Here is a 56,269-nt window from a genome sequence, read left to right as displayed (position 1 = left end):
GGACGATTGGTTCCGGGCGAGCGATCTCGCTGTGCCGCACTTGTCGCCCATCATGACCAGCAACAATTATCCGCTCCTCGTGAATGCAGCGATCAAGGGCGAGGGAATCGTTCTGGGGTGGCATCACCTGGTACGATCGCTTCTGGACGAAGGCGCGCTCCGCACATTGTTCGACCCCCCTCTTCGCGTCGATCGCGGATATTATTTGAAGGTGAACCGAGCATCGTTGGACAAGTCGCACGTGCAGGAATTCATCGATTTCGTTCTGGCGGATGTTGCCGCTTCGGAACAAGGACACCCCCCTCGCGGAGCCGCGATGGGAGATGTCTTCTGAGCTGGTTTGCCAATGGAAGGTATCGCTCCGCGCTCATCTGGACGGCCGGTAAGAGGTGCGATGGCATTTCGAGATTGTCGTGAAGCGGAAAGCGCGTCACCGAGGACGGACCTGAATTTATCACCGACAGAGGACGGCCTACGCAGGTTCCCCTATCATTCGACGAGTACAAGCAGCTGACAGGTAAAAGGCGGACGACCGGCGACATGCTGGCAGCGCCTGCGGCGGAAGATGTCGACCTGCCGCCACCGAATAGCAACGAACATGCCCAGCCCGTCGACCTATCCTGCTGCTGTTGCTCGATACCAATGTCGTGTCCGAACTGCGCAAGCGGCGCAGCGCCGGAATGAGGGGCGTCCCGTGGCGCCATAACCCCGCTGACGACATCGGGCCTTAAGGCGCAGGATCTCTTCGCCCTTGAACGGGAGCGACCTGTCCGGGCTTACGCCAGCCCGCCGCTGCTCGACGCTCATTCGGTCGCCAAGGCGCGTGCGCTGACTGCAAACKATTTGCAAAAAGCACCGGTGGGCGACATCATCGCACGCGCGTATGCGGCCCTTCCGTTGCGTTTCTTGCCGCTGACGCCGGAACTGACGGTGACCTATTGCCTCATGGGCCGCCTGATGTTGTCAATGCGGCCCTTGATGTATTTCTTTGCAACTTGAAAAAGGATTTGTTTACCATGACCGCAGCTTCGTTCCCGTCGTGAATAGACGTTCACCCCAGGATAACTTCGCTGCAGCAGAGTGATCTTTCACATCTGTTTCGAGGAATTCCCTTGACTAAAGGCGCCACTGCGGGCGGCAAACTGCCAGTCCMGATCCCCGCGGCGGAGCAGGCTCCGAACACAGCCATGTTGGGCAGACCGTCGGAGGATTTTCGTCACGAAGCTGACTTGGCTGGACGCCAGGGTTGGCTCGAGAACATGATCAACCAGATCCCTGATTATCTGTATGCGAAGGATTTGCAAGGACGCTTTCTGTTTGCGAACCAAGCGGTCGTCTTCAACAACGGGCTGTCCCATCTGAAGGATCTGGTCGGGCGGACCGATTTCGACTTTCTGCCGAGCCACATCGTACAAATAGCCGCCGATGTTGAACGCCATGTGGCCGAGACTGGGCAGCCCCATTTCGGCAGCGAGGAGCTGGCCTTTCGCGGCGATCGAGAACGATGGCTGATGATCACGCGTGTCCCGTTGCGAGACGCGTCGGGGAAAATCGTGGGCACTATCGGGGCTTCCCGTGACATCACCGAGCAGAAATCGGCAGAACGACGGATGCGCTCTCAGTCTTATCTGCTCGAAATGATTGCACGCGGAACGCCCCTCTCCGATTTTCTCGAAAACCTTGCCCGGATGATTGAGGGATTCGCAGACGGTGTGCACGCCGCGCTCCTTGCGATCGCGCCAGATACAGGGGAGCTGCGTCTGGCGGCTGCGCCCAGCTTGAATGAAGAATATCGCAGGCATGTCAATGCGACACTCATTCGTACCGTTCCCACAGATCTCACAGCCACCGCCGCAGCGCTCAAGCTCGTCTTTGATCAGGCGGGTATCTCTGAACTTGACCATCAGTGCCACTGTTCGGCAATTTCCGATGTCGACGGCCAGGTCGAAGGTGTGCTGGCTGTCTACTCGTCAGCGGGCACACGGTATCAGCCTGGTTTTTCCGATTTTGTTTCGATCGCCGTGCACATGGCCGGGATCGCAATCAGCCGCCATCGCGCGGAGGCGCGGATTGGATTTCTCGCTGATCATGATCCTCTGACGGGGATGGCCAATCGTGCGTTGCTAGATCGAAAACTCACCCTTGCAATGCAGACGGCGGATTCGCTTGGGAGTGAAGTCGCACTGGCATTCCTTGATCTCGATAATTTCAAGCTTGTCAACGACAGCCTCGGTCACTCGGTCGGCGACCAACTGCTGAAGACCGTGGCTGAGAGGATCTGCGAGCTGATAATTGACCAAGGGTCTCTCGCGAGAATCGGGGGAGACGAGTTCGTGATCATCCTTGAGCAAACGGATATCAACGGCTGCTTAGGTCGTTTGTCTGCAATAAAAGAAGCGGTTGCGCGCCCGATCGCACTCAACGGTATCGAACTCAGGGCGACCTGTAGCATCGGTGTCGCCAGTTATCCGAGCCACGGCAAGACTGCAGAAGACTTGCTCGCTTCCGCCGATATGGCCATGTATCGGGCGAAGGAGCTGGGTCGGGACGGGATCGCAATATTCACGCCGGAAATGACGGCCACCGTCCGAAGGAAGCTCTCCCGGACCGACGAACTCCGGCAGGCGCTTCTCCGCGACGAGTTTGTGCTGCACTACCAGCCGCAGGTGGACGTCCAAACGGGCAGCATCGTTGCGGCCGAGGCGTTGGTCCGCTGGAACCATCCGGGCGAAGGTCTTGTCTATCCGGGAGATTTCATTGCGCTTGCCGAAGAGACGGGCCACATCGTGCCCATTGGCGAGTGGGTACTCCAGAGGGCGTGCAAGCAAGCCAAGGCATGGCAGGATCATGGTCTTCCACCAATTAGGATCTGCGTCAATGTCTCCGCCAGACAGTTCCAGGAAAAGCGTTTGATCGAGACTGTGGCGAATGCTTTGAGCGAGAGCGGGCTCGATCCAACATGGCTCGAACTTGAGATCACCGAGAGCCTGATCATGAAGGATCTCGCCAGCTCGATTGCCAGAATGCACGAATTGGAGCAGTTGGGCGTAAAGCTCGCGGTCGATGATTTCGGAACAGGCTATTCGAGCCTCAGTGCGCTTAAGAGATTTCCATTGTCACGCCTCAAGATCGACCGGTCATTTATCGCTGATATTCCACACGACGCCGACGATATGGCTATAACCGCGGCAATCATCTCGCTGGCCCAGAAGCTGGATTTGGAAGTGATTGCCGAAGGTGTTGAGACGAAGGAGCAGGCTCGGTTCCTCGTCGATAGTGGTTGCAATGAGATCCAGGGGTACCTCTATAGCCGACCCGTTGAAGAGGAGCGCTTCCATTGCATGCTTGAAAACAACGGCCGCATCCATCCGCTGTTACCACTTTAACCCCCGTGATCAGCTCAATACTCCCACGGCATTGTGGATCACGCACGGTACCGCACAATCAAGAAAACGATTTATTTTCAATAACCTAGTTAATAAGCGCTCCGATCCGAGTGGGACGGCACCGAGTGCCAACTACTGCGGAGCATAGCCTGCAGATCGTCGTCTTGTTCCTTTTCACTTCGGCGTTCCCGATACGTCCTCCGTATCTCATGTCGTGAGCACCCGCCTGAGACCAGACAACAGCTTTTCGCGTCGGCCCTCCGAAAGTTTGGCCAAGTTGTCTCCCTTCCAGCGCACGCGGACCCGCGCGCGACAGGCTTCAGACGCCGGCATCGAGTGTCTCCGGCACCGTGATCTGATACTTGCTGTCCAGCCGTCCGCCGACCACGATCTGGCGCTTGCCACGACCGAGGTCGATACGCTTGAGATCGAGTCGCCGGAACCATGGATGGGCATGCCGCTCGGCGAACCAGAGAAACAGCCGCTTCACCTTCACGCTGTGGCACGCTTCCAGCACGGCCTGAACCCGATTCGGGCTTAGAGTGCGAACCGACTCCATTAGGACGTCCGCCTGATGGAACGTCTCCCGGGACGGGAGCAGGTCGAGAAGCTCGCAAAGCGCGCGCTCCGGCGCGGAGACATCAAGCTCCCACCCCCAGTGTCCCCATGCCAGGCGCGTCCTTCCAGGTGCGTCGGCATCGAAGAGCTTATCTGCCTTGTGTTCGACGAACTGAGCGTCGGTCGGTATCCGCTCGACCCAGCCAGGCAGACTGCCATAGGCATAAAGATGGATTTCTGGCTTGCCCGAAAAGCGGAGGTGGTGCGTCAGGCCTTGTAGCTCGAGGGCACTGCGACCACCGACATGCACGGATTTATCCAGAAGTCGTTGGAGCGAGATGATCACGCGCTGCCAGGCTATCGCCTGATCAGCGTTACCGGTTGGCCGCTGATAGACCCCACGAACGACACCTTCGAGCCAGCCCTGCGCCACGTATTTTTCGCGCCACTGCCKACGGTAGCCGCGCGTTTCCAGCCAAGTGGTATCAACCACCAGCCCTTCGGGGAGCAGGCGATGCAGTTGGTTTATCTTTTCGTTTTTTTGACCTACCATTAGTAGGCGAAAATAGCACGAGTCCAAACCGCGGGGCAAGTTCGAGAATTCGTATTTTCGACCCATCAATGGTAGGCATAAAAGTGTAACGTTCAAACCGCCAAGACACATCGCACCTCGAGGTGGAAATGGCCAAGCTGCCGAAATTCACGCTACGCATAACGAGAAGAAAGATCGCTGGGATTTGACCAAAGACGGCGCGAGTCGTCCTACGGCGAGCTTCGACACCAAATCTAATGCGACCTAAGGCAGGGCCCTCGAGAAGGCTGTCGGCAAGGATGGAGGATCGGTCAAGATCCAGAAAGTCGACGGTCAATGCAGCCGGCAAAAGCACTGTTGGCCAGCCAGCGAGAAGGTAAGAGAGGGAGAGGAGGGAAGGGTACGCTGTGACGGATTGAGAGGTTTGGAGAGAGGCTCTGACCGATCCGTCATGGAGAAATCACATGGCACTGGCCAGCGAAAAAATCACCCTCAGTACAGCTCGCAACATCCCCTTCGACAAACTGGTGCTCAGTCAGCAGAACGTCCGCGAGATCAAGGTGAGCGTATCGATCGAGGCTCTGGCGGAAGATATAGCCACCGCGGTCTGTTGACGAGCCTTAACGTCCGTCCTGAACTCGATGCCGAAGGCAATGAAACCGGCATCTACCGCATCCCGGTAGGCGAGCGCCGCGATCGTGCTCTTGAGCGGCTCGTGTCGCAGAAGCGGCTTGCCAAAACCGCTGGCGTTCCTTGCATCGTCAGCAGCAGTGAGACGCTGGTGGTCGAAGATTGCCTTGCCGAAAACGCCCAGCGCGTCCTGCATCCGCTCGATCAGTTCCGCGCCTTCCAAACGCGGAGGCCGGCGCCGCCATCGAGAGTGAGCCCGCCCTTGATATCCCTCAACCAGCCCCGGCCATAGCGCCGGGCGCTTGCTTTTCAGGAGATAGTCCGATGAACATCCCCAGCACTACCATCTTGCCTACCACTTCCGGGTTCAAAGTCGATATTTCCCGCGGCGAGCGGATCGGCCGCGTTTCGTCGGAATGGTTTTCTCGCCCCGACGACGAAAGGTTCCTGTCGCTGACGGATCTCTACGATACTGTCCGATCCCGTGCAGATCGCGCTCATGCACGAACGATCGAGAGCGCAGCCATCCGCGTCGAAGCAACTCGCGATAACGCCGAGCGGCTCGAACTCCTCGTTCCCGGCCAGCGCCAGCCGATAGCGCCGACCCATTGGAGCTATGGTCAGCTTTGCAGCCTGGTCGGCACGCCAGCCACCTACATGCGCCAATTGCCGGCGCTGCTCGCCGCCATCAACCTCCAGCATGGCTTGCTCAATCACCGCGCCGAACTGCTAAAGACACTTGAGATGGACGATGGGCGGCTCGAACTCCGGGCTGTCACCGGGCCGGAATACGGTCGCATCTGGGACCACGAACTCGTCTCGGCAGTGATGAAGATCGCCGGCAATGGCACCGGCGATACGATGTGGAAGGTGCCCGGTGTTCTCGACTGGGCGACGATGACGCACAACCCGTTTGTCGACATCACCAAGGACACGACGACACTCTACGCCAGCGACCGCGACGTGTTCCTGTTTCTGGTCGATGATACCCATCCGATCGAAGCCGGTCGGCTGCCGAGTGGCGAACCGGATCTTTATTTCCGGGGCTTTTATGCCTGGAATAGCGAGGTTGGATCGAAGACGCTCGGCATTGCCTCCTTCTACCTGCGCGCCGTTTGCGCCAACCGGCATCTTTGGGGCACGGAAAACTTCGAAGAGATCACCATTCGACACTCGAAGTTCGCCGCGCAGCGTTTCGCGCATGAGGCGGCGCCCGCGCTGACCAGCTTTGCCAATTCCTCACCGGCGCCGTTCGTGGCGGGCATCAAATCGGCGCGTGAGCGGATCGTCGCCCGCAAGGACGAAGATCGCGAAACGTTCCTGCGTCGCCGCGGATTCTCGAAAGGCGAAACCGTCAAGGTGATCGAAATGGTCTTGTCGGAAGAAGGCCGGCCGCCGGAATCGATCTTCGACTTCGTCCAGGGCATCACCGCCTTGGCGCGCACAAGGACCAATCAGGACACCCGCCTCGAACTCGAAGGCAAGGCGAAGAAGCTGCTTGAACGCGTCTCCTAAGTGCAGCCAAACTCCGATCCCGTCATCCCCGCGCCCAGTTGGGGGAGGGCATTGTCAAACCGTTTGGCTCTAGTGGCGGCCCGTCAATCTGTGCCGGCAGCCAAATCTGAGGGTGGGTCCAGCGTGATATAATAGCTGTGGCCCGCCCCATCTATCTCCCGCATCAGCATGATCTTGTCAGCACGCAGGGCCAACGATTAGAACCACTGGCGTATCCGAAAGGGCGTCCGTCCTTTGCCCAAAGTTCCACGAACCGTTTGTACATGCTCGTCCCGATTTCCCTGCAAATCGGAACTATCGCTCATGACAATTGGAAGTCCAAGATTTGTTGATTGGGTCTTTGTGGCGTGAACTTCGGAACCCGGTAGTCGTTCAAGTTGCGCTTCCGGCTGCTGACCGTGGCCGGCACGCATGCGTCCTCCAAGACTATTGGAGAGTGAGAGAGGGGCTGGAAAGGTTGAGCTGACCGGCTTTGAGAGCGCCCAGGCAGGCTGGAGCTTTCCTCGCTCTCGACAAGGTTCTCCTGACGCGACCCTACTCGATTGTTTTCACACGGGCCAGCCGAGGGGACTGCGTTCTCGATGCCCAATACGCCGCTTCCTTTTCTTGACTATCGCAGGCCCGTCTCGGCTTAGGCACGGGGATCGCCGCCCATTCTAGAGCGCCGTAGTCGCCCCTCGCGATGCTGGCGAAGTGGCAAGGCTCGTGCCGACCCGCAGCCGGCGATCAGACGAAAGCCAGGCGCTGCAGCACCTTTCTACCCCGCTTCGCGACTGGCTGAAAACCATCGGACTTTTCTCCGAAATCATTGCCGGGAAAACGCTTTTTCTGTCGCAGGAGGCACCGGCGATCCTCGAGGGGCTGACGCTGCGTCATCGTTTGCTMGAGCTTTCAAGCCCAGATTGACGGAGGTTTAACATGTCAGTATCCGAACTGGCTGCCCGTCTTGCGCGCCAAGCCGAGGCGGTGTGCCGCCATTATCTCTCGGCCGGCCGGCGATACGGCAACTACTGGATCGTCGGCGATACGACAAATAGCAAGGGCCGATCGCTCTATGTTTATCTGGCCGGCCCGCGGGCTGGCCGCTGGACCGATGCGGCAACCGGCCAATACGGCGATCTCCTTGATCTTATCCGTGAGAGCTGTGGCCTGATCGATTTCTGCGATGTCGTGAGCGAGGCGCGGCAGTTCCTCAGCCTGCCGAAAACAGCGCGCGCGCCGAGAGATCGACCAAACGGCCCCATGGGCCGAACAAATCGCCCAACATCCGAGCGGGCACAACGGCTGTTTGCGATGGGGCAGCCGCTTGGCAACACACTCGCTGACAACTATCTGCGACAACGCGGGATCCTACGAGGAGCGGACCACGCCGCGCTCCGTTTCCACCCCACCTGCTACTACCGCGATTTGCTCACGGGCGACACCACGCGCTATCCGGCCCTGATTGCTGCCGTCACAGACCCGAGCGGTACGATCACCGGCGTGCATCGGACCTGGCTCGATCCGGACGGTGACGGCAAGGCGAAGGTCGAGGATCCCAGGCGGGCGTTAGGCTGCCTGCTCGGCAATGCGGTGCGCTTCAATATGCCAGTCGATGCGCCGGTTAAGGTGATGGCGGCGGGCGAAGGCATTGAGACAATGCTGTCACTGTCGTATGTCATGCCTGCAATGCCGATGGCGGCGGCGCTCAGCGCCAATCACCTTGCCGCCTTCAACGCGCCCGCAGGGTGCTTGCACCTCTATATCGCTGCGGACGTGGATGCCGCTGGACGGCATGGGAGCGAGAGGCTGAGCCAGGCGGCTCGTTTACGCGGCATCCTGCCGCTCGTGCTCACCCCGGAACTCGGCGATTTCAACGAGGATCTTCGCAGACTGGGACCGGACCGACTAACGCTTAGCCTTCGTCGGCAGCTCGTCCCAGACGACATGGCTGCGTTTCTGCCCGCTTCGTGAAGCCTCGGCCAGACGGCGCGAAATGGCGTTTAGTGGCAGCTCTGCACGGAAACGGGGTCATGGATCCCCATGTTTGTCCGCGCCCGCTGGCCTGCCGAGACGCGACCCATCCCACGCGGTGCCCTGACCTTCAGCGGGTCGGTCGGGTTTCTTCCCCGCAGCGGCTTTGCCGCTGCTCCTCGCGCCGCCCAAGAAACCTTCCCTCCGCCGCCCGGCGCTTTGCTGGGCCGCGGCGCGATCCGCCGCGGTTCCGGTCCGGACCCTGCGTGGACGGGGATCGCCGTCAGGCCGCGAGAGGCGCGGCTCACAAAACCGATGGAGATCATGATGGACCTGTTTTCGATCCTTGACGAGAGACCCGAGCCGCTGCACGCATCCTCCCCGACCGACCGTTTCATCTACGAGATGCAGGTACATGGCTATCGTCCTTTTCAGGACGAGCCCGATCCCCGCCCGCTCCCAGAAGAGCCGGTMGTCCAGGCGTCGCTKACCGCCATCTTCGGCGCCCTCTTCGAGATGCTCGGCGACACCCGGCTCGAACCCGATCTCGAGGACCTCTTCTGGTCGACCGTCAATCTCTTCCACCGTGCCGGCGAGCGCATCCAGCGCGAGCTCGACCGCAATGAGGACGCGCAGCGGACCGGCCAACGCGAGCAAGACGGTTCCGAAGTCAAAAGCGTCGAACTCGAGCGTCTGATTGCCGAAGGCATCACGATGCTGGAACGCCGCAACGCCTTCGAATTCATGCGCGATAGCGCCGCCGATTTGTTTGAGGCTCAAACCGGCTCCTCTTGGCGCCCTCGTACCGGCTCGAAAGTCAGCCACACCAACCTGACGGCGGCGATGATCGATAGTCGCGACTTCCTGTCTGCCCGGCGGCGCGCCGAGACCGAAGTGTTGATCCCGGCAGGCACTAAGATCGCTTTTGCAGGCGGGATGGACTACAACGATCACGATCGCATCTGGGCGAAGCTCGATCAGGTCCATGCCAAGCATCCCGACATGGTTCTGCTGCACGGCGGCTCGCCGAAGGGCGCCGAGCGCATAGCCGCCTGCTGGGCAGAGGCCCGAAAGGTGACACAGATCTCCTTCAAGCCGAATTGGACGAAACACGCCAAGGCCGCTCCGTTTCGCCGCAATGACGAGATGCTGTCCGTCATGCCGGTCGGTCTGATCGTCTTCCCGGGTAATGGCATTACCGGCAATCTTGCCAATAAGGCGCGTGGGTTAGGCATCCCGGTTTGGCAATTGCCATGAGGCAGTACATGAGCGCTTTCTCGAAAAAATGGAAAATATGGAGATTATGGATTTCAACCAAAAGGAGGATGGTCATGCGACAGTTTACGACGGGTGATCTCAACAAACGGGTCGGCGACGTCACAGACGCGGCCAGCCGTGAACCCGTCGTTCTCACCAAGCATCGGAAACCCCGCTTCGTGTTGACGAGCTACGAGCACTATGAGCGGATGCGGACCGGTGGCGATCCGCGCCGCGCCCATCGTACATCCGAAATGTCCGACGAACACGTCGAGCTGTTTGGCGAGGCGATCGAGCGTCTGGCGCGCGGCGACGGTTGCGACGATGGGCGTTAAGTTTCGTCCAGGGGAGGTCATCACTTACCCTTCCCTTTGGGCCTGGCAGCCGCAGTGTGGCGAAACCGAAGGACGCAAACCGCTTCCCGTCTGTGTCATCATTGCGATCGGCAGCAGTGCCGGAGACAAGCACCTTGCCCTGCTCGCTATTACGACGCAGCCACCTCAGGCAGATCGAATCGGGGACCTGAAGCAGAGCTCGGATCGTGATCGACGAATACAATTACGATATCGTCGAGCGTTCATGGTACATCGGGTCGGATCAGGACGTCCTTGGCCGTTTCAGCAAATCATTCCTTATGAAGATCGCTGCCGCGTTTGCGCAGGCAAGAGGCCCGTCAGGTCGCGTCAGTCGCATCGACTGAGCCGTGGGTTCGCGCCGCGGCTCCCTCCTCTTGCGCTCTTGTGTTCCGCTACCCCAAAAATGTTGTTGGTGATTGGCCGATAGCCGAAGGTGCGCTCGCCCGTACGGCAGCAACGTACGAGACGCGCGCAGGAACTTCTGCAAAGTCGTGAACGGGTAACCGATCGCAGGCGTCTCCCCTCACGTTGCGATCGGACACCAATCCCGTTTTTTATGCCGCCTTTCTAAGGGACCGGCCGTCATCAGCGTCAACCCGCACGGGGTTCCCCTGCGCTGACGCTTCGGTGACGCCTGCAGCGCGGTCCCTTCTTCGGGCGCCATCGGGAATGGTCCCGAGCAACCGAAGGAGAACTACTATGGCTACCACGATCGCAACCCTGACGCAGAAGGCCGACGGCACTCTCGAAGGCGTCTTCGCCACCATCCGGGTCAATGCCCCGATCGCCATCATCCCCAATGCCAACAAGGCAAGCGAAGAAGCTCCGGACTACCGCATCATCCACCGCAAGACCGGCTTTGAGATCGGCGCAGCCTGGAACCGAACCGCCCGCCATACCGGCGAGGAATATCTCTCCGTCAAGCTCGAAGCGCCCGAGATCGGCGTCATCTTCGGCAATCTCGCTCCCGCCCCTGGCGGCGAAGCCAATCGCAAGGTCATCCTCTGGAACAACCCGGCCTGAACCGAAATGGCCGATCCCGAAAGGGATCGGCCTCTCTCCGAGCTGATCGAAGGAAATGCCGTCTGCTTGGTGATGACGCTCGAGACGCGATCTGCACGATCCCTGATAAGCATCCAGGATTTGCAGCCTCAGACGCCATCAATCAAAAAGCGTTAAAGCCCGACCTCTTGTGGAAGCCGGGCTTTTGGTTTTGTTCGTACAGACGGCTTACTTGTTCAGCGCGTCCTTAAGGGCCTTTGCCGGCGTGAAAGCCAGCTTCTTTGCCGCTGCGACCTTGATCGTTGCGCCGGTCGCAGGATTGCGCGCCTCACGCTCCGGTGTGTCCTTGACTTTGAATTTGCCGAAGCCTGGCAGGGACGTTTCGCTCCCAGCAACAGCAGCTTCGGTGATCGAGGCGATCACGGCCTCGACGATCGCCTTGCCCTGCGCCTTTGTCAGGCTGTGCTCAGCGGCGATCTTGTCAGCAATTTCATTGGTGGTGGTCATGTCCGTCTCCGCATCGTGAATGATAGGGAATCCGTGACAGACGGTCTTCCTTCTGTCATCGCTTGAAGATCGAGATTGCGGCCTAAAACCCAAATTTCCACAGCTTGTCGTGGCCAAGACGCGCTTGGCGAAGTCGAAAGCCCAAAGGCCCACAGTTCTCCTCGGAACGCATCGGGCAGCGTAGTTCGGCCACTCAGCTGTTTGCGCCGACCTGATCCTTGTAGCGACGCCGACGCTGAACGCGCTCCAGCCGCTCATATGCGGCTTCTGCCGCTTGAGGTTCATCATAGGTCTCGATCTTCTCCTGCCCATTGCTGCCGAACCGGCCCCAGTGGCGTACGAGCGAGACCCCGTTAAGGTCGGCTGGATCGCCAGCGTGTAGAAGCGCCGTATGTTCTGAGCGGCATCGATCCGGCGAAGGTGAAGCTCACCTTTTTCTCCGTGTGGACATGGAATGGATCGTCTTCTCCATGCAAGGCGCCGTCCAACGACAGTTTTGAAACAATCCGCATTCACCGATTGACGTCGGTGGTGAATGCTGTGTGGATTGGTGATATCGGGGGCATCGCGCTTATCATCGGCGGAGAAAGCAACTAGAACTCAGCGCCAGCAATAAAATGGAATGGGCAATGCTAGAAACAATGGAAATCGATAGCCGAGGCGACTTTGCGCTTTGGGCTATCGAAGCGGCGAAGCAGATCGTCAGCGAACAAGGCTTCGATCTCGCGAAGGCCGCCCGCGACGGCAGTGAAGAGGATCTACGCTCGGCGGGCAACGCTCTCGGACAAGCGATTACCAGCGTGCTGCTGGAAGTCTACGATGGTTTGCTTGAAGGCGTGCCTGCAGCATAGGTCGATCTAAAAGGTCAAGGGCGGCATCTCTTCTTTACCGGCGCGCCAAACCCAGGCAGACATGTCCTGGCGCGCGTCGATCATCTCCCGCAAGGCAGTCTCGAAACTCTCATCGGCGCCTTGCGGCACGATATAGAGTGCAAGGGTCAATGGCCGATGTTCCGGCAGGATCACGTTCGCAAAAGGCTGCGTCCGTGAAAGCTCGAAGCGCAAACCCTTCACCATTTTCTCACGCATCCGCGTCAATCGATCCAGCAGCCGCTCCTCGTGGGTATTTTCGATTGGCAGCCATTGTTCCGTAACCACCATCAGCGCGATCTCGTTGACCGTGACGACGCCGGAAGGATTCCCACCCATTGTCGCGATGGCAATGAGATGGGAGGTCTCGTTGCTCCCCCAGAGCGTCAGTTCAGTATCGAAGCGGCGCTGCAAACGCCGCCATGCCGTTTCCTCAAGATAGAGACGAAATCCCGGCATGTGTTTGATGACCACGAGCTGACCATTCCTCGCCGACGAAAACTCTTTTACCTCTCCCAGCAGAAGCATCAACGCTTTTGGACCKGGAGAGGTTTGAAACAAAAGCGAAAACGCCTGTGTCCTTCGTTGCTCGATGGCTGCCTTCTCCTCGGCCCGGAACGGCTCGGGAACAAAGAGGCGCTCGGCGAGGCTTTGCTGCCGCACCGACATCGTCCGGGCCGCCTCCTGAAGATGATGATAGACCTGCCACCAATGCCGCTTGCCTGCCCAATGCGCCGTCCATTCCGTCAGGCCGCTTTCGTGCCAGAGGAAATGCAGCAGGCCGCGCAAGGAGAGTTTCTTGCTGTCGTTCTTGACGCTGTCGGCGGGCTCGGAATCCCGAGCACCACCACCGGATGAGCCGCGCTTCGACAACGAGAAATCGAGTTTGAGCGCTGCCGTTCCAGCCGCCGTGTCGAGTTTGATTGCGCCTCCCATCAGTGGGCCGAGACCCGACAGATCATAGGGAGGCTCGTAGGACGGACACGTGGTGTCGTGGTCCACGCCGGTGAGCGGCATTCTCTTGATCACCAGCTGGTCGCCGATTTTGGCGACGTACATCGGCACGCCCACGCCCTTGCAAAGGCAGAGGGGGCGGGCCTTGTCGCGATAGGCCTGCGTCAGCCTGGGATGGAAATCATCGGTGTCATCAGCGCTGGCTTCCCCATTGATTAGAAACCGTCTCATCGCTCCGGCCACCGTCGAGCAAGCGGCGCGCTTGAAATGGGGTGCCACAAGAGAGGAAAACATGTCTGCTCAGACCGGCCGATTGTGCCGGACGGGCAAAGCCAACTCAAGGCCGCGCGGCCCCTCCAATTTTCTCTGCGCTCCGTTTCACTCCGCTCCGACAAAATCGGTTCCTCCGCGCGCCGGCTCCGCCGGTCGTGTTCCACGAGCCTTGACCTGACTTTTCCCGCCCTGCGTGCCGCCGTCATCTCTCACATTTCTCAAGGAGACGACGATGACCAACGAACAACACATCGAAGAACTGCGCGCCGAAGCCCGGGCTGCCGCGACGCTGGAAGAACGCCGCCAGATCGAAGCCGAACTCGAGCTGGCGATCGCCGAGCGCGAGGTGATCTCAGCCGAGCTCGACGGCCGCATCAGCGCCGAACCGCCCTTCTGAGGCGGCAATCGCGCTGGCGCCAGCCGTAGCGCTTATTTGGATGAAGCGGCTGCATCCCGCCTCCTGGCGTTTCCAGCCGCGATTGCTGCCTCCATCCTGTCATTCCCCGGCTTCAATTTCCGAGCTCTTTGCATGGCTTCTTCCGCGTGAGCGTCAATCCAATCGGAGCTCTTGAAAAGCAGAATGACGATGGCGCAAACTAAAATCAAAGCGAAGAGAACCAGCATTTCCATCGGTTTTTATCCCCTTCGTGGAATGTCAGTTGGCGTGCTAAAAAGATGTCTTTGCGGTTGTTAATAGCCGTTGTCCTTCAAATAGGTATCGATCGCTGTCTGCATGATGACCGTCATATTGACGTCGTTCTCGTGGGCGGCCTTTTTCAGTCGTGCCTTGGTGTMGTAATCCAAGGCGACGTTGACGTAGAATTTGGCTTCGCGCTCTTTCGTCCGCTTGAGGTTCTTCAGCGCGAGGCGGGCATCTTCCCGCACGATCGCGCGCGACGTCGCCTTCTCACGGCGAGCTTGCCCCGAAAGCCCTGGCAGGATTTTTGTTTCGCCCCTCTCTGCCGCAGGTATCGTCGCCGGCGAGGTCGTCGGTTTCCGCTCCATCGGCTCCTGCCGGCTGCGCTCCCTCTGCTCTGTCCGCGGCGCGATGATGAAGTCGCCGAGCCCCAAGCCCGCCCTGCTCATGCAGCAATCCCCCGATCATGCGCGGACCGCTTTTCCTCGATCTCGGAAACGAGAGCCTGCACCTCCGAGCGCGCCTTGCGAACCCTGTCGGTCAATTCCTGCATCTGCAGGGTTCCGAGACCATTCTGGATCTCGCGATAGACATTGCGCTCGAAGAGTTCGGTTTCGAGAAGCGCGGTCCGATAGTCCGCTTCCCGCAGGCCGGCGACGAAGGGCCTGATATAGCGGTAGGCCTCCAGATTGCGGCCGGGTATCGTCACGCGGGTGCGAACACTGAGATGCTGAATTCTCGATCCGAACTGGTCGTTGATCTGGCTGACCATTGCCACGGCCTGGCCGGCAGCTTCGATCTCCTTGATTGCAGGCTGGATCGGGGAGATGACGAGCTCGGCTGCGCGAATGATGCCGGTCTGCAACGAGCTGTCTACGCCCGGCGCATCGATGATGATGAGATCGAACGCGCCGGCGAACCGCTCGACGGCCGATTGAAGGGTCCGCGACGCAGAGGCGGTGGTCACTTCGATATTCGCGGGGATGTTCGTCTTGTTTTGGCAGAGGCGCCACCATCCCGAAAGGTTCTGGCGGCTGTCGGCGTCGATCAAAAGCACGCGCTCGCCACGCAAGGCGTACTCGCCAGCCATCAAGGTTACGAGCGTCGTTTTGCCGGCGCCGCCCTTGTTGCTCACTGCCGCATAAATTCGACCCATGCTCCAGAACCTCCTGCTGCCAGAACCGTCGACAAAGATGGAATATAACGTAGATGGTTTAGCGCCTGTCAACCCGAAATGTTGGTAATCGGAAACATTCTATAGGCGATCGCCCATAAAATGGAGGTCCAGTCCATAGGTGTGGCGAGGGGGCGAGCAGTGTTGTTGCACTGCATATCACCATTGAAATGTTGTAGAAATAATCAAAACGCTTGCGATCCACGCCTCAACGGTCGTGCGGTAGCTATTCACGCTTGATGGGCGATTTCTCGAAGGTTTGATTTCGGAGGATGTTGGCTTGTGGTTGTAACGTGATGAGTATAGTTTTGGTTTGGCAGGATACGCAAATTTGTGATACAAATTTGCTGACGATCGACGGACACGCCGTCGATGGCGCCTGTGGCGGGTCTTCTGACGGAGGATGCGATGGCAGTGACCGATGGAAGGTCGCAAAGCTTGGGGCCGGCGGAGGCGCGCAAGGAGCGCGTCATTCATGTCCGGCTCGCTGTCTCGGAACACGCTGCCGTCGAACATGCGGCCGCCGCGGCCGACATGACGGTTTCTGGCTTCATGCGCTCGCTGGCGCTGGAAGGAGCGGGCATTCAGCCGTTCCTGACGGAGGACGACAGGACCATTCTCGATATTCTTGCTTCGCAGATGCGTGCCATCGGCGTGAACCTAAATCAGCTTACGCGCACGGCCAACAGGGCAGGGCAGATCGACGCGGATGGGGTGTCCTCTGCTTTGATCGACATCCAGCAAATCGTCGTAGCGGTCGCCATGGAATTGCGCTGTTACAGCGTCCGTGCGGCTCGTCGGCGCGGAGCGGCATGATGGAGTTCTTTCTCGGCGCCTTTGAGAAGGAATGGGAGAGCCGACGGGCGGCGTTGTTGCACGAGCGGTCGCTTGGACGCGGAAAGGCCGACGCCGAAGAAGAGCGCTGGCGCCGCCGCGGCGGTGGCGCGAATGCACTATCGCCGGTGCGCGGCTTTCCAGGCAATTCCGATCGACGCACAGGAACGCTGGCGCGCGCAACTGAACGCGACGGCGAGCCTTCCATGCGAAGTCGCTTTGCCGCGCTCGCGTCGGGCAGCCAACCGGCAGTAGTCAAGATGGCATCGTTTGGCGGTGGCGGCCGGCTCGGCGCAATGATCACCTATGTGTCGCGCAATGGAGGAGTGGTCGTCGAAAACGAGCGCGGCGAGCAACTTCGCGGTCGCGATGAACTCTCTGGTGTCAGGGGCGAATGGGGCCACCTGATGAAGAACCGGGCCGAGAGCCGCGACATCGCCACCTTCACGGTGGAAGTGAACGGGACATTCGGTGAAGGGGGCGATGTTTACGAGCAGTCATTGGCATTATTGAAGCGCGGTCTTGGGGATCGGAGTTTTGCCTATGCAATCGGACCAAGGCGTGAAGGGACCGGTCGCACGATCGAAGGCGTCGCGGTGTTGCGGGACAGCAATGGTGAGCGGCTCACAGCCGACAAGAAGGCGTCGGAGATCGTTCAGGATCGGTTTGATGGCGGCGCCGAGCGTGGTGAGACGGCAACGTTCCGATTTACCGGCTACGGCAATGGGACAGACTACGGGACGAGCCGGCTGCGTGGTCTCGTCGAACGGCACGGTGGCGCGGTTTACGATGAAACGGGCAGGGCAATCTCCGACGAAAAGCAAGCCGGAGACCTTGTACAGCAGGAGTGGCGAGAACAGTTGCATAGCCGCAAGCCGCGCGATGTCATGCATCTTGTCCTGTCTGCGCGGGCAGGCACGGATAGCGAGGCCTTCCATGCCGCCGCCCGGGATTTCCTGGCGGAGGAATTTGTCGGTTTTCGCTACGTCTTTTCTCTGCATGATCCGTCCTGGGATCCAAAAGCGGAGGAGGCTGGCGGCAAGCGGCCGCATGTCCACGTGCATGCCATCATCGCGATGCGGTCAGACATGGGAGACCGGATCGAGACGACGATCCGGACATTTCGTCATTGGCGAGTAACGATGGCCGAGAAGGCGCGCGCCCACGGTATCAACATGGAAATGACGGACCGGCGTGACCGCGCCAGTCCCGCAGCTTATGGAAGGAACCAGGTGCGTCCGACAAGCCGGCTTGGGCGCACGGAGCATGAGGGCACCAGCCAGTCAGCGCAGCGCCGGTATGACGCGAAGCGCTCGGATCACCGTAGGTTTGCGCGAACGGGGATAAGCCGGAACTATACTGATATTGCTAAGCGTGAATGGGAGGTGTTGGCCTCGCAGGATAGCGATGAGCGCTCGGCGAACTTCGCAAAAGATCAGGTTTTGCGCCTGGAATTGGCGCGAATCGAGGATTCACCAGACGTGATTGCCGCGAGCGAAGCGGAAAAATCGCTCTCGCAATTTGAAACGTATCTGGTTACATTGTCGAATATCGTTTCGGAGGATGAGCAGATGCGCCATATGAGCCGGTCCGAGTTCGAGGCCTATGAGAAGCGCGTGGAAGCGGCTTTGTTTCAGGCAGAACGCGTAATGCCTCCGGAGCAGAAGGCCAGTTACGAGGAAATCGCCGTAGCTGCCCGCGAACATGTCGATATCCGCCGCGAACTGATGAAACAGGCCGAGCAGAGCGAGGCGAGATCCGAGCGGGTCGGCGCAGATCAAATTGCAACCGGCGATGAAGTGAACCAGCTTTGGGACGATGCGGTGGCGCGCCATGGCCTCCGGACTGTCGAAATGGCAAACGAGATCTTGCTCGAAGTGGAGCATTTTCGTGAAGCGATCGATCTTGCCGACGCCGGCGAATTCAAAAGCGACAGGGAAACTCTGCAGGCCAGTCTCGATGTAGCACTGGCGCGAGCTGGTGAGCTTGGCGCTTCCGGCAATCGTCTGATCCGTGAAATCGCCGAAGTCGACGAAGAATTGCGAACCGCGATCGAGAGCGCCGAGCGGGCGCGCCAGCAACGCAGCGAAAAGGGTAGAGGCCCTGATAGCGCTGCAGCAGAAGTTCAGGTTCGCGCCGACAATGACGATCCTTCAGATCGCGAAGAGGCGCCGGATCGCAGTCACCGAGACCAGCCCCAAGAGCACTCAGCTAACGCCTTCCCTCAGCGGCGGGCTGAGGCAACAGTGGACCGCAATGCGGGAGATACCACAGGGATGGATCCCGCTCAGCAGCATATTCCGAGACTTGAGCAGTTGCAGCGCGAGGCCGACGAACGGCGGGAACGCGATCAGGACGACCATGAGCGATAGGAGATAAGCATGCGGGACGAGAGACGGATCATCATCAATCCCGAGACCGACCAGAAGGCTGAAGAGGGATTGGCAAAGGTGTTTGGCATTGTGTTCTGGGTGGTCATGATAATAGGCATTGTCGATCATGCCCTGACCGTCGCCTGGCGTTGGGGCTTGTCTTGGTGGGATTGGCTGCTTGCGCAGTCGCCATTTTGATCAATTCTCTACCAAATCTGCTATAAGGATAGTTGTCGCGATGTTGAATTCTGTGCTTCGCTCACCAATGACAATTTGGTCGATGGCTGCTCCGGCTGTGGTCTTTCTGGCCGGAGCGATCCTCGGTGCCTGGATGGGACCGCTTCCGCCGTTMGTCATAACAGTTGAATTTGCCTTGCTAGCTCTAACGTTGGCGCTCTCTGCGCTGGCTGCCCTGCTCAGCGCTGCTCCACCATCCATCACCAGGCGCGAGGTGAAATGGGCGAACGAAAACGCCGCCGTCCTTTACACCGTCCCCGTGACCTTCGAGGAAGTGGATTTTATCCCGCCTCTACTGAGCAGGGTTGCCGCTTACCGAGATGACGGCGGCTCGCGCCGGCGGGTGCCGTCTTACGAATTGCGGGCATTGCGTGCTTGAGCCGGTTCCTCCAACATGGAAATAGCTCAGGACCGACGCTCGTTAGTCCAAGTGCGTGGCCTTCTGGCGCAGGATGGCAGAAAACTTCTTCAGCCCTTGATGATCCAGTGCGTCGATGAATTCTTCAGCCGATGGTGTCGTCTTGCGCAGATTTTGCCGAGCGCTCTTGACGCTGTCGATCAACGCGCTCGAGAAAGTGGAATAGAGACCCGCGAGGAAGTCGTCGGGTGACGTGCAGGTTACGCCATAGGGCCGAAGGTCCGCAGCCGGAAAATCTTTAAGATTCCACGTGACGATCACGCATGCTTTTGCCGCGACGGCAGCGGCCAAGACATGCCGGTCATCGGGATCGGGTAGGGAGAGGTTGGGGATAAGAGCCCGATAGTTGGCGACATCGGCGTCGGGCAAAACGTCCTTCATCCGATCGCGGGTCGCTTCAAGACGTGAGACGGGCGTTTCGGGTGAGTTGGCGGCCAGGTTGCGTATCCATTCGGCATGAATGTCGTCTGTCCAGTGCGCTTCGATTAGACCGTCGAAGGCACACTGGACCAGGACATTTCGCAGATGGAAGGGATAGAGGATGCAGGCATCATAGACCGCGACGGGCGGCTTAGAGGCCATGATTAACGATCAGATCCTCTGTGTCTTCGGCCAGTGCATCGAGAGCTTTTTGGTGTGCGTCGAGCTTGGCTTTGAGCTCAAGAACATCTCTCAGCTTGGCTCGGCGGTGCTTGCCAACATAGCGGAACGGCAAATCGCCGCGATCCATGCGCACCACAACGAGGGGGCGTGAGATGCCGAGAATCGTCGAAGCGTCGGACGGGCTTAATTCCTGATCTTCGGTGAGCAGGGCGACGCGCTCGCCGCGCCGCAAATGGTCGAGGAGCGCTTCGACAGGTGCGACAGCAGAGGCCGGGAGACAAAGGGTCTGAAGCTGCCCCCCATCGCGGTGAATCCGCAATTCGACATGGTCGCCTTCTGCCAGCTTCGGCATAGGCGCAACGGCCTTGCGGTCGAGATCCGGCAGTTTGGTAAACTGAAGAACATGGCTGGTCATGGCGGTTACTCCTTGCCCATCTATATAGGGCATGAAATTCTTAACTGCAATAACTGAAATCCTTTCCAGTTGCGTCCAGGAGGGGTTTAAAGACTGCGTTGCGGACTATTGGCATACCCAAAGTCTTCGTCGTAGCGGCGCTAGGCACCCTAGTGTGCTAACGTGTACACAACCGAACACGGAGCTTGTTTCATGACCGCCAGCACCACTATGACCATCCGGATTAGGCCCGATGTAAAAGAGAAGCTGGACCGGATCGCGGCCGACACGCAGCGCAGCAAGTCTTTTCTCGCTGGCGAGGCCGTCGCGGCCTATGTCGAGCGTGAGCTTGAAATCATCGAGGGTATCAAGCGCGGCATGGCCGATGCGGCGGCGGGGCGTGTTGTCCCTCATGACGATGCTATGGGCGAAATCTATGCCGTAATCGACGCAGCGGAACCCAAGCGCGCAGGCAAAGCGTGAGACGACCGGTTGCTTGGTCCCGCGAAGCGCTGGACGATCTCAAGGAACAAGTCGCGTTGATTGCCAAAAATAACCCGGCGGCTGCAAGACGGGTCGCGGATCGAATTAGAGACGCAGGTAATGCCCTTGAGGACATGGCGACCGGACGACCTGGCCGGGTGACAGGCACCTATGAGAAGTCTATCTCCCGCTTGCCCTATATTGTCGCTTACGGGTTGCGGCCGATCGCAGGCCGGGAAAGCGTGGTGGTCGTGCGTGTCATTCACGCGTTACGAGAATGGCCGGCGGAAGAATGGCCACAGCAGCCGTAAAACGCTTTGAGGTCGCGGGTGCCGTGAACTGACGACAGAAACCGCTCAGTCCAATCCGATTTCTTCCGGATCTGGAATAGTTTGCGCCAAAATCTCGAAAATACTTCGTCGTTGTCGTGCTGGCATGTTCGGCGAGCCGGCAAGTGCCGAACTGACGGCCGACTTCAACCGTTTGGCTGAGGCAGTGAGGCGTGTTTCAGGAGTATCCTTGCTTGATGGAATTGACTTTGCTCGCTTCCGGTGTGGCTCGGCAACGGATTTTCGACCAATCATCCGAGCCATCTTCTCCGGCGCCTTTGCGGCGGTCATTTGCGCGTCTGCCTTCTCCCTCGCGTTCTCCGTTCCGCCGCTCTCGCTATCGGCGGCCGGCGTTGCGCCGTAGCCTCGCATGGCCGCAGGAACAGTCATGCCTTGAAGAAATTCGACGTCGTGAACCTCCTCTCGACGCGAACTGGCGATTGCGGCGGCGCTCTTGAAAGGCTCCGTGGCGAAGTACCTCAGCTTGTTGCCGAAGATCGGCCGCTGTCCCTCGATGAGCAGGATCATCCTGTCCTCAGGCATTTGCCTGACCTCCTGCGGCATCATTAGGTCACGTTCGCGGATTTGCTCCACCTTGGTACGGCGGGGGAGGCCGACCAGTTCGAACGTGCGGGATTCGGATTGATAATGGATCGTTCTCTTGCCAAGGGCGCGAGAAGCATATTCGGCGGTGGCCTGATCATTGGCGCCGAGGATGAGCTGCAGGCCGCAATTTCCAAGCAGCGAATGGCGGGCAGTCTCGCCGTAAATCTCGTCAAGACTCTTCAGGTCCTGGATGATGAAGGCCATCTTGATGTTGTAGCCGGCGACATAGGGCAGCTTATTGAGGATCTCGTCCATCTTTTTCAACTGACGGAATTCGTCGAGTAGGAAATAGACGGGCAAGGCAGCCGGTTTATGCTCGCGCGTTAGCAGATCCATTACCTGCTGTACGAAAAGCGTCAGCAGCGGCCGGAGAATGGTCATGTCGGTGATGTTCGGGGCCAGGTAGATCGTCACCGGCCGCCGCTGCAACGAGGCAAGATCCATGTCGGTTATGGCCGTCGCGGCGGTCACACGTTCATTCCGGAATGGTGCCAATGCTTTCTGGATGTCGAGCAGGGCGGAGCGGGCCGCACGTTCGTTCAGGGAGATGTAGGCGTTAAAGCTGTCCATCGTGAACTTCGACAGATCAGGCTCGTTCTCCCTGATCAACTTCATGAGGATCTGCAGGTCGATGCCGGCATTGAAGAAGCTGTTCACCTCGCCGAGATTGCGGCGGTTCCTGTAATGCTGGCTCTCCAGGACATAGCTGATCACCCCGGCGATGACCTGCTGCGCCGTGCCCTGCCAGACGGCGTTCTCGGAACCGACTGTTTCCGGGATCAGGATTGCCGCGATGTTCTGAACGTCGATGGTGCGGCTGCCGCGGTCGGTGCGTACGAAGTCGAGCGGATTCCAGCGATGTGTCTTCTGGGATCCCGGGGAAAACAGGAAGACCTGGTGTCCCTTTGCTTTCCGATAACCGGCTGTCAGTTCAAAAATCTCGCCCTTGAGGTCGGTGACAATCATCGAGCCTGGAAACATCAGGGCATTCGGAATGACATAACCCACGCCTTTGCCGGATCGGGTCGGGCCGATGACCAGATGATGGCGATCGTCCTTTCGGCGGAGGATGCTGCGGCCGATCCGCCCAAAGACCAGCCCCTCTTTGCGAAACCAGCCGCCGCGACGAAGGGAGCCCGCATCCTGAAACGCTGCATCGCCCAAGGGGCTCGCCGCTTGCCGCAATCCGAACGCGGCGGTGCCGGCGGAAACGAGGACGCTAGGGACTAGGGCTGCCAGTGCTACGAACTGCAATGGCCGGTTATGGGAATAGGCAAGGAATTGCTGGATTGGTGCAAGCGGATTACTCGTGCTCATTAGATGCAGGATGCGACCGTCTTTCCAGACGAGCAGTAAGATCAGGCTGTAGCTCAGCATCCAGACAGCGAGGGCAATCAGTGCGCAAAACATGAAATAGAACGTCAGATATGACCGGCTCATGGTGCGCGCCGGGCGTAGTAGATCTCAGAGACGCCGCGGCGACCACCATAGCGCCGTAGCTGGATGACAATGGGGATGACCATGCGAATGTAAGACATGAGATCCTGCTTGGAATAGCCGGACGACATGCCGGCCTGCATCATCATCATGGCGAGTTGCTCGTAGGCTCCCATCGGCGTGTCGGCATGCACGGTCGACATGCTGCCGGGATGACCGGTGTTGATGGCGCGTAGAAAAGCAAAGGCTTCTCCGCCGCGGATCTCGCCGACGAAGAGCCGGTCCGGCCGCATGCGCAGTGACGCCTCAAGCAGTGACTGGATTGTGACATGGGCGGTGCCCTGATCGCCGCGCGAGGCCAGGAGATGGAGGCTGTTGCGATGTGGAGGAAAGAGCTCGCGCGTATCCTCCAGTGTCAGGATACGCTCGTGATCATCAATGCTCTTCAGGCAGGCATTGAGGAAGGTGGTCTTGCCGGTCGACGTTCCGCCACTGATGAGCATCGACACCCTTTCGCGGATAGCCATCTCGATGAAGTCGTGGACGTGGCCTGCTTCGAGAAGCGCAATCAGCCTCTGGTCCATTGCGTTTAGACCGCCGAGGGTCACCGACACTTTGTCGAGGCCGCCGGTATCGCGATACTGGGCCAGCGTAAAATCGCTGATGACCTGCTTGCGGATTGATAGGGAGCCGCCGTCGGCTGCTGCCGGTGGAAGGATGATCTGTATACGTTCCCCGGAGGGAAGAGCGGCACTCAGGAGCGGGTTTGTGCGACTGATGAACTGGTTGCTGGCGGCCGCGACACGTTCGCCGATGTGCTCAATCTCAGCAGAGGTCAGCTCAGGGATCGAATGAAATTCCATATGGCCGGCACCCAGCCGTTCGACAAAGACTTCACCCGGCCTGTTGACGGAAATCTCCACAACAGTTGGATCTGCCAGAAACCGCGTCAGAGGCGACAGCGCGCGCTTCAGGAAGTAATGCGGATCATTGCCTGTGGGAACGACCMGCATCGAGGCCTCGCTCATGCTTGATCTCCTTCAGTGCTTCTTCAACCGGATCCGGGTACATGGCGGAGAAATCGAGGTCCTGGCGAACATAGACGAAGATGCGTTCGCCCTGATGGACACTGATTGTCGGAGGAATGCGCAGATTTTCTCCGAGTGCCTGGTTGGCCAGATCGGAGAAGGTCTGGGCGATGGTCTCGCGCGCAAGATCCGCCGCGCGGGGGGAATCGGATTCACCGTTGCCAGTGCTGGTGCCGTACTGATTGCTGCCATAGCCAGTAAGGTAGGAAGAGCCGGCGCCGACGATGGAGAGCAGGACCGCCGAGCCAAACCGTTCGCGCCATTTGTTGTCGATGGTGCCGGTCAGACCGGACCGACCGAGGCTGTCGGTTCCAATGCTGTTCAGCCGGACCGAAACGCCGTCGTCGCGCAACAGTCGTGTCCAGATGACAAAAATTCGTTTCTGCCCGCGGGTGATATCAGACTGATATTCGCCAATCAGCCGCGTTCCCGTCGGGATGAGAATCCGGCGACCGTCAAATGAATAGACGTCTTGCGACGTAATGGCACGAACCTGGCCGGGCAGGTCGCTGTTGATTGCTGTCTCCAGGATTCCGGGAATGAGAGTGCCTTCCGGGATCATCGCGTCGATGCGGCTGATCTGCCGCGCCTTGGCCGACCGGTCACCGATCGCGGAGGCGCTCGCGAGAAATTTGCTGCTTCGATCCTCGCCGGCAACGGTTGGACCACCTTCCGAACCGTTTCCTGACAGCGCCCCGCTTCCGGGATCCGCTTTGGCGGAATCGACGATGATCTGCTTCGAAAGATATCGCTTGGGGAACGCCTCGACCGGTTGTTGTTTTTCTTCCGCCGTCTGGACCGCCACTGGAGGCGGCGGCACGTCGAACTCGATCGTATCGGTTGGTTCTTGCCTCTTCTCCTCAGGCGGCTCGGGAAGCTGGATAATGTTGTCGGCCGGCTTCTGCTCGGGCTTTTGCTCATCGCGCAGGAAGGAGGGCGGTCGAAACGTCGTGGTCGAGAACTCCTCGTCGCCGTGCAGTGCATCCTGGTGCTGCTTCTGTGGCACGAAGACGGTGAGGTATGCGAGGACCGCCCCACCGAGCAACAAGGCGGCGCCTCCAAGCAATTGATTGCGCTTGCCGCGGCGGTCGCGCACCTCGATTTCATCACCGGCAAGCATCGCTTCGAGTTCAGGCGATCTGTTCATCCGTTGCCGCTCCTTCTGCGCATCGTTGCCTTGTTATCCGGCGCGGGACCCATGATGGCTGGATCCGGCTGGCCGAAGTCCGGCTTCCTGAGATTGAAGATGCAGGTCCATCGATTGCCGTCGCGCAGCGTGTATTGTGTTTCAGTCCCGTCAACGACGATGTAGTCGCCCTCGCGGCGGACGTTGCGCAGCGTCTCGCTGAAATCGCTATTGACCGCAAAGATCGCCGGCACCTTCGGACCGAACTTGAAGAAGGTCTTTTTGCCGTCGTCGAAAATCATCAGTGGCTTCAGGGTGCCGTCTCCCGAAAACGAGTAGTCGATGTTGACATTGGCCTTGTCGATGCCGGAGATGTTCGGATATCCGACACGCGCCTCGGCCTCTTTGCGAAGCGTGGCGTTCAGATCCTTGTCCGGATAGACGAAACGAATGCCGAAGGTCTTCTTGTTGTCTTCCGGTGCATAGTCGTTGAGCTCGAGATAATAGATGCGCTTCGACGTCACGACGTTCATGTTGGTCGAGACGTTCTTCGCCTTCGGTTTGACGAAGAGGATGTTGCCCTTGTCAGTCGGCACGACGTCCCAGCTTTCGCTGTCACCGACGGCGATGGTTTCGAACTTCTCGTCCTCATCGAAGATGATCATGGTCGATATGCCGTAGGTCGCAAAGACACGTACGACATTGTTCGGTTGGTAGACGACGCTCGTCACGCGCGGGTCGAGACGTCCGGCTGACGGCGTCTCTGCCGCGAAGGCACCTGTGGTAAAGGTAACGGCGACCGCCAAAATAAAGGAGCAACGGAACCGGCGCATGCTCACGGGTCGCTCCCCGAGACCGTTTCCTGATCACGACGGTAGTCGTAGACCTGGAAGCCTAGCGGGTTCTCGAACCGCCATTCGTTGGTCGCAGGCGTGTCGGTGTAGCGATAACGCACCACCGCGATCCAATGGCTGGTGATCGAATCCGTGTCGGAAAGTTCCGTCGTTGAGAAGCGAACGATACCTGTCGAGCCGTTCGGGAAGGTGACCGAGGCGATCTCCGTCGTCACCCGTTTGGTTTTGCCGTAGACCTTGGCGGGATTTTTCGCATTGGCGGCGCTATAGAGTTCCTGAAGCTCGCGTGCCGCATTGCCGGTCGACAGCAGGGCGGCGATCCCGAAATTCTGTTCGATCGCGTAAGGGTCATACCCTTCGCGAGCGCGGATATAGCGGACAATATTGGCCTGGGTAATCGCCTGCTGGTCGGTGAGACTGGCCGGCCGCGTCAGGCCGGTCTTCACCTCGACATAGCCGGTGCTCTTGTCGACCTCGACGATATAGGGCTCGAAGCTCTTCAGCGGCACGAGCATGACGAGCGCAAGCAGGCTCAGAAGAGTGATGCCGCCAAAAATCGTGGTGACAAACCAGGCAAGGGTCCGTGATCGCTTGGCTCTTTTAACGACCTCCTGCTCCCAGATGTCGCCACTTTGGTAATAGGTMGTCAAATTGTTGTTGTTGGAATTTGCCATCGTCAATCAACTGCCCGAAGGTTTGAGGTCATGTCGGCGTGCCGTTTTTGGAGATTTTGTCCTGCATCGCCGAGCGGGCGCCGGAGGGATCGTCGTCACCGCCATCTCGGCGGAACCGCTCGCGAAGATTGCTGCCCGCGCGCGCAGCCCCTCGGCCGGCCGAAACGCCCGCGCGCCCCACCGCGCGTGGCGTTCTGACGCCGGCAAAGTGCGTTATATGTTTTGCCGCATTGCCGACGCCGGCCGCTAGGCCGCCGGCAATTCCCTGCCCGAGCGACTGGATGTGGAGCATTACGAAGCCACCCGCGATACACAGCAGCAGGAACCCGGCAATGTCGGCCAGAGTGAGAGTGCGGGACCCGCTGGCTGCATCGATCTTCGACAGCTCGGGGTTCATCGCAGCGATAAGGAACGCGGCAATCACATAGATGAACAGCGGGATGAGCGCATAGGTGAGAACCTGGTTGAACCATCCGACACCGTAGCCACGTGTCCGTTCAAACAGCATGCAGGCGATGAATAGCGGCGCGGTCCCAATCAGGGCCCAGAGCATGACTTTAGCAAGGATCAGGATCGCAAGTGCGATCGCGATGAAGACGCCGGCGCCGACCATGATGACGATGCCGATCATGCTCGGCAGGATCGAGAAATAGCCGGACTGCTCGGCGAAGGCGGACGCCGCCTCACTTGCGGTTTTCCAGATCTGCGACATGCCGTTGGTCGGTTCGCTGATGCCGGTTCCTGACGCCGCCAGAATGGCGCGGCCGACATCCTCGGGCGTATCGTTGATCCAATGATAGAACAGATTGTTGAAATTGCCCCATGAGCTGACGAGCGCAAGGACGATCATCATACGGGCGATGCGACCGATGATCTCGCCGACGCCGATACGCGCTGTTCCCATGACCAGTTGCAGGCCGTACCAGGCGACATAGGCGACGAACATGATTTTCAGCAGCGGCATCAGCTCGTTGCCGACGATTGTATAGGCCTGCTCCGAGAAGTTGGTTCCGGAGTTTTCGATGCGGTTGAGAAGGTCGCCGAGGAAGTCCTGCATTGCTGAGCCCTATTACTGATCGGCGACACCGAGTGCGGCGAAGGCGGCGACCGGATCGTTGACGGGACGTAAGGGACCGCAGTCTTTCTCTGCGGCCTCCGCAAATGAGGTGAGATTGGCCGGCCGCTTGCATGGCGCCGTCTTCTCCTTGACAGTCCCACAGGCCACCAGGAGGAGGCAGACGGTAAGTACGACGCCGAGGCCTTGATGTTTTGCCATCTCAGTTTCCGTAGGTGAGAGCCTTCTTCGTGTTGGAGATATCGGTGAGCCGGCGCTGGTTTTCCGCTTGCAGCGAGATGACGGCGCCGTTCAGGACGCCGATCATCTCGTTCAGCGTCAGTCCCGACTGCACCTGAAGCTGGGTGTTCTGGTCGATMGAGCCTTTGATGTCCTGGGCCGACCCGATCTCAGAACCGGCCTGCTGGAAGGCGCTTCGACGTGTCTCGATGGCCTGCTGCGATCCGTTGATCAAGGCCGAGACGCCAAGCACGGTGTTGACCAATTGCTCGTAGGATTTGTCGCCGGAAAACGTGCTGTTTTCCTTGCCGGACAAGGACTTCACCAACTGCAGGCTGTTGATGAATGCGGTTGCCGTCTTGGCGATATCTCCGCTCATCGCCCCGAAATTCGGAACACCTTCCTTCAGGATGCTGTCGAAGGAAGGCACGGCCGAGACGCTGAAGCCATTGCCGACAGCCAGGTCCTTCAAGGGCGCGGCGGTACTGCCGCGGTCGCCGGTTACCGCTTTCAACGTATCCTGCACGGTCGACAGGATATTCTTGTTGGTATCGAGGATATGGTCAGTGGTCTCAGCCGTCTTCCTGGCGACCTCGTAGTTCGTCTTGTCGATGACGGGCACGTCGGCGAGCGCAGCTGATGGCAACACCAGGTGCACGGAGAGTGTGAGCACTTTTAATTTCATTTCGCTTCTCCCGTTATTGCGGCTGCAGCAATAGCTGCACCTGATCTGCGGTTGGGCGCTTCTCGATGCAGGCCTTGTCCGCATCGCTCCAGACAAGGCTCTGGTGGGGATTGCAGAGACCGGTGGTCTCGCGCGGCGTCTCTCTATCGGGATCGTGATCGGTGCCGCGCGACGAGCCGGAGAGGTTGGCCGAGGTGACGGCATTGCGGGAATTCACGAGGTCGGCCATCGTGGTCCCGAGCTTGATGGCATTGTTCATCATCGCGAGATTGGCGTTGCGGACCGTCGAATTTTGGTCCCAACTGTCCTGAATGGTTCCCGTCTGGACCTGCCCCAACTGTTGATACCAGCTTGCGACGTTTGCGAGGCTATCGGAGGTGGCGGCCGACGTCCCCATGGCGTTCAAAGTCGATGACCGAATGCCGGTATAGGCGGTTTCTCCGCCCCCGAAATTTAAGGGTATTTGCGATTTGTCGGAACCGCCGAAGGCCGGTAGCCAGTCTTGGGTGATCGAAGCGACATAGCCTTGCGTCTCCTTGAACGGCGGGATGCCGCCATATTTGCTGACATTGCCCGGTCCGGAATTATAGGCTGCCAGCGCCAGTGAAACGTCGCCGTTGAAGCGGCAGAGTTGCTGCTTGTAATAACGAGCACCGCCGCGCAGGTTCTCTTCGATATTGTTCTCGTTGACACCGAACTCAGCCGCCGTTCCCGGCATCAGCTGTGCGAGGCCGGTCGCACCGACGCCGGACTTGGCACAAGGGTTGAACCGGCTTTCTTGGTAGACGAGGGCCAGAAACTGGTTCTCGTCTATGCCTTCCTCGCGCGCAACCCGTCGCACCAGACCCGAAATTTCGGGATTGGCCTCGGCCGCCCCGACCGGATCGTTGCGGCGACCTGGCCGATACATCGAGCAGGTGACCGAGGCATGGATCTCATAGCGATCGTGGTCAGTATCCTCGATGTTGCTTACCGCCTCATTGCGCTGCTTATGTTTGCCGAAATTGATATCGTCGAGGACGGGGACGTCCGCAAAGAGGGGGCCTGCGTCGAACACAAGCAGCAATACCGCGGCAAGGGGAAGGCAAGCAGCTCTCACGTGCGCGCCCACCCGCAAAATTCGGCGAGCCAGCCGGCCGGGTCATCGCCATGCTGATCGCGGAGCCGCGCGCATTCCTCGACCGTTTCCTTGCGGCCGGAGAGCACTTTGATCAGATCGGGCATCGAGGAAAGATCGAGCCGGGCGATCACGCTGTCATTGCCGTGCTTGATCAGGAAGGTGCGCTTCTCAGGCGCCGTGTTGCGGATGAAGTCGAACTCCTTCCTCGTCAGCCCGAAGCGCCCGATATAGCTATCTTCGTCGGCTCGAGGATTGGGGAAATGAATATGGGTCGCGGATTGCTCGATGAGGGTATGCGATATCGGTGATTTGGCGATGTCGGCCGCTGACTGCGTGCCGAACCCAATGATGCCATTGAGCTTGCGGATGGTTCTGGTCTTATCGACGATGAAGTCGCTGGTGGTCGGATCACGTTCCAGGTGCCAGCCTTCATCCATGAAGAACATCACGGGCGTGCCGTCCAGCAGTTCGTCCATGCGATGGAACAGATACATCAGCGCTGGCGTGCGGACGTCCGGATTGCCGAGGATGTTGGTCATGTCGAAGCCGAACACCCGATGGCCGGAGAATGAGAGGACATCGTGCCGCGCATTGAATAACCACGCCTTCTCGCCTTCGATCCAGGGCCTGAGGCGGGCATGTAGATCGTTCGGATCGGCACGGGACCGGCCGATCAGCAGGCCCGCAAGATTGGCGAGATTGCGCTCGGCGGTGGGTTCCTGCATCAGGCGCGCGATGGCGCGTTCAAGCGTGTCTTCCTCCTCCTGATCGAAGGCTGCTTGCCTGTCCTTGCGCAGCATCGCCTTCAGCAGGCGGAGCAGAAACTCGCGGTTCTCGCCGGTGTTTTCGAGCTGCAAGGGATTGAATCCCGTCGGCATGCCGGGAGAGAGGATCTCGTAAGCGCCGTTCATCGCACGGATGAAGATTTCGGCACCGCGGTCCTTGTCGAAGAAGACTGCCTTGGGCGTCGGCCGAACCCGAAAAGCCTGGGCAAGGAGAAAGGTGAGCGCCACCGTCTTTCCTGATCCGGTCGGACCGGTTACGAGGAAATGGCCGATATCGCGCTGGTGGAAATTGAACCAATAGGGCGTCTGGCTCGTGGTTTCGAGGATGGAGATCGGTGTTCCCCAATGCATCCCGTCCTGCTGACCGGAGGCGAAATTATGCATCGACGACAGGCCGGAGAAATTGGCGCTCGACAGCATCGCCTTGCGGGCGATGTAGGCGTGATTGCCCGGCAACTGCGCCCAGAACGAGGCTTCCATGTTGAGGTCCTCGCGCAGCCAATTGATGTTCATGTCCGTGAGGCAGGCGCCGAGATCGGAGACCGCCTTGTTGACGCCATCGAGGTCCCGAGACAGGCAGAGCAGAGATAGGTGGTGGTACCCGAAAACGGCCTCCTGATTGAGCAAGCTGTTCAACGCAAAATCGATGTCTCCCTCGACGTCGCTGCCAGCCTCGTCGGAGGCCGCGATCTGTCGCTTGAGCCGCGAAATGCGCTCTTGGGCGATCGGCTTGTCGGCGATCGTGAAGGACTGGGTGAGAATGAACTCGTGGTTCACCTGCAGGAGGCCGTCCAACATGCCCGGACCGGTGAACGGCGGATATTCCTTGATCGCGAGCATTGCGCCGAACCTGTCTTCCTCCCTGGTCCGTCCCTCGGCCTGCATCGTTCGCCGCGAGAAGTGCAGGCGGGAGGTGCCGAGGTAATTGGCAAGACCCATCCGCGCCAGGCGCATACGACGTGGGACGCCGCAGGTCAGGATGGCGTTTAGAAACCCACAGGGCTCCGAATATGGGCTGTCCTTGCGGTAGGCGATGCCGAGCGGGCGGGCGCCATATTTGCTGAGGTCTCGGGTGATGTTGCCGACAAACTCCTCGAGTTCGCTTACGGCCTCGCGCAATTGCTCGTCAGGGGCGTTGTGCCCGGCTGCCCGGTCGAGGAACCGGCGGATCCGATCGCCGGCAGCGAGCGCGCCCCGCATGCCGGACCTAAGGACAGTCAGATAGAGTTCGTTGGTGAACATGCGTTTGCCGGCGAGCGATGCAGCGTAGCGCCGGTCCAGTTCCGCACAGAATGGATCGTCAAATTCGCTTGAGATCGTCGTGTCGACCTGCCGGCGAATGACCGTCGACCACAGGGAGAACCGGCTCGATCCCAACGCCCGGATCAAGGTGTTCTGAATGAGCGAGCGCATGTTGAGCTCGGCCTGGTCCTCTGTTTGGAAGAACAGCCCGTCCAGACGGATGACGCTCATCAACGCGCCATCTTCGAGCTTGATGACCGTGTCGGCGACGTGGCGGAGATAGGGGATATGTTTCGACATCGGCCGCTCGCGAAGAGCGACAGCGCCAAATCCGAGTTCTTCGCGGATGACGTTCAGCATGTTCAAGGCCCGTAAGAATTGGCGCCCCAGAACGACTTGTTTGGGGTTTTCGGCGTAAGCCGGGTTGAAACCTGCAGCACATCGAGAACGCGAGCATCGAAGGTGCAGAGCGTAAACAGCGGGAGATAGGTGAAGGGAGCCGTCAGCAGGGCCCATAACTCGTTGGTTGCAAGCCAGGCGATGATGGTAGTGCCGATCATGATGACCACGGCCATATACGGAACGCCCCAAAGGGTGGGAGCGCGCGTCAGCCCGATCACCAGGGGTGTCAGATGGGGTTTGTCGTGGTCGGTCTGTGCCATGATCAGTTTCCGACGGTGGCGATTAACTGATCGACGATGGCCGGCGCCCCAAAGACCAGGCCGATGCCAAGTGCCACGGCGCCGGCTGTGAACCAGCTCAATCGTCCGGCGAACGCGAGGAAACCAAGACTGATCACGGCTATGATCGCGACCAGACGACCGAAAGGGCCGGTAATGAAGTCGACGATGGCCTGCACCACAGCCTGAAGCGGCGCAAAGGCTTGGTTTGTTGCCTGGGCGAAGGCGAGATCGGCACTTGCCAATTGCGCGGCAGCCGCAAGCGACAAGACAAGCGCGGCGCGCAGGGTCGTCTTTTGACGCAAGGACAATTCCAACTTCATATTCGGCTCCTTTCGTTTCAAAATTGCATGACGCCACCGACGAACGTCGCGGCGCGGGCGCCGATGACGTCACTGCTGCCGATCTGTMGGTCGGTGTTGTCGGGTGATTTTTGATTGCGGAGATTGGACAGGCGTCTGCCGGGAAAGCCGACGCCGAGCTGCCGATTGATCACAGAGGCGACGTAACGTACGGTTTCGGGATAGGCCGGCACGCCGTCGTTGTCGTAGATCGCCTGTTCACCCGCATTGTAGGCGGCCGCGGCCAGGATCGGGTTCTTGAACTGATCGAGGAGGGTGCGCAGATAGCGCATGCCACCGTCGATGTTCGAGGCAGGATCGCAAATGTCGGCGACGCCGAAACGTGCTGCTGTCACAGGCAGCAATTGCATCGGGCCACGCCCGCCCTTGGGGCTGTTGCGGACTTGATCGAAGCGGCTTTCCGTCCAGGCTATAGCGGTAGCGAAGTCAGCATCCACGCCATATTTTCCCGCAGCGTCTGTAACCATTGCCTGGATCCCCGCTGGATCAATCGGTGAGGGACCGCATGGACGTGCGTTATCGATATGGCGTAGCGTCGTAGCGTGATAAGTTTTCTCCCCTTCGTCAGAGCTCGTTCTTTGAGTCGATGAGGAAAGTAAACTATTTGAGTTATGCGTTTCGGCTTTGATCGCATGCGCGACAATGCCGTTTTCCCCGATCGAAGACTCCTCACTCGATTGCGCCGGATTGGCCTGCGGCAACGCCGACGACCGCGTTGCAAAGCGCGAAAAATCGAACAATCGCGCCTCATCTGCGGCCATGTCGGTCGGGAGGAGGCTTCGCAACGCCATCACTGAAAGCAAAATAAATCTGGACCGCATGCGATATCCTCGCTTGGGGTTTGGTTCGACAAGGTGTGTTGTCGGCCGCTTGTATTTTTGATGTTTGTAACTTATTAAGTTTAGTGCTACATCGGTTTTTTCGAAATTGGAAGCCAAAAATGAATAGTTATTCGAATAAAAATGTAACTCGTAGAGTTAAGCGTATCTTCATCGGAACGGTCCTTGTATTGATGTCGGTGGCCGCAACCGCCACGGGGGCAGTTGATGCAACCTACGTGAAATCCTTCGCGGCGCCGGGAAAGACCGTGCTCATCGTCGAGTACTACAACGGTGACAGGAAGGTGGTCGGCCGAAAGGGCTTTGCCTCGGCAACCGGGTTMAAAGTCGCGTCGCCGACCGATATCGCCGTCGACGACAAAGTGCGGCTCCATCTTTTCGGAATTGAGCCATGTGTTGGCGAGATGGTGAACCGGAAGGAGAATTTTGCCGGCAAATGCGAGGACTTTGCCAGGGAGCAACTGGCGATCCTCCTGAAGTCTCCGAAGGTGCTGTTTTGTCGGGGATTCGTTTCCGAGGAGAATGCGCCCATCCAGGACGCGACTTGCTTCGGTTACTACAATTTCCCTGGCACGCTCGATACCGTMGACAATATCGAGGAGCAGTTGCTCTCATTGGGTGCCGTCAAGCTCTCGAAAAAGCCGGATGGCACGCCGATGCGTCCGGATCTCGCCGGTGCTGAGAAGATCGGCCGGAGCGGCTTTGGAATGTGGGCCGATCCCCGGAATCAAAACCAATGATCCGGATGCGCTTGTTCCTTGCCATGGCCATTTTCATCACGACCGAGCCGACCATTGCCGCGCCGGCGGGGTACTTCGATTTGGATACGGGCGCGGCGCTGCAGAGTGGCGACGCCTGGACTGCGAACGGCGAGCGTTATCGACTTTACGGCGTGCAGGCCTGTCTGCGTGGGACGACCTTTACCAACAAAGCCGACAAGATACAGGATTGCGGCGACGCGTCCCTTTCGGTGCTTGCGGCCTTCATCAAGGACACGCATCCCTCCTGTGCGCCGATCGCACGGGCGGCAGGCGTCATCTACGTCGTTTGCTTTGCGACAGTTGCGGGGGAGCGCCTGGACCTTGCCACCATGCTGATCTCTGAGGGTTATGCCTTCGCAGCCCTCGATGCAAAGGGCATACCCGTCAATTCGGCCTATGCCGTTGCCGAGCAGGAGGCAAGGGCGCGCAAGGCTGGCCTTTGGCAGTTTCCAGACGTCCGCCATCCCTCGATTCTACTCGGACGGGCGGCAACCGATCATCAGGAGAAAGCGAGATGATCGCTCGTCTTGCTATCGGAGCGTTACTTCTTCTTTGCGCGGGCGTCGATCTAGCTCCTGCCGCCGATCTTGTATCGGATTCGGCGGTCGACCAGAGGCTCGATGCGCCCGAAACCCAGTCGAAATTGAGGGGTAGAGTGTCGGTTGTCAGCGGCGATACGCTGTGGTTTCCAATTCTCGGAAGACGCGTGCAGCTTGCCGGCATCCAAGCTTGCCCAGTCCCGCAATGGGGGTTCGATCCGAAGCCGCAAGGAACAATAGCCATTACGGCGCCGATTCCATGCGGGCCGCTGGCGAAAGCCTGGCTGAAGCGCGTCGTCGGCAATAGGCCCGTGGTCTGCAGGCTGGTTCCTCCTTATGGCTCGGAAGTGCCGGCCGCCAAATGTTCGACGCGGGGACGCGACCTCGGCCTCGAGATGCTCCGAGTCGGCTGGGCGAGAGTTGCCGCAATCGCGGGGCCGAATCCGCGATATCTCACAGCAGAAAGATACGCCCGATCGGCACGGTATGGGCTCTGGGGGACTTACGTTCTCGACATGGATGAATGGAACCGCAAGGCAGTCGACCGGACGGTGGAACGACAACCGCTGGCGGACCGGGCACTTCTTCAGGAGCGAGAGCGCGAGATCACGCCGCTATTCGCCGACTGGCGCAACAGGCCGCGACGGAGAGATCACTAGCAAAGGAGGATCTGACGATGAGATTGGTGTTGTGGTTTCTGTCGGTTCTGATGTTCTCCCTGCCACTCTCAACGGCCGAGGCGAGCGAGTGGGGCTGCGAGGTGCTGCTTTGTGCGGCCTCGAACAATCCCTCGTGGCATGGCGTCGAGAGCTGTCATCCGCCGATGGAGCGGCTGATCTCGGCAATGAAACGCCCAGGCTTCTCCTGGCCGACCTGCCCCGAGGGCGGCGCTGGTAAACCCGGATATGAGCGATATGCCGACTGTCCGGCTGGGTGGGCGGCGACCGAGGCAGACCAGGACCTCAATCATGGTCGTTCCGGTGAGCTGTCGCGCTGCATGCGGACAGTCAACGCGTGTAAGGGAAGGCCTTTCCAGCGATACCGAAATGAAGATCGGACGGCGACAACGAAGGACGGCGTCACGCGCGTCTATTCGGATTCGAGCAGTTGCGAGTATCGGGAATACACCGCGCGGCCGTTACGCGACGAGCCCTATTATTTCGACATCGAAAGTTCGCAAGGAGGCACCACAGAGCGTCACTACTTCGATCTGAGGGATTAAGTTATCTGACGGCAGTCTGCCTCAGAGAAATCGTTGCACCGATCTCAAGACAAATCTCACTGTGGCTTGATCCAGCGATACCCCGGTTGCAAGCACGCGGGCGAAGTGCTCGATTTTCCGGTAGGCTTCGGCTCGATTTGACGGCGGCCAGGCAATGATTTTCGCGCGGAGGTCCAGCTCCTTGACGCGCAATTGCACTAATTCCTGTTTCGGTGCCTCGGGTTTCGGCTCGCGTGTGAGCTCCAGTTCGACAATCAATGCACCGTGGCGGCTGATCAATTCGGCAAGCTCGCGGCTAACGTCGTCTTCGAGCATATCATGCCTTTTCTAGACCGGTGGAATGAGGTCGACGATCCCATTCGGGCTCGACCGACAGTAGCCAGCCGCGATGTCGGTGATGTATGAGGGGAGGAAATCAGAACGGGCGTGTTTCATGACCAACAGACTTGAGAAATACATCGATGACAACGGCTTGGTGGAAACCATCGACGCTGAAGTTGAAAAGCCGATCTTCCGCCGTCCAGGGTACGAAGTTTTGCCGACGTTTGCCGAACTCGACCGACGGCTTTCTGACGGTCTGCGCGAAGCGAGAGACAAATCTGGCTTGACTCATGCGGACGTGGCTCCGCTTCTTGGGCTGCATCCGATCGTCTATGGCCGCTATGAGCGCAGCGAAACGAAGATGCATGTCTCACGCCTCATCCATCTCAGTGAACTGCTTGATTTCTCGCCGATCGACTTGATCATGGCGGCTGCTCCGTATCGTTTTGGCAAATCTCCGGAAGCATCAGAACGCCGCCGGAAACTCATCAAGGTTGTGGAAGGCCTCCCCGACGAGGCGGTGGAATCGATGCTGTCTCTGGTGGAAGCCATGTCCAAGCTGCGTTCCGAGGATGGCAAGTAGACACTGGATCATGGAATCCGCCGAATAACACCGCGGTTTTCCGAACCATCATTTTGGTTCCTTTCTTCAGACGCCTCATAAAGCCTGTAGGGAAGATAAGCGTAGACATATTCTGCCGGTATCGCGGCTGGGCAGAGTTTCGACAGGAAGAGGTTGAGGTTTTCTTCACTGTTGCTGGAGACCAGGGTGTAGAAATTTCCGCTGTTCCAGGTCACGAATGCGTGCTTGAAAAAGCGCCGCATCGTCTCGACGATCTCTGCCAGAGTGACTTCGCTTCGAGTCATTCGCGTTAGAACCGTCTCTTCCTTTGCGCGAATCTCGGCGGAACTGAAAAAGCGGGCTTTGAAGCCATGGTCCTTTTGCCGTTCGCGCCGACGATACTCCTCATCATCCTCGTGCTTGAATTTCTCGACKAATATAAACAGCCCCTTGCTCTTCAGGTGCTGCGAAACGAAACGAATCTGATCGAAGCGATTGGGCGAATACATTTGAAACGTTGTGTCTTCGACAATGATGTCGAAGCCCTTCGCGAACGTCTTCAGCTTTTGGTCATGCTGAATCTTTTCGGGGGTCAGATGGTGAAACGGTCCATGGAAAAACATGGCATGCGGTGGAACGCCCCAGGCATAGAAGTTTCTTAGGTTCTCGATATTGGGACTGCAGGATAGTGTCTCGATCTTGCCATTGCCGAGCTCGGCAATGACCCGCGCCATCGTGCCCTCGGCGGTGCCCAAGGTATAGAGGTTGAGCTTCGCCTTTCTGGCGCGTGCATACTTAAGGATCGCGCAGCCCATACGGCACTCCTCCTCAAACCGATACGGAATGCTACTGAGGTAGTGCTGATCGAATGGACCTTGCCGCAACGGATGAAGGGCCGAAAAGCGCCGGAACGTCAGGTCCATTGGAAAGAGACGGCGGTCGAGCTGAGGCGGGCGGATGGGCATGCCTGCCCGACCCGCTGCGGTTGTCGAAAAGAACTCCGAAAGCTCGTTGAGCCGAGGGGCACGGTCGCACTCCTCCAAGAAGTCGTGAAAATCATGCATGCGAAAGACCTTTCTCTCGCATCATCGCATTCCGGTTTCTTTGATATCCCTATGCGCTCGTGGCTGATCTTGGTAACCAGCGGTACGACGCCTCCTCGCGATAATGCTCGAAGGCAAGATGAGCGGATTCATCAGGTTTTTGCATCCATGATTGTGATCTGCTTTCATGAAAGTGACATATAATTCGTCCTCTGGTTAAAAGAAATTTGTCGAGCAACTTTTGGTACGGTACGGTCACTGCCGCCGCTCTTGAGCAGGAGAAGCCATAAAAGGTGGAGCCCGTCGCAGCMATTCGACCCGAAAGGATAAAGCAGTCTCAAGGACAAATAATCCTTCACAGGCAAGGTCTTTGGAACGATGCGCGCGCCGATGTTGTTCGCCGGATCGATTTAGGACGGCAGAACATCGAAGTTGCAACTGATCACCATGTGATCTTCCTCAACATGCGAGGCTCTGCCAAATTCGGGGAAAACTATATTGACGGGCGCAATGTTGGCTTCACTCCGCGACCCGACGGTTCTCTTGTTTATATTCCGCCGGATTGTCATTGGAGTGGTTGGGATGAAGGCGATGCCGACGCCGGGTATCTCATGATCACAGTTGCGAAAGCGTTCTTGACTAACTTCTCGGAGAGACTGCCAGCTGTCGGCAACTGGCGTCCCAAACTCGGATTCAGGGATCTGCCGATCCAATCCGTAGCACGGCAGATTGCCTGGGAGCTATCACACGATGATCCTGTGAGTGATCTAATCGTCGAAGGATACTTGGCAGCCATCTTCGGACTTCTGCAACGCCACTCCAGAACATCCGGCAAGGCCTTTCGAGGAGGACTGGCACCAACGCTCCTCAAGAGAGTGATCGAGCAAATCGATGCCCATATCGATCAACCTCCGAGCGTGCGCGCACTCGCTGAAGAAGCGGGAATAAGCCGCGAGCACTTCAGTCGAGCCTTCAAACAATCCCAAGGTTTGACACCTTATGCGTTCTACAATCAACGCCGGCTTGAACGTGCCAGCGATCTTCTGCGTTTGACGACGATGACCGTGACAGACGTTGCGATTGCCTGTGGCTATGCAAGCGGAAGCCATCTGTCGACCAGGTTTCGGCGGGAGACCGGACTTTCGCCGGCGCAGTATCGTGCACTCTGGACGGGATAGGCTGATCGCGAGCGAGAAAAGAAATATCACTTTCATGAAAGCCGTGCTCCAAGGGGTCGAATAGGATGCACTCACAAAATTATCGTGAGGATTGCAGATGGAGTCGGGATATTGTTTGGCGGATTGATCGGGAGGAACACAACTTCCGGCATCTATCTGTTCTGTGTTGTCACGTCTTCCGCCGGGCGTAATGCGTATTTCGTGCTGGCGGCCTGGATCGCCGTGGACATTACCCATGGCACCAGTGCTCTTGCGGTTCTGCTCGCGCTCGGCGGTGCTGCCGAACTGTTCACGAGTAATATCGGCGGTGCACTGATTGATCGGTTTGACCGTCGCGTGGTCTGCATAGCCTGCGATCTACTGCGCTTGGCTCTAGCGTTGTCGACAGCACTCGCATTCCTGTTCGCCGATCCGCTTTTCGTCCTCTATTTATCTTGGACCATCTTTGCGATCATCGACAGAACCTATGCAACGTCTTTGCAGGCTTTGATCCCGTCCATTGCGCGCGCCGAAAATCTCGGATCATTCAATTCGAGCGCCTATATTGGAATGCAAGCCGGCAATCTGCTGGCGGCCATTGTGACCGGGTTCATTCTGAGTGCCGTCGGCCGCGAGTTAGCGCCTCTGTTGCCAAGTGGGTTCTTTGCCCTGTCACTCTTAGGGCTGCTGGCCATGAGCCGCATGCGCCAGTTTTCTTTGTCTCATCACCGCTCAATAGCTGGCGAATTTCGTCGCTCTGATCTGCTGCCGACGACGTTGACACTTGGGCAGCTAAAGGCCAGCGCAGCCATGTACGCACTGATTTATGCAATGGGCATGTTTGTGAACATGTTGGCCTCCGCTTATGTGATCCGAGAACTGGACGGAACGGCGCTGCAATTMGGATGTCTTGAGGCGGCCTGGGCCGTCGGCTCCATTGCCGGCTGCGCGATCTTTCTCTTGCGCAGTGGGTTCTGGCGACTGCAGACCATTCTCGTCCATTTGGTGCTTGCCGGCATGTTTCTTCTTGGCTTTTGGTTCTACCAAAGCTTTTTCTTCGCTCTCATTCAAATGGCAATCCTGGGATTGAGCTACAACATCGCGCGGGTTCTGATTGACGTTCAGGTTCAATCGACTGTCTCGATCGATGCGCTGGGACGTGCGCGGAGCCAGATTCATACGGTCTGCGTCGCCATTGGCTTGTTGGCATACGGCATCATCGGCGTTTTCGGAAACGCGATCCTGCCCTCGGAAATTTTCGGGCTTTTCGGCACGGTCATGATCGCCGCTGCTCTCTTCTTCTGCTGCTGGATGAATCGGGGAGGTTCGGCGGAAAGCCGGCTCATTTGAGGATGGAGACGTCAATCGGCACAGAACTGATATCCAAGGACGAGCTTCAGGCTCTCATATTTCAGTTGTTTCCCTGGGCCCGTCCGTTTGCGGGAGTTCCGGTGGCAGACTATGCCAATGCGGTCTTCGCCGTCGCCTCTTATCAATCGGACTGCGCCCCCCGACAGCAAGCCCTGTCGCTATTGCGCTCGCGGATCGGAAAGGTCGCGCAGCGCCGTGGCTTTTCGGGAGAGCAAGTATCGAGATTTGAAAGAGAGATCGAAGCTGCCCCGGTGCTGCAAACCGGTCCGCACCTACACCTGTTGATCGAGCCCGATGCATTTTATACCCATCTCTTCTCGCTGATGGGGCTCCGCGCCCGTGGAAGGAGATGCTACATTTCCTATGGTTGTTCGACCGTCAAATTCGTGGAGCGCGGTCGCAAAGGTCCTGCCTGGCTGCACATTGATGGCCAGGCGATCAATGTGTTTGGCTTGTCACGCAGCAAGATGATCCCCTACAGCATCTTGGGCAGAAACAACGGTTACAGCTTTCAGCTCCAGAATGTCGATCGGGCTGGTGGCGAGACGGACGCAATCTGTCGTCTTCGAGGGATCTTGCCGGCCGGCGAATTCCCGTCGGCTGCCGAAGCGATCAAGGCGGCAAACTTTCGTCTCTGGAGGCGCTATTTCGACAGTCAGATCGACTTCCTTCAACTCGATGATCACGATGTCGTCGATCTGGTAGGGGATCATCTTTCTAATGAGCAATCCTGGCTGCGAGCACGGCTGATCGAGGATATCAGTTTTGCGAGACGGCTTCTCGATGGCATCGATCGACTCTCTGATACTGCCTGGCAAGGTTGGCTGAAAAATTCGACCCATTTCTTCTGGGGTTGTATCGACGGGCGGCTTTTTCCATTGTGGCTCGATCGTGCGGTTCTTCGGCCGAGGGGTATCGAGGATTTCCATGTCGAATTTTCACCCGCAGCTCTTGGCGCGGCCTTGGCGAACGGACGGATCATTCCGAATCTCCTGTTGATGTTTATCGTCACATCGATCTTGCCCGGCGTGCGCGTTCTCGGCGGAAGTCGCCACACGGTCTATTATCCCTTGATGCGCTGGGCATTCGGTGAAGCGCTGAAGAGCGGCGATCGTGACGCGGAGCTTCTCGCCGCTCTGTCTGAGGATGATCGGCCGGGCGCGTGGGGCCATCGCGTCATTTCCGCGCCATGCGAGCCATTTTCTCTGCTGAACACACCCGGCAGCAACGGGGTATCGAGCCTTCTGGAGCGATTTGGCCAGATGAGGATCGAGGACGCTTCCGGACCTTTGTCGAGCTTTACGGAGGATCCGCTGTGGGCGGATCTGGCCGCGGCTTTTTCATCCGGGAAGCTGAGCACGGATGCGCCGGAATGGGCGTTTTCCTGATCGTGCTCAAATAACTCGCCTATCACTGTATCTGCAATTCGCGGATTTGTCGCTCTGCGAAGTGACGCGTGTTTCCAAGACGAAGCCATTGAATCTTGTAGAGAATTCGGTTGCGAAGCAAAACGAATTCCTCTATCTTTTTCTGTGAGGCAGTACGCGCTGCCTTGGGGCTGCAAACCCCTACGAGCGGTTGGTGTCGGCCGGTACGGCACCACACTCCTTGACCTTTTTGGGTCGGGGAGCCTGTGGCGTATGTCCAGGCTCCTCGGAGCTAAAGGCCATAGGGCCGTCTCGTACGGTTTGCACTCCCCGATCAGTGGGTTGAGCGAGTTTTCAGCGGGGGCGTACCGCATGAAACTCTCCAGTCGGGGTGTCGACCATGAATCGCCGTACAGCAGCCGCACAAGTCCGATCGTCGAGACGTGGGCAAAGCAAGCAGCCGAGCATCGAAAGCCAGTCAGCGCATCCCGTCGATCTGCATGTCGGACAGCAGATCCGTATCCGCCGGATACAATCGAATGTATCGCTCGGTGATCTTGGCGCCGGCATTGGCGTCAGTTTCCAGCAGGTGCAGAAATACGAAAACGGCAGGAACCGCGTCAGCGCCTCGATGCTCTATGAGGTCGCCAAACGGCTCCGGGTCCCCGTCGCCAAATTCTTCGAGGGCCTTCCCGATCCCGAAGGCGCAGTGGATCCGCAAATCGTGACCGAGGTCGATGACCGCATCGCCTATATCTCCACCGCGGAAGGCCGCCGTCTGATCGAGGACGTTCTGCTGCTTCCGCCACGTGTCCGCAGCCGGGTCGTGGCGCTGGTCAGCTCCATTGCCGACGAAGAGATGGAAGAGCGGCCGGAGGCTGATAGCTAGCGAAAGGATAGGCAAAATTGGCGGCCGCAAGGGCTGCCAATGTTGAGCTCGGACTGCGGGAGCGTCGAGAGGGTGGATTTTAAGCCTTACAGGATGATCCGACCGATGCCGTTTTCGTGTGACACGACAGTATCAAAGCCGGCGCTTCGGTCGGCGAGATCGTCGAAAATGTCGTCTGCCAATTTGCCCTCGGCAAACACGGGAAAGGGGAGGCGCTCAAGCTGTCGATCCGAGAGTGCTTCAGGACCGCCGACGATGACCGGGCGCAAGCTGATCTCTCGCAAACGTCCGCCCGTCTCGAAGTTGCAGCTAGCAACAATACTCTTCCAAACTTCGGGCGGACTCCATTCCTGCTCATCTTTATCCGTATGGAAGATGAAGTTGCCGAGACCATAGAAAATTGGGGCGCCACGGTATATCTCGATTGCTTGCAAAACCGGCGCTCCGTGACTGACGAAAAGACCGGCGCCGGCGTCAACGCAATTATGCGCAAAATCCTGGACCCACGGCGGCACCTGCTGCCAGCTCGGTTCCCAGTGGTGGTGATGTAAGTAGACGATGACGAATGTGCCGCGGCCCGCCTCTTCCACGATCGCAGAAAGTTGGTTCCACGCGCTCTGTCTGTCGATCACAATGCGCCGGGCGTACTGGTCGGATCTCCGAAACACCGTTCCATAGAAATCGATTTCGTCCTTGGCATTTGTCTGAGGTGGATCCTCCGGTTGCGCATAATTCGCCCGTTCCAGATCGGAACTTAGGAACCGCTTTTGAATGGAGCGAAGCATATTGAAGGTTTCCACTTCCAGCTCGAATACCCTGGAAACCTTGAGCCTGTTAATGCCGGGTCTTGCCATACGGCCTTCGACGGCATCTTCGGCATACATGAACGACGGACCGGGACCAGCGTCCATGGCGATGAGCCCAACCGTCCTCGATCCGCGCATCTTCTTTTCGATCTTTGCAGCTTGATGCTGGTCGACGCCGATGCCGGCGTGAAGAAAGTCTTGGGCAGACGCTTCCTCCAGTGTCGATAGGATGCCCGAGGGGCCAAGATCAAAGGCATGGTTGTTTGCCAAAGCCAGGCTGTTAAAGCCAAGCTCTCTCAACGCCGCCAGAACTGAGGGTGCGGCGGCGCCGAAATAGGAGCCCTTGAGGGGCCAGCCGCCATAGCGCCCGTAGATCGTCGTCTCGAGGTTGGTGAAGACGACGTCACTCGTCTTGAGAAGTTGGACGACTTCATTAAGGCGCCGGTCGCTGATCGTCTGCAGGTCATGGCGAATGAGCGACTGACCGGTCAGAGCAACGGAAAAAGGGGCGGACATACACTCTTCCTTCAGTTTGGGATCATCGAGTTCCCCATGCACCAAGCCGTTCTCGGGAAATGCACAGGGCGGGCAGCGTGCTTCTATTTCGAAACCTGCGGCGAAACGTCGATCTTGAACCATTGTTCGCTTAACCGCTTCAGCGTTCCATCCTGTGTGGCGGCCGCAATGGCACCATCGAAGGCAGCGACGAGTTCGGCGTCGTTTTTGCGAAGCCCGACGCCGACGCCAGGTCCCCACAAACCTCCAGAGAGTTGCGGGCCGTACAAAGTTGCGGTCCCGCCGTCTTTGCTATCGAGGAAGGCTTTCCAGGTGAAATAGTCGGCGAGCCCGCCGTCGATGCGTTCGGCCGCGAGGTCTAGATGCATGTTGTCTTGGGAATCGTAGCTCCTGATCGTCGCCACCTTGCCGAACAAATCATTGAGGACGGCTTCCGAATTTGATGATCGCAAGACGCCGAGGGTTTTGCCGGCGAGTGCTATTCGAAGCTGATCAATGACAGCCTGCTTGTCGGCGTCGACGTTGGTGAGGTCCAATTTCATCGACGTGTCGGTCGGCGGTAGATCCAGATCCTTGCGCACGACAAGCTGATTAAAGCCGCCGGCGTAAGGCCGAGAAAAGGCGATCGACGTCTTCCGTTTCTCGGTTATTGCCATGCCGGACATGATGGCATCGAATTTTCCGACGGTCAGAGCCGGTATGATCCCATCCCAATCCTGCGCCACGAAAATGCATTCGAGGTTCATGCGCCGGCAGAGTTCCTCGCCCGCATCGATGTCGAACCCGACAAGCTTGCCTTCGGCATTTAAGGCGTTCCAGGGCGGCGATGCGCCTTCGGACGCAATGGTGATCGTTTTCTTTTCGAAAGCGCATAAACCTGTGGTGCTGACAAGCACGGAACACAAGGCAAGCAGGGCTGCTCGTTTCATGAGAGACGTCCTTCCTTCGTTGAGTTTGACTATTTCATGGTTGATAGGTCCGACCTCGACACAGCTTAAGACGCCGCGGTGGTCAGCAATGGCTTTGGCCTCTTCTTTGGGCTGCTCGCGATCGCAACGCTCGGCGGTTTGTTTGGGCGCGACCAATGCACCTCAAGAGCCTGGAAACCGCGAGTAATCATGAGGGTGAGCAGCAGGTAGAATGCGCCTGCGACAACGAAGACCTCGTACGGCGCGAATGTCTCAGAGACAAGTTGACGTGCGAGACCCGTTATCTCCAGCAATGTGATCGTGCTTGCGAGTGAACTTGCCTTCAGCATTCCAATGACCTCATTCACGTAGGCGGGAAGCGCGATACGGATGGCCAGAGGAAAAGTGATCAAGTAAATCGTATGGAGCCGGGATAGACCAAGAGATTTGGCAGCCTCGATCTGCCCTTGCGGGACCGCCTGGATACCACCGCGAAGGACCTCCGTGGTGTGGGCGGTGCTGTTCAGCGTGAAGGCGATGAATGCGCACCAGAACGGTTCGCGCATCACTGGCCAGAGCAAGCTCTGGCGGACAAAGGAAAGCTGGCCGATGCCATAGTAGATCAGGAAAAGTTGCACCAGCAGCGGCGTGCCGCGAAAGGCATAGGTATATGCCTGGACTGATGCGGACGCCCAAGGATTGGTCGATCCACGCAGAAATGCGAGAGGAACCGAGATCACAAAACCGGCCGCGAGCGATGCGAATGTGAGCGCCAAAGTCAGAACCAGGCCGCGCGGAAGGGTGAATAGTGCGTCCAGCGCAACAGCGGTATTCATTGCTTCAACCTTTCCAAAATGGGATCGAGTAGCGACGCTCGATGAGCTTAAAGGAGAGCAGGCAAAGGCTGGTGAGCATGAGATAGATCGCCGATGCGGCGAGATAGAAGGGAAGGGGCGCGCGCATGGAACCTGCGCCCACATAGGCGACCCGCATCACGTCTGTCAGACCCACGACGGAGATCAAGGATGTATCCTTGACCAAGGAGATGCAAAGATTGCAGAAGGCGGGTAGAGCKACCGGGATCATTTGCGGAATGATGATCAGAAGCCAGATCTGCCACCGCGGCAGCCCGAGCGCCATCGCGGCTTCTCTTTGGCCTGGTGCAATTGCATTGATCGCACCGCGAAATATCTCGGCAGCATAGGCGCCGAACACGATGGTCAATGCCGTAACCCCGGCTGCGAATGCATTGATCTCGATATAGCGGCCGACAATCATGCTCAAGAAGGCTGTTCCTCCGAAATACATCAGCAGGATGATCAGGAGTTCGGGAACGCCCCGGATGACCCCCGTATAGGTCCGCAAGCAGGCTGCGATGGCTTTTCGGCGTGAGTTCCCGAAAATCGCGATAAGCAAGCCTAATGAAGTTCCCAAAGCGCAACTCAGGAAAAAGACAACAATCGTATTCTTCATCCCGTAGATGAACTGATCTATGAAGTCGTACAAATCAGCATCTCCTCTCTATATACCGAATATTTCAGTTTATGGCGCCGAAACAAAAATAAAAAATATTCGAAAAAATCAAAAAATAACCAATTGGCGAGCATTTATATCTAACTAACTCTTGGTTAACGTGTCATATAATCAACAATATACTTTGACTTTCCGCGGTCAATTTATAAGATAAAAGAAGTTTCGATAAGCGCTGCTTATGAACTGGGCGTTGCGCGACATCACAGTCGAGGGACCGCGTTGTGGATATCGATGGTTCAGGAGTTCGGATCCGGCAGCTTCAAATCCTGCGCGAGGTCATGCGTGCGGGCTCGGAAAGGCTCGCCGCGCAGGCGTTGCGGATAACGCAGCCGGCGGTCAGTCAAAACATCAAACAACTGGAGGAGACGATTGGATTTGCACTCTTCCGCCGGGAAAACAACAGATTGATCCCGACCGATAAGGCATGGGAGTTTTTGCGCACGATCGATGCCGCGTTTGCTGGTCTCGACCGAATAGGGCCAGCAATAGAGTTTCTTAAGAGCAATGATACGCGGGTGATCGCGATCGCGGCCCCAAGCGCGTTCTCGTTCGGAACGCTGCCGCGCGTGGTGAAAAAGATCCGCGAGAAAAGTCGTTCTTATACCGTTCAGATTAAATCGGGCACTTATCAGCAGATCGCAGATCATGTGTTAAACGGCCGCGCGGATCTCGGCATTTCGCGCTTGCCTCTCGACGAACGCGTCTTTGATTGGACGCCCATTGGCGCGGCCACGAATGTCTGTCTGTTTCCGCCCAATCACCGGTTTGCATCGCAGCCGCTTGTCACCGCCGAAGATCTCGTCGGCGAGGCAATTATCGACATCGATCCGCAGTTTGCCTCCCACCAAATGAGCGTCAACGCAGTTCGATATCTGGGGGCAACGCCACAAATTGTTGTCGAATATGACGCCAATGGTCATGACGTGGGCTTCGTCATGGCAGGCATCGGCGTCTCTGTCACGAACGAGATAATCGCGAAGGAGTACTCTGGTCTCGGTGCAGAATTTCGACCCTTCGAGCCAGGAGCGATCTACCACTACATCGTTTTTTGGCAAAAGGAGCGCCAATTAAGTGAGGGGCTGCGCTACGCCATCGAGCAGGTGGCCGTAATGGCAGGGCGGTCGCTGGCACGGGTGGCATGGTCCTGAGAGCGACAGGACGGGGCAGTCTATAGCAGACAATCTGAGCGTGAGAAACGTGATCCTGCTCGCATGGTGGTAGTTGGCCGTTTTGGATGCGCAGCTCGGACCGTCCATTAATCTACCAGCCCGTCGTCGAGCCGCGACAACGGTCAGACGCCATAGCGAGGGTACGTACACACTGAATAAGAAGACGCCCCACCGTTCAGCACCCACGGCAAATAGTCAGAAGCGTCGTTGAGCCGAGGAGTTGACCAATCGAGGATCTTGCTGCCTTTGCACGGCGGTAAGATGAAATTTGTTATCTCTTCGAACACTGCCTGCACTTCACCGGCTCGGCCGCCCCAAACCCCTAGATATCCGCCAAGACATCTGAGATGACGGAAAATTTGACGGCCTGCCACCGTCTATAGTCGAGCACCAGGTTGGCCGAAATCCAGCAGTCACCGCTCTTCTTAGCCGTCTTCCATCCTAATAGCCCCTTGGATTGGGCGATCGCGAGCAGCCTGCCGGCATKACTGCGGGAAATGAGATAGTCGGCAGCGGCAAGCCGTGCGGAGACCGCACCTATCCACGAGCGCTCAGCCACCTCCGCTGTTGCCGGTACACGCGCCATAAGATCGTGCAATATGTTGCTGCCGGATTCCGACTTGACGAAGAGCATGATGTTTTCGGGAGGGCTGTACCAGTCTGGATGATGGAAGAGGCGACGCGCGATTTGCGGCTGGGCTCGAAATAGTATCGTCGGGTCGGCGTTGGACCGCTGATGTCGATCGCCAGCATCTATGCTGTCAAGCGAGCGCAAGTGTCCGTCGAGCCATTGCCGGATAAGCTGCTCTGTATGGGCGGCAGCCTGCATGGCATTGGTTACGTCGGTCCGCATTTTCTACCGGCTCGAATAGCTTGTAGTGTGCCATCTCCTTCAGATGCGAGATCGCTGTGTTGTGGCTAGCAATATGGTTCTCGACTAAGAATTTTCTCAGATTGGAGACCGTAACTGGCGGGCAGCTCGGATTGAGCTTTCGCTCAAAATGCATTGCCAATGTCGCCTGGCTGAGCAGCCACTTCTGCAGATCGGCGACATAGCGCACCACTCTCGGCGCCGTGCGATGGATTGTCAGCAACTCCAATGCTGCGTCGCGGAGAGCCGCTGCAAACGAGGCATCCGCTAGCAGATCGTCGACACTGAAAGAGCGGTACCTGTCTCGCAATTGGGCTGAATTTGCATGCATTGGCATTTCAGTGGGTGCGAATCTTTATGAAAATGCGAGGAGTCATAGGGGAGGAAATATAGAAAGTATCCAATTGGATAAGCGCTGCCGGCATGTTTGGCAACTCTCTTCGATAGCTGAAGAAGATACTGCCAAGAGAACTGTGGAGGACAACATTCATCGTGATGATGAATGTTGTTCCGCCGGGAGCCGTCAAGGCTCGGTGGGAACCGACCGATGTCCTGCGGGTTACCATCTCAACGAAAGGAGCCGTTCACGCCGTTCCCATCACCACGATCCAAGATTTGCGGCGCATCGAGGAATTGAAGGCGGCGGCCAGATACACCCTGGAAGACGTTGTCGCCTCAGCGAACGAAGCGGCGTGGGGCACCCGAGAGGTACCCGTCCGCTGGTCGCCGCGGCCCACGCTCTCGAGGACGTCAACAGTGCGGACCGGATCCTGCTGACGATTGGTCAGTTGGAGCGGTGGCGACAATCCTTGTTCCTTAGGCGCACGTCAAATCTGATGGAGAAGACGATGAGCACCAACGACACGAATGCGACGCCCGAGCAGCGACGTCCCAAGGACGTGAGTCCCGTACCGGAAAAGCCCGAAAAGGCCGACAAAGAGTCCCTCGCGCCGGCAACTGTCCAGCCGGCTGGTAGCAAGGACGAGAGCGAGCGGCCGATCGTTGATCCGATAACCGGCGTGGCACAGTGACTGCAATACCTGGCGACCGCGTTGAATTCGGCCCGGACGACCTCGAGGACGTCCTATGGGGACGGCACCCACCGACTGCTGTTCAGCGACTATGCCGACAATTAAATGAATATTGGCGTGGCCTTGCCACTGTTCGAGCGGCTCCCCATTTCCTTGGTTGACCTCGAACTGGAGTCTCGAGATGGACGACCTGCCGACCGAAACGCTATCCTTCCAACCAATCGAAATCCTTCCACCCAAGCGACGCGAAAGGGTCGGCGAGGGAGCAACGCTATGCCTCTGTTGCGGCCAACTCCGGTCACGTCAGTGGATGCATGATGACGGCTGCGGAATATGTGAAGAATGCCTGGCGCCATAACGCAAGTCTCCAACAGGTCCCTTGAAGATTTCGAGGCGGCATTGGCGTGTCATCCGGACGGGTACGTCGAAGGCAACTTCCGAGATCGAAAATGGGGTCGACCGTGACAAGATCGCTTGACGGCCGTCGAACATGGTTGTTCGCCGAGGAGCTCGGCGGGAGAGACAGCGACAGCTTCAACATTTATCGTMTGTCGGGACGGCTGACGCTGAAGCCGTGCGAGATGTCGTCGTCCAAGGTGATTGATTTCCTCCTGGGTTTCCGACCGGACGGGCGGACGCAAGAAGCAGTGTAATGACKACCGAATTCTCGCCGCTTCAAGCCGTGCCATCCACGTCGCCATCCTCATCCAGATCCCGCAGCGGCAGATAGGCGTTCGTCTCCAGCCATTCTTTGATGATGTGGCGGACCATCTCGTTTCGCGTCATACCGAGTTCGCCAACAATCGAGAGCAAAGTATCGTCCGTTTCAGCATCCAGGGGGATCGGTGTTGCGTTCCGGATCACAAGTGCCGCACGTCGCAACATAATCTGTAGGTCGGCACGAGACGCGTCTCCAATGCGATCGGCTGCATATTCAAGTTGCCCCGCCAGAACGAGATCGGCCGGCAGGTAAAGATGCCTGGCCCGACACCAACTGCATTTGATCTGAACACATTGCCGGCCCTGAAAGCTTGGGAGCTTTGGAGGTTCAGCAAGTTTCGACGGTGACAGGTAAACTGGTGGATGCGTTTCTGGCACGGATGTGTCTCAAGCTTAACCGCATAATTGTCCGTCGGCGTCGATCGATATGTCCTGGATCGATCTCGTGCCCGGTAGCGCATCGACAAAGCTCTGCATCGTATCGTTTCACCGAGTTGGTCAACTTCCTTTGACGATCCTGATTGTCAGCAAGATGATATGTATTGCATTTTGCGATACAGCATCTTATCTTCCGCTCAAGGAGACAAGTAATGACGAGCACCGAACGCAAGGAATACCCGATTGCAATGCGCCTGCCCGCCGCAGACGTCGCGATGATTGACCGTGCTGCTAGCCTACGCGGTCGCTCCCGCACTGATTTCGTGCGGGACGCCGCCGTGCGCGCGGCCGAGGAGGTCGTCATGGAGCAGGGCCTAGTCCGGATGAGTCCCGAAGCATTTGCTGACTTCATGGACGTCCTGTCACGTCCGGCAGTTCCGGTTCCTGAGATGGTGGAGCTGGCCAAGCGTCCAGCACCCTGGGAGCCCGGCTATGTGGCGAAGCAGTAAGCCGTGTCGCTATCGGCTCCCGAACCGCTCGCCGTCACGCATGACACTTCCKACTTCTGCTGCGGCAAGTCCACGCTCGATCACTGGCTAAAGACACGCGCTCTCTCGAATCAGCAAAAGGGCTTTACAGCCGTTCTCGTCGTCCATGAGGCACGGCGGGTGGTTGGATATTTTGGTCTTGCACCGACTGCGGTGGTTCCGGCGATTCTGCCGCGCGCAATTCGCACTGGACAACCACCGGATCCAGTTCCTTGCCTCCTTCTGGGTCAACTCGCGACGGATACGGAATGGGCCGGCCGCGGCATCGGCACAGGTCTTGTGAAGCACGCCCTCGAACGCTGTGTTCAGGCCACCACGCTGATTGGCGGGCGAGCCTTGATGGTCAATGCTGTMGATGAGGGCGCCGCTGAATTTTGGCGGCGGCGAGGTTTCGCACCCTCCAAAAGTGACCCATTGATCTTGTTCCGCTCGATTGCCGACATCGCTGCTTCGCTTGCAGTAGCCAAAGAATAAGTGTTGCTTCGGATATTGTACGTGTCTTCCACAAGTCGAGTTGCCTACGATGGTTCGACGATCAAGGCGTTTGTGGGGCCCATCGTCCCTATCGGCGATATTGTGTAGCGCCGACAATGCTCTCCCGCCTGCGAGCAGCAGGCTTCGACCTGCAGGAAGACCGATCAGGATTTTCGCGCACCTAAGGTGCCTGAAATCCATGACTTGTGATCGATAAGAGAATTGTCGCGCATCTGACATGCGGCGTAATCCCATGTTGGACGTTTCGGAGAAACCGCTGACGCCAAGCGCGCGCATTTTCGTGCCCGAACAAGAGGTGGCTCAACACGTCCGGGTGTGTACGTCGATGCAACGGATGACATCGAAGCGACGATGCCCGGCCATTCCGCTGCCCGTATCACAGAGCAGTGCGCGACTTAGATGAGCGGAATTCCGCTTTTTGTGTTCTATATTGCGGAATTGGGCTCTTTGATGTATAAGGCTGTACGTGCGGAATTCCGCGCGTAGCTGCACTGAGGCGCGAAATTTCGCATGATTTCGACTATCTTCACAATACTCGGTCAACAGTTGCTAGCTGCGCGGCGAAAGCGGGGGCTGAACCAACCCGATTTGGCTGCAAGGCTCGGACGCAACCGCGCTCGCATATCCGAATTGGAGCGCGATCTAGCTACCAACCGCCTTGGACGGGATCGACTAACCCTTTTTGCAGAGATGTGCGACGCTCTTGATCTTGTCCCGATGTTGATACCGAAGTCGCGTGTTGCCGAGCTCCGCCCACTGATCGAAGAAAATCCCGTGGTCCGACATTCGGCGGAAGTGCCCTCGGCATTTGAAGATCTTTTCATCGATTTGGACGACGTTGATCCTGAGGATAGGTGATGGCGAAAGCAGCGGCTGTTCTAGGCACCTTCATCCTTGATCATACACGCGGGACCGTCAGGGTAGGGACGCTTACCCGGGATGGGGATGGTGCAGTTTCGTTCGTTGTTGCAGAAGGCTTCTTGCGAGACCCAACCCGTCCGGTTCTAAGCTTGGGATGGTATGATCCAGAAGACGACAGCGGTACGCGTGATCGGCTTGCCAGGCGTGGGGATAAAATCGGACTGCACGGCACGCTACCACCATGGTTTTCGGGGCTTCTACCCGAGGGCACTTTACGAGAGCTCGTGATGACGGAAATGGGTCCTGGTGATCATGACGAGTTCGATGTGTTGACACGGCTCGGTGCAGACTTGCCTGGCGCAGTCATTACTGTTCCGGAAACTGACATACCGCCTTCGGCTGGTCCGTTGGATCTCGGAAAAGTTCATGGTCTCAAGGCGCCAATCCCTCAAGGAACAGTCAAGTTCTCGCTTGCTGGAGTACAACTCAAATTTACCGGGAATCCTGTTGGCGATCGGCTAACGGCTCCCGCTCGCGGTGGCACCGGTCGTTGTATCATAAAGGTCCCAAGTGATCGCTTCCCTGGTCTTCCCGAGGTCGAGTATGCCGCGATGCAAATGGCCGGGATAGTTGGTGTCAGGACCGCTAGATGCCGGCTCGTATCACGTGATGCTGTGAGCGACGTGCCGCCGGAACTCCTAGCTCATGGCGATATGGTGTTAGTAGTCGACCGGTTTGATCGAACCGAAGACGGCGGTCGCATCCATATCGAGGATGCCGGCCAGATACTTGGAGCCATTGGTGACCGAAAATATACAATGGCAACGACTGAAACCATCATCAACATGGTCAGTCGATTTAGCTCTGACCATCGAGATGACATCCTGGAGGCAATTCGGCGCATCGTTGCCGACGTGCTGCTAGGCAACGGAGACAATCATCTCAAGAATTGGTCATTCTATTTCCCGCGGCCAGGTGAGATTCGGCTTTCGCCGGCGTATGATATCGTGCCAACGGTACTCTACGCACCCATGGATACGATGGCGCTCCGCTTTGTCAAAACACACAACTTCGAGAGCGTAAATCTTCACCGCTTCGAACGTGTTGCGAGGTTTCTGCGGCTTGATCCTAAACTAATCATCCGCGAAGTTGAGGCGGCCGTCATTCGGGCGCTCGAGATGTGGCCATCGGTTGTGCCCGATTTGCTGGGAGAGAAGCAAGCGGTGCAGTTGCTCAAGCGGCTGGATACTCTGACGCTAGTGCGCGAAATCAGAGGCAAAGCTAGAAAAAATCCATAGGATGACAGGATCCCGAACTTCTGAACCATCGCCCGACAATGTCGACTAAAGTGTTCGGCAAGTTGGAGGCCGGCTGGATGAGCTCTCAGCTTTTATGCGGCAGAGATATCACAAGACAATTCCAATTTGGCAAATTTAGCAGACACAGATTCAGAATCCATCAACAACTACATTTGCCGCTTACGTCGAAACGTTGTCGGTTGAACTGTATCCCTAGGGGCAGGGCCGCCTTGTTTTATTGAGGAATTGAGGTTGTTTTCGTGAGGCTGGCGTTTTCGCCACGTTGGCAACCACGAGGATAACGACGTGTCTATTCATGATTTTGAGATTTTGGCCGGGAGTGTGCGGCGCCGGAATTTCACCCGCGCCGGCAAAGAGGCAATTGTTTCGGAAACTTTGCACGGCGACACGTCGGTAACGGACGTCGCTCGTCGCCACGAGATTGATCGGCCGTTGGTCTAAAGGTGGCGTCATGAATTTGGTGTTGTTGAGAACGGCGGTGCCCGACTGGGATCCGTTCCGGTCAAGGTGGGCGATGTCGGATTTGCCGGAAGGCTGTACTGCTCGATCGCAGCCTTGCCCAATCGAGATCGTTGTCGGCGATGGCCGGAGCGTGCGCGTCGGCGTCGGCTTTGATCAGGCGACGTTGTCTCGGGTGCTTGAAGTTCTGGGACGGTCGAGAGCGCTATGATCCCGTTTGAGAGTGGGGTTATGCACTGTTCAACAGGCGCGCAGATAGTTTGAACCTTCGTGCGCCAACTCGCCTGCGTTCTGGCGAGCGGCATGGATCGATGGCCTCGAACTCTGCGGACCAGCCGTTGGAGAGCCATGTACCCCATGCTAGAGAACTCAGACTGTGAACGAATCGCGTGATTGACGAGAATTCGGCAGCAACCGGCCGAAAGGCGGACCATGAGATGACGATTGCAGCACCTCCGAAACGCACCTTCGATCCCATGTTGCCGCGGACGGGGCACTATCGGCCCATTCCCGAGACGGAAGACAAGGCGTTTAGTGTCTGGCTGCAAGGCCAGTTTGACGAGATCCTGTCTTTGTCCGAAGCGCCACCGCGTTGCCCACATTGCGAAAGCGGACAGACGGTGCTGGCAACGCGCGCAGCCCATCCGAAGCCGGTTCTGCCGGTATTTCGCTGCATCGCCTGCGATGTGCATTTTCGCCGCACCACCGGGACACCGCTGTCGGGCCTGAAGTTTCGGAAGCTTAGCCTGTTTATCTGCCTGCTGTCGCAACAGCGGCCAGTTACCGAAGCAGCTGAGGCTATCGGCGTGAAGGCCGTCACGGTAAAGCGCTGGATCGAACGAACGCGTGAGTGGATCTTACAGCTCGATCCGACCGGCCATTGGGACGCAAAGGTGCGGCTTGGCATGGAGATCCGACCTGATATCCCATGCCCGAACTGTGGCGAAACAGATCACATGCACTATCGCGGATTTGCTTCCGACGATGGCGACCGCCTGTTCCGTTGTAATGCCTGCGGCCAGTTTGCCCGCCTGTCAAACGTGCTGCGCGACCAAGAGCCTGGTTTCGTGCTCGAACATCGCGTCATAGCCCGCCCACCGTCATCGCGCCGCAAGCGCTGAAGCACCTTCGAAGAAATATCCGCTATGCGTGTTTCTGTCCGCGTTAGGCAAAGTCATTGGTGCAAAATTCACACTGGCTTTACCAAATTCACGCGAACTCTCCAAAATTTGCTCTCCATATCCGTGTAGTGAATTGACGTTTGCCACCAAGTCCATCAAGACAAACCATCAACAGGGTGCCGCATGACGCGGTCCGGGCGAGGCAAGATATAGGCGACATTGTCCTGCGAGATCCGC

Annotated in this window: 64 protein-coding genes and 2 pseudogenes (1 of these 66 cut by a window edge); 36 read left to right on the top strand and 30 right to left on the bottom strand. The window is 58.0% G+C overall.

Features of this window, described 5'->3' with window-relative positions:
• From QD357_RS26590 to QD357_RS26580, 3 genes are all read left to right on the top strand, one after another.
• Positions 1-334, top strand: the final stretch of a protein-coding gene (locus QD357_RS26590; protein WP_414125418.1) for a LysR substrate-binding domain-containing protein. Its footprint begins 647 nt before the window's first position; only the last 334 of its 981 coding nucleotides appear in the window; its start codon lies beyond the left edge, outside the window; its stop codon occupies positions 332-334.
• 524 nt (positions 335-858) lie between these two features.
• The gene (locus tag QD357_RS26585; protein ID WP_414125417.1) at positions 859-999 is read left to right on the top strand and encodes a hypothetical protein; all 141 of its coding nucleotides are present in this window, start codon (positions 859-861) and stop codon (positions 997-999) included.
• 113 nt (positions 1,000-1,112) lie between these two features.
• Complete coding sequence (locus tag QD357_RS26580; protein WP_414125416.1) at positions 1,113-3,386, top strand: putative bifunctional diguanylate cyclase/phosphodiesterase; 2,274 nt, start codon at positions 1,113-1,115, stop codon at positions 3,384-3,386.
• A gap of 319 nt (positions 3,387-3,705) precedes the next feature.
• Here QD357_RS26580 and QD357_RS26575 read toward each other — a convergent pair whose 3' ends face one another.
• On the bottom strand, positions 3,706-4,497 hold the full coding sequence (locus QD357_RS26575; RefSeq protein WP_183940356.1) for a type IV toxin-antitoxin system AbiEi family antitoxin: 792 nt from the start codon (positions 4,495-4,497) through the stop codon (positions 3,706-3,708).
• Between the two features lie 443 nt (positions 4,498-4,940).
• Between QD357_RS26575 and QD357_RS26570 the strand changes: the two are divergent.
• The 8 genes and pseudogenes from QD357_RS26570 to QD357_RS26535 all read left to right on the top strand — a co-directional run.
• Positions 4,941-5,338, top strand: a pseudogene (locus tag QD357_RS26570) (ParB/Srx family N-terminal domain-containing protein); the annotation flags it as partial.
• Positions 5,339-5,430: 92 nt separating this feature from the next.
• Positions 5,431-6,621: a DUF932 domain-containing protein gene (locus QD357_RS26565; protein ID WP_414125415.1), complete on the top strand. Its 1,191-nt coding sequence runs from the start codon at positions 5,431-5,433 to the stop codon at positions 6,619-6,621.
• Between the two features lie 705 nt (positions 6,622-7,326).
• Positions 7,327-7,527 carry a hypothetical protein gene (locus tag QD357_RS26560; protein ID WP_414125414.1) on the top strand — a complete coding sequence of 67 codons (201 nt, stop codon included), beginning with the start codon at positions 7,327-7,329 and terminating at the stop codon, positions 7,525-7,527.
• A 12-nt stretch (positions 7,528-7,539) separates the two neighbouring features.
• Entirely contained in the window at positions 7,540-8,574 is a 1,035-nt protein-coding gene (locus QD357_RS26555; protein ID WP_414125413.1) for a toprim domain-containing protein, read from the top strand.
• Positions 8,575-8,901: 327 nt separating this feature from the next.
• Complete coding sequence (locus tag QD357_RS26550; protein WP_183940349.1) at positions 8,902-9,831, top strand: DUF2493 domain-containing protein; 930 nt, start codon at positions 8,902-8,904, stop codon at positions 9,829-9,831.
• A gap of 74 nt (positions 9,832-9,905) precedes the next feature.
• Complete coding sequence (locus QD357_RS26545) at positions 9,906-10,166, top strand: type II toxin-antitoxin system prevent-host-death family antitoxin (RefSeq protein WP_183940347.1); 261 nt, start codon at positions 9,906-9,908, stop codon at positions 10,164-10,166.
• Positions 10,156-10,531: pseudogene (locus QD357_RS26540) on the top strand (hypothetical protein). Before QD357_RS26545 ends, QD357_RS26540 begins: the two are co-directional and overlap by 11 nt.
• Before the next feature lie 355 nt (positions 10,532-10,886).
• A complete protein-coding gene (locus QD357_RS26535; protein ID WP_183940343.1) occupies positions 10,887-11,210 on the top strand; it encodes a DUF736 domain-containing protein in 324 nt (107 codons plus the stop codon).
• 207 nt (positions 11,211-11,417) lie between these two features.
• Here the strand turns inward: QD357_RS26535 and QD357_RS26530 are convergent, their stop codons facing one another.
• Entirely contained in the window at positions 11,418-11,696 is a 279-nt protein-coding gene (locus tag QD357_RS26530) for an HU family DNA-binding protein (protein ID WP_183940341.1), read from the bottom strand.
• 193 nt (positions 11,697-11,889) lie between these two features.
• Positions 11,890-11,994, bottom strand: coding sequence for a hypothetical protein (locus QD357_RS26525; RefSeq protein ID WP_343070030.1), 105 nt, complete (start codon positions 11,992-11,994; stop codon positions 11,890-11,892).
• 331 nt (positions 11,995-12,325) lie between these two features.
• On the opposite strand from QD357_RS26525, the gene QD357_RS26520 reads away from it, so the two are divergent.
• Complete coding sequence (locus QD357_RS26520; protein WP_183940339.1) at positions 12,326-12,547, top strand: hypothetical protein; 222 nt, start codon at positions 12,326-12,328, stop codon at positions 12,545-12,547.
• A 6-nt stretch (positions 12,548-12,553) separates the two neighbouring features.
• Here the strand turns inward: QD357_RS26520 and QD357_RS26515 are convergent, their stop codons facing one another.
• Positions 12,554-13,750 carry a DUF1173 domain-containing protein gene (locus tag QD357_RS26515; RefSeq protein ID WP_414125412.1) on the bottom strand — a complete coding sequence of 399 codons (1,197 nt, stop codon included), beginning with the start codon at positions 13,748-13,750 and terminating at the stop codon, positions 12,554-12,556.
• Positions 13,751-14,024: 274 nt separating this feature from the next.
• Between QD357_RS26515 and QD357_RS26510 the strand changes: the two genes are divergently transcribed.
• Positions 14,025-14,189 (top strand): hypothetical protein, encoded by a 165-nt coding sequence (locus tag QD357_RS26510; RefSeq protein WP_183940335.1) that lies wholly within the window; start codon positions 14,025-14,027, stop codon positions 14,187-14,189.
• A gap of 32 nt (positions 14,190-14,221) precedes the next feature.
• Here QD357_RS26510 and QD357_RS26505 read toward each other — a convergent pair whose 3' ends face one another.
• Genes QD357_RS26505 through QD357_RS26495 form a run of 3 tightly spaced genes read right to left on the bottom strand, consistent with a single transcriptional unit; the run spans position 14,222 to position 15,585 of the window.
• Positions 14,222-14,422: a hypothetical protein gene (locus QD357_RS26505; RefSeq protein ID WP_414125411.1), complete on the bottom strand. Its 201-nt coding sequence runs from the start codon at positions 14,420-14,422 to the stop codon at positions 14,222-14,224.
• Between the two features lie 60 nt (positions 14,423-14,482).
• Positions 14,483-14,878, bottom strand: a complete 396-nt coding sequence (locus QD357_RS26500; RefSeq protein ID WP_414125410.1) for a hypothetical protein — start codon at positions 14,876-14,878, stop codon at positions 14,483-14,485.
• On the bottom strand, positions 14,875-15,585 hold the full coding sequence (locus QD357_RS26495; protein WP_414125409.1) for a ParA family protein: 711 nt from the start codon (positions 15,583-15,585) through the stop codon (positions 14,875-14,877). Before QD357_RS26495 ends, QD357_RS26500 begins: the two co-directional genes overlap by 4 nt.
• Before the next feature lie 426 nt (positions 15,586-16,011).
• Between QD357_RS26495 and QD357_RS26490 the strand changes: the two genes are divergently transcribed.
• The 4 genes from QD357_RS26490 (at position 16,012) to QD357_RS26475 (ending at position 19,425) form a co-directional block, all read left to right on the top strand.
• The gene (locus QD357_RS26490; RefSeq protein WP_414125408.1) at positions 16,012-16,419 is read left to right on the top strand and encodes a plasmid mobilization protein; all 408 of its coding nucleotides are present in this window, start codon (positions 16,012-16,014) and stop codon (positions 16,417-16,419) included.
• Complete coding sequence (locus QD357_RS26485) at positions 16,419-18,809, top strand: conjugal transfer protein TraA (RefSeq protein ID WP_414125407.1); 2,391 nt, start codon at positions 16,419-16,421, stop codon at positions 18,807-18,809. Before QD357_RS26490 ends, QD357_RS26485 begins: the two co-directional genes overlap by 1 nt.
• A 9-nt stretch (positions 18,810-18,818) precedes the next feature.
• A complete protein-coding gene (locus QD357_RS26480) occupies positions 18,819-19,007 on the top strand; it encodes a hypothetical protein (RefSeq protein ID WP_414125406.1) in 189 nt (62 codons plus the stop codon).
• A gap of 82 nt (positions 19,008-19,089) precedes the next feature.
• A complete protein-coding gene (locus QD357_RS26475) occupies positions 19,090-19,425 on the top strand; it encodes a hypothetical protein (RefSeq protein ID WP_414125405.1) in 336 nt (111 codons plus the stop codon).
• Between the two features lie 42 nt (positions 19,426-19,467).
• Here QD357_RS26475 and QD357_RS26470 read toward each other — a convergent pair whose 3' ends face one another.
• On the bottom strand, positions 19,468-20,046 hold the full coding sequence (locus QD357_RS26470) for a PIN domain-containing protein (RefSeq protein ID WP_414125404.1): 579 nt from the start codon (positions 20,044-20,046) through the stop codon (positions 19,468-19,470).
• Positions 20,036-20,482 carry a DNA-binding protein gene (locus QD357_RS26465; protein ID WP_183940321.1) on the bottom strand — a complete coding sequence of 149 codons (447 nt, stop codon included), beginning with the start codon at positions 20,480-20,482 and terminating at the stop codon, positions 20,036-20,038. The genes QD357_RS26470 and QD357_RS26465 overlap by 11 nt, the downstream gene beginning before the upstream one ends.
• A 192-nt stretch (positions 20,483-20,674) precedes the next feature.
• Between QD357_RS26465 and QD357_RS26460 the strand changes: the two genes are divergently transcribed.
• Positions 20,675-20,944 carry a CopG family ribbon-helix-helix protein gene (locus QD357_RS26460; RefSeq protein ID WP_183940319.1) on the top strand — a complete coding sequence of 90 codons (270 nt, stop codon included), beginning with the start codon at positions 20,675-20,677 and terminating at the stop codon, positions 20,942-20,944.
• Positions 20,941-21,255, top strand: a complete 315-nt coding sequence (locus QD357_RS26455; RefSeq protein WP_183940317.1) for a type II toxin-antitoxin system RelE/ParE family toxin — start codon at positions 20,941-20,943, stop codon at positions 21,253-21,255. Before QD357_RS26460 ends, QD357_RS26455 begins: the two co-directional genes overlap by 4 nt.
• A gap of 45 nt (positions 21,256-21,300) precedes the next feature.
• On the opposite strand, the gene QD357_RS26450 is transcribed toward QD357_RS26455, so the two are convergent.
• Genes QD357_RS26450 through QD357_RS26390 form a run of 13 tightly spaced genes read right to left on the bottom strand, consistent with a single transcriptional unit; the run spans position 21,301 to position 33,966 of the window.
• Positions 21,301-23,319, bottom strand: coding sequence for a type IV secretory system conjugative DNA transfer family protein (locus tag QD357_RS26450; RefSeq protein ID WP_414125402.1), 2,019 nt, complete (start codon positions 23,317-23,319; stop codon positions 21,301-21,303).
• The gene (virB11, locus tag QD357_RS26445; protein ID WP_414125401.1) at positions 23,316-24,344 is read right to left on the bottom strand and encodes a P-type DNA transfer ATPase VirB11; all 1,029 of its coding nucleotides are present in this window, start codon (positions 24,342-24,344) and stop codon (positions 23,316-23,318) included. Before virB11 ends, QD357_RS26450 begins: the two co-directional genes overlap by 4 nt.
• Positions 24,304-25,551, bottom strand: a complete 1,248-nt coding sequence (gene virB10, locus QD357_RS26440; protein WP_414125400.1) for a type IV secretion system protein VirB10 — start codon at positions 25,549-25,551, stop codon at positions 24,304-24,306. Before virB10 ends, virB11 begins: the two co-directional genes overlap by 41 nt.
• Positions 25,548-26,363 carry a P-type conjugative transfer protein VirB9 gene (gene virB9, locus QD357_RS26435; RefSeq protein ID WP_414125447.1) on the bottom strand — a complete coding sequence of 272 codons (816 nt, stop codon included), beginning with the start codon at positions 26,361-26,363 and terminating at the stop codon, positions 25,548-25,550. Before virB9 ends, virB10 begins: the two co-directional genes overlap by 4 nt.
• A gap of 2 nt (positions 26,364-26,365) precedes the next feature.
• Positions 26,366-27,058 (bottom strand): virB8 family protein, encoded by a 693-nt coding sequence (locus QD357_RS26430; RefSeq protein ID WP_414125399.1) that lies wholly within the window; start codon positions 27,056-27,058, stop codon positions 26,366-26,368.
• 28 nt (positions 27,059-27,086) lie between these two features.
• Complete coding sequence (locus QD357_RS26425; protein WP_414125398.1) at positions 27,087-28,115, bottom strand: type IV secretion system protein; 1,029 nt, start codon at positions 28,113-28,115, stop codon at positions 27,087-27,089.
• Between the two features lie 12 nt (positions 28,116-28,127).
• Positions 28,128-28,334, bottom strand: a complete 207-nt coding sequence (locus tag QD357_RS26420) for a hypothetical protein (RefSeq protein ID WP_414125397.1) — start codon at positions 28,332-28,334, stop codon at positions 28,128-28,130.
• Position 28,335: 1 nt separating this feature from the next.
• The gene (locus tag QD357_RS26415; RefSeq protein ID WP_414125396.1) at positions 28,336-29,037 is read right to left on the bottom strand and encodes a type IV secretion system protein; all 702 of its coding nucleotides are present in this window, start codon (positions 29,035-29,037) and stop codon (positions 28,336-28,338) included.
• A 13-nt stretch (positions 29,038-29,050) separates the two neighbouring features.
• On the bottom strand, positions 29,051-30,136 hold the full coding sequence (locus QD357_RS26410; RefSeq protein ID WP_414125395.1) for a lytic transglycosylase domain-containing protein: 1,086 nt from the start codon (positions 30,134-30,136) through the stop codon (positions 29,051-29,053).
• Positions 30,133-32,544 (bottom strand): VirB4 family type IV secretion/conjugal transfer ATPase, encoded by a 2,412-nt coding sequence (locus QD357_RS26405; protein WP_414125394.1) that lies wholly within the window; start codon positions 32,542-32,544, stop codon positions 30,133-30,135. The genes QD357_RS26410 and QD357_RS26405 overlap by 4 nt, the downstream gene beginning before the upstream one ends.
• A gap of 2 nt (positions 32,545-32,546) precedes the next feature.
• Positions 32,547-32,846, bottom strand: a complete 300-nt coding sequence (locus QD357_RS26400; RefSeq protein ID WP_414125393.1) for a type IV secretion system protein VirB3 — start codon at positions 32,844-32,846, stop codon at positions 32,547-32,549.
• 2 nt (positions 32,847-32,848) lie between these two features.
• Entirely contained in the window at positions 32,849-33,187 is a 339-nt protein-coding gene (locus QD357_RS26395) for a TrbC/VirB2 family protein (protein WP_183940296.1), read from the bottom strand.
• Positions 33,188-33,204: 17 nt separating this feature from the next.
• The gene (locus QD357_RS26390; RefSeq protein WP_414125392.1) at positions 33,205-33,966 is read right to left on the bottom strand and encodes a lytic transglycosylase domain-containing protein; all 762 of its coding nucleotides are present in this window, start codon (positions 33,964-33,966) and stop codon (positions 33,205-33,207) included.
• Between the two features lie 272 nt (positions 33,967-34,238).
• Here QD357_RS26390 and QD357_RS26385 point away from each other — a divergent pair, with 272 nt between their 5' ends.
• The 4 genes from QD357_RS26385 to QD357_RS26370 are packed head-to-tail and all read left to right on the top strand — an operon-like array spanning position 34,239 to position 36,587.
• The gene (locus QD357_RS26385; RefSeq protein ID WP_414125446.1) at positions 34,239-34,805 is read left to right on the top strand and encodes a hypothetical protein; all 567 of its coding nucleotides are present in this window, start codon (positions 34,239-34,241) and stop codon (positions 34,803-34,805) included.
• 5 nt (positions 34,806-34,810) lie between these two features.
• Positions 34,811-35,344 carry a thermonuclease family protein gene (locus tag QD357_RS26380; protein ID WP_414125445.1) on the top strand — a complete coding sequence of 178 codons (534 nt, stop codon included), beginning with the start codon at positions 34,811-34,813 and terminating at the stop codon, positions 35,342-35,344.
• Positions 35,341-36,024 (top strand): thermonuclease family protein, encoded by a 684-nt coding sequence (locus QD357_RS26375; protein ID WP_183940294.1) that lies wholly within the window; start codon positions 35,341-35,343, stop codon positions 36,022-36,024. Before QD357_RS26380 ends, QD357_RS26375 begins: the two co-directional genes overlap by 4 nt.
• 17 nt (positions 36,025-36,041) lie before the next feature.
• Positions 36,042-36,587, top strand: coding sequence for a hypothetical protein (locus tag QD357_RS26370; protein ID WP_414125391.1), 546 nt, complete (start codon positions 36,042-36,044; stop codon positions 36,585-36,587).
• Between the two features lie 21 nt (positions 36,588-36,608).
• Here QD357_RS26370 and QD357_RS26365 read toward each other — a convergent pair whose 3' ends face one another.
• Positions 36,609-36,902 carry a hypothetical protein gene (locus tag QD357_RS26365; RefSeq protein ID WP_414125390.1) on the bottom strand — a complete coding sequence of 98 codons (294 nt, stop codon included), beginning with the start codon at positions 36,900-36,902 and terminating at the stop codon, positions 36,609-36,611.
• A gap of 73 nt (positions 36,903-36,975) precedes the next feature.
• Here QD357_RS26365 and QD357_RS26360 point away from each other — a divergent pair, with 73 nt between their 5' ends.
• The gene (locus QD357_RS26360) at positions 36,976-37,491 is read left to right on the top strand and encodes a helix-turn-helix domain-containing protein (RefSeq protein ID WP_414125389.1); all 516 of its coding nucleotides are present in this window, start codon (positions 36,976-36,978) and stop codon (positions 37,489-37,491) included.
• 8 nt (positions 37,492-37,499) lie between these two features.
• Here the strand turns inward: QD357_RS26360 and QD357_RS26355 are convergent, their stop codons facing one another.
• Entirely contained in the window at positions 37,500-38,534 is a 1,035-nt protein-coding gene (locus QD357_RS26355; RefSeq protein ID WP_414125388.1) for a class I SAM-dependent methyltransferase, read from the bottom strand.
• A 272-nt stretch (positions 38,535-38,806) separates the two neighbouring features.
• Between QD357_RS26355 and QD357_RS26350 the strand changes: the two genes are divergently transcribed.
• The 4 genes from QD357_RS26350 to QD357_RS26335 all read left to right on the top strand — a co-directional run bounded on the left by QD357_RS26350 (position 38,807) and on the right by QD357_RS26335 (position 43,297).
• Positions 38,807-39,691 (top strand): helix-turn-helix domain-containing protein, encoded by an 885-nt coding sequence (locus QD357_RS26350; protein WP_414125387.1) that lies wholly within the window; start codon positions 38,807-38,809, stop codon positions 39,689-39,691.
• A gap of 111 nt (positions 39,692-39,802) precedes the next feature.
• Positions 39,803-41,020, top strand: coding sequence for an MFS transporter (locus QD357_RS26345; RefSeq protein WP_414125386.1), 1,218 nt, complete (start codon positions 39,803-39,805; stop codon positions 41,018-41,020).
• A gap of 2 nt (positions 41,021-41,022) precedes the next feature.
• Positions 41,023-42,429, top strand: coding sequence for a hypothetical protein (locus tag QD357_RS26340; RefSeq protein WP_414125384.1), 1,407 nt, complete (start codon positions 41,023-41,025; stop codon positions 42,427-42,429).
• Positions 42,430-42,808: 379 nt separating this feature from the next.
• The gene (locus QD357_RS26335) at positions 42,809-43,297 is read left to right on the top strand and encodes a helix-turn-helix domain-containing protein (RefSeq protein ID WP_414125383.1); all 489 of its coding nucleotides are present in this window, start codon (positions 42,809-42,811) and stop codon (positions 43,295-43,297) included.
• Between the two features lie 86 nt (positions 43,298-43,383).
• Here the strand turns inward: QD357_RS26335 and QD357_RS26330 are convergent, their stop codons facing one another.
• From QD357_RS26330 to QD357_RS26315, 4 genes are all read right to left on the bottom strand, one after another.
• Entirely contained in the window at positions 43,384-44,619 is a 1,236-nt protein-coding gene (locus QD357_RS26330) for a CapA family protein (protein ID WP_414125444.1), read from the bottom strand.
• A gap of 83 nt (positions 44,620-44,702) precedes the next feature.
• Positions 44,703-45,548 (bottom strand): transporter substrate-binding domain-containing protein, encoded by an 846-nt coding sequence (locus tag QD357_RS26325; RefSeq protein WP_414125382.1) that lies wholly within the window; start codon positions 45,546-45,548, stop codon positions 44,703-44,705.
• 65 nt (positions 45,549-45,613) lie between these two features.
• Positions 45,614-46,363, bottom strand: a complete 750-nt coding sequence (locus QD357_RS26320) for an ABC transporter permease (protein WP_414125381.1) — start codon at positions 46,361-46,363, stop codon at positions 45,614-45,616.
• A 4-nt stretch (positions 46,364-46,367) separates the two neighbouring features.
• Positions 46,368-47,033 carry an ABC transporter permease gene (locus QD357_RS26315; RefSeq protein WP_414125380.1) on the bottom strand — a complete coding sequence of 222 codons (666 nt, stop codon included), beginning with the start codon at positions 47,031-47,033 and terminating at the stop codon, positions 46,368-46,370.
• Positions 47,034-47,281: 248 nt separating this feature from the next.
• Between QD357_RS26315 and QD357_RS26310 the strand changes: the two genes are divergently transcribed.
• Positions 47,282-48,208, top strand: a complete 927-nt coding sequence (locus tag QD357_RS26310) for a LysR family transcriptional regulator (RefSeq protein ID WP_414125379.1) — start codon at positions 47,282-47,284, stop codon at positions 48,206-48,208.
• 343 nt (positions 48,209-48,551) lie between these two features.
• Here QD357_RS26310 and QD357_RS26305 read toward each other — a convergent pair whose 3' ends face one another.
• Positions 48,552-49,082, bottom strand: coding sequence for a hypothetical protein (locus tag QD357_RS26305; RefSeq protein WP_414125378.1), 531 nt, complete (start codon positions 49,080-49,082; stop codon positions 48,552-48,554).
• 866 nt (positions 49,083-49,948) lie between these two features.
• Between QD357_RS26305 and QD357_RS26300 the strand changes: the two genes are divergently transcribed.
• The gene (locus QD357_RS26300) at positions 49,949-50,131 is read left to right on the top strand and encodes a hypothetical protein (RefSeq protein ID WP_414125377.1); all 183 of its coding nucleotides are present in this window, start codon (positions 49,949-49,951) and stop codon (positions 50,129-50,131) included.
• Between the two features lie 675 nt (positions 50,132-50,806).
• Here the strand turns inward: QD357_RS26300 and QD357_RS26295 are convergent.
• A complete protein-coding gene (locus QD357_RS26295; protein WP_414125443.1) occupies positions 50,807-51,082 on the bottom strand; it encodes a CopG family transcriptional regulator in 276 nt (91 codons plus the stop codon).
• A 359-nt stretch (positions 51,083-51,441) separates the two neighbouring features.
• Here QD357_RS26295 and QD357_RS26290 point away from each other — a divergent pair, with 359 nt between their 5' ends.
• From QD357_RS26290 to QD357_RS26265, 6 genes are all read left to right on the top strand, one after another.
• Positions 51,442-51,738, top strand: coding sequence for a DUF1778 domain-containing protein (locus tag QD357_RS26290; protein WP_414125376.1), 297 nt, complete (start codon positions 51,442-51,444; stop codon positions 51,736-51,738).
• A gap of 3 nt (positions 51,739-51,741) precedes the next feature.
• Entirely contained in the window at positions 51,742-52,251 is a 510-nt protein-coding gene (locus QD357_RS26285) for a GNAT family N-acetyltransferase (RefSeq protein WP_414125375.1), read from the top strand.
• Between the two features lie 531 nt (positions 52,252-52,782).
• On the top strand, positions 52,783-53,130 hold the full coding sequence (locus QD357_RS26280; protein WP_414125374.1) for a helix-turn-helix domain-containing protein: 348 nt from the start codon (positions 52,783-52,785) through the stop codon (positions 53,128-53,130).
• A complete protein-coding gene (locus QD357_RS26275; RefSeq protein ID WP_414125373.1) occupies positions 53,130-54,431 on the top strand; it encodes a type II toxin-antitoxin system HipA family toxin in 1,302 nt (433 codons plus the stop codon). Before QD357_RS26280 ends, QD357_RS26275 begins: the two co-directional genes overlap by 1 nt.
• Positions 54,432-54,737: 306 nt before the next feature.
• The gene (locus QD357_RS26270) at positions 54,738-54,893 is read left to right on the top strand and encodes a transposase (RefSeq protein WP_414125372.1); all 156 of its coding nucleotides are present in this window, start codon (positions 54,738-54,740) and stop codon (positions 54,891-54,893) included.
• Between the two features lie 455 nt (positions 54,894-55,348).
• The gene (locus QD357_RS26265; protein WP_414125371.1) at positions 55,349-56,032 is read left to right on the top strand and encodes a DUF746 domain-containing protein; all 684 of its coding nucleotides are present in this window, start codon (positions 55,349-55,351) and stop codon (positions 56,030-56,032) included.
• Positions 56,033-56,269: the final 237 nt, after the last annotated feature.

The organism is Rhizobium sp. BR 317 (genome assembly GCF_047445835.1).
Classification (GTDB): Bacteria; Pseudomonadota; Alphaproteobacteria; order Rhizobiales; family Rhizobiaceae; genus Rhizobium; species Rhizobium paranaense.
This window is presented reverse-complemented; position numbering and strand designations above follow the sequence as displayed.

Bases quoted from the DNA above. Each gene is read 5' to 3' on its own strand.
- QD357_RS26510 (WP_183940335.1), top strand. From the start codon at position 14,025: ATGACCAACGAACAACACATCGAAGAACTGCGCGCCGAAGCCCGGGCT.
- QD357_RS26300 (WP_414125377.1), top strand. From the start codon at position 49,949: ATGAGCACCAACGACACGAATGCGACGCCCGAGCAGCGACGTCCCAAG.
- QD357_RS26400 (WP_414125393.1), bottom strand. From the start codon at position 32,846: ATGGCACAGACCGACCACGACAAACCCCATCTGACACCCCTGGTGATC.
- QD357_RS26365 (WP_414125390.1), bottom strand. From the start codon at position 36,902: ATGCTCGAAGACGACGTTAGCCGCGAGCTTGCCGAATTGATCAGCCGC.
- QD357_RS26505 (WP_414125411.1), bottom strand. From the start codon at position 14,422: ATGGAAATGCTGGTTCTCTTCGCTTTGATTTTAGTTTGCGCCATCGTC.
- QD357_RS26330 (WP_414125444.1), bottom strand. From the start codon at position 44,619: ATGTCCGCCCCTTTTTCCGTTGCTCTGACCGGTCAGTCGCTCATTCGC.
- QD357_RS26335 (WP_414125383.1), top strand. From the start codon at position 42,809: ATGAATCGCCGTACAGCAGCCGCACAAGTCCGATCGTCGAGACGTGGG.
- QD357_RS26275 (WP_414125373.1), top strand. From the start codon at position 53,130: ATGGCGAAAGCAGCGGCTGTTCTAGGCACCTTCATCCTTGATCATACA.
- QD357_RS26470 (WP_414125404.1), bottom strand. From the start codon at position 20,046: ATGGCCTCTAAGCCGCCCGTCGCGGTCTATGATGCCTGCATCCTCTAT.
- QD357_RS26360 (WP_414125389.1), top strand. From the start codon at position 36,976: ATGTCGGTGATGTATGAGGGGAGGAAATCAGAACGGGCGTGTTTCATG.
- QD357_RS26520 (WP_183940339.1), top strand. From the start codon at position 12,326: ATGCTAGAAACAATGGAAATCGATAGCCGAGGCGACTTTGCGCTTTGG.
- QD357_RS26535 (WP_183940343.1), top strand. From the start codon at position 10,887: ATGGCTACCACGATCGCAACCCTGACGCAGAAGGCCGACGGCACTCTC.
- QD357_RS26375 (WP_183940294.1), top strand. From the start codon at position 35,341: ATGATCGCTCGTCTTGCTATCGGAGCGTTACTTCTTCTTTGCGCGGGC.
- QD357_RS26405 (WP_414125394.1), bottom strand. From the start codon at position 32,544: ATGCTGAACGTCATCCGCGAAGAACTCGGATTTGGCGCTGTCGCTCTT.
- QD357_RS26370 (WP_414125391.1), top strand. From the start codon at position 36,042: ATGAGATTGGTGTTGTGGTTTCTGTCGGTTCTGATGTTCTCCCTGCCA.
- QD357_RS26465 (WP_183940321.1), bottom strand. From the start codon at position 20,482: ATGACCAGCCATGTTCTTCAGTTTACCAAACTGCCGGATCTCGACCGC.
- QD357_RS26565 (WP_414125415.1), top strand. From the start codon at position 5,431: ATGAACATCCCCAGCACTACCATCTTGCCTACCACTTCCGGGTTCAAA.
- QD357_RS26450 (WP_414125402.1), bottom strand. From the start codon at position 23,319: ATGAGCCGGTCATATCTGACGTTCTATTTCATGTTTTGCGCACTGATT.
- QD357_RS26485 (WP_414125407.1), top strand. From the start codon at position 16,419: ATGGAGTTCTTTCTCGGCGCCTTTGAGAAGGAATGGGAGAGCCGACGG.
- QD357_RS26495 (WP_414125409.1), bottom strand. From the start codon at position 15,585: ATGGGTCGAATTTATGCGGCAGTGAGCAACAAGGGCGGCGCCGGCAAA.
- QD357_RS26460 (WP_183940319.1), top strand. From the start codon at position 20,675: ATGACCGCCAGCACCACTATGACCATCCGGATTAGGCCCGATGTAAAA.
- QD357_RS26480 (WP_414125406.1), top strand. From the start codon at position 18,819: ATGCGGGACGAGAGACGGATCATCATCAATCCCGAGACCGACCAGAAG.
- QD357_RS26490 (WP_414125408.1), top strand. From the start codon at position 16,012: ATGGCAGTGACCGATGGAAGGTCGCAAAGCTTGGGGCCGGCGGAGGCG.
- QD357_RS26265 (WP_414125371.1), top strand. From the start codon at position 55,349: ATGACGATTGCAGCACCTCCGAAACGCACCTTCGATCCCATGTTGCCG.
- QD357_RS26340 (WP_414125384.1), top strand. From the start codon at position 41,023: ATGGAGACGTCAATCGGCACAGAACTGATATCCAAGGACGAGCTTCAG.
- QD357_RS26545 (WP_183940347.1), top strand. From the start codon at position 9,906: ATGCGACAGTTTACGACGGGTGATCTCAACAAACGGGTCGGCGACGTC.
- QD357_RS26395 (WP_183940296.1), bottom strand. From the start codon at position 33,187: ATGAAGTTGGAATTGTCCTTGCGTCAAAAGACGACCCTGCGCGCCGCG.
- QD357_RS26530 (WP_183940341.1), bottom strand. From the start codon at position 11,696: ATGACCACCACCAATGAAATTGCTGACAAGATCGCCGCTGAGCACAGC.
- virB9 (WP_414125447.1), bottom strand. From the start codon at position 26,363: ATGCGCCGGTTCCGTTGCTCCTTTATTTTGGCGGTCGCCGTTACCTTT.
- QD357_RS26425 (WP_414125398.1), bottom strand. From the start codon at position 28,115: ATGCAGGACTTCCTCGGCGACCTTCTCAACCGCATCGAAAACTCCGGA.
- QD357_RS26380 (WP_414125445.1), top strand. From the start codon at position 34,811: ATGCGCTTGTTCCTTGCCATGGCCATTTTCATCACGACCGAGCCGACC.
- QD357_RS26290 (WP_414125376.1), top strand. From the start codon at position 51,442: ATGACGAGCACCGAACGCAAGGAATACCCGATTGCAATGCGCCTGCCC.
- QD357_RS26280 (WP_414125374.1), top strand. From the start codon at position 52,783: ATGATTTCGACTATCTTCACAATACTCGGTCAACAGTTGCTAGCTGCG.
- QD357_RS26325 (WP_414125382.1), bottom strand. From the start codon at position 45,548: ATGAAACGAGCAGCCCTGCTTGCCTTGTGTTCCGTGCTTGTCAGCACC.
- QD357_RS26320 (WP_414125381.1), bottom strand. From the start codon at position 46,363: ATGAATACCGCTGTTGCGCTGGACGCACTATTCACCCTTCCGCGCGGC.
- QD357_RS26555 (WP_414125413.1), top strand. From the start codon at position 7,540: ATGTCAGTATCCGAACTGGCTGCCCGTCTTGCGCGCCAAGCCGAGGCG.
- QD357_RS26420 (WP_414125397.1), bottom strand. From the start codon at position 28,334: ATGGCAAAACATCAAGGCCTCGGCGTCGTACTTACCGTCTGCCTCCTC.